This window comes from Amycolatopsis sp. NPDC003861 (genome assembly GCF_053605405.1).
Genome location: NZ_JBSGJD010000010.1, coordinates 1 through 56,973, shown reverse-complemented (window position 1 = coordinate 56,973; position 56,973 = coordinate 1). Strand labels below are relative to the sequence as shown.

Below are 56,973 nucleotides of genomic sequence, written 5' to 3'. Positions count from 1 at the left end.
ACTCCGCCATATCGACAAGAACGTCTTCTCAGCGGAGATACCCACATATGATAGTAAAAATCAAAAACATGTGGCGCTCGCCGCATTGGCCGAACAAGCCGAGAGCGTTGCGGCCGACGTTGATCTCGAAAATACCGGCTTTCAGAAAGCCCGCCGCCTGATTATGGCGAAATTGAAAAATTTAGGCATCGCCCAACAGATTGAGCATTATGTCGGCGAGATCGTCCCCACGCCGAACGTAGAAAGGTATATTTGACCAGCTGGGCTTCTCTGCTCTGCGGGTCGGAACCCTCCGATCACGTAGCACACGTGCCACGGTTCGGTGTTCGGTGTTCTTGGGCGACCGAACGCCGAACACTCCGGCCGGACGTCGCCACCTCCCAGGGCGGCCAGACCCTGGCTTTACCCTCGCCAATGGTCGCGAGATGACCACAAGTGACCAGGGGCATCAACTTACCGCAGCTAGCAGGTTGCCCAGGTAGCGGCACATGTCGATCACTCTTGACGATCAACGGAAGACTTGATCCACAAAAGCGGGTGTCGCAGGTTCGAATCCTGCCGGGGGCACCTCGGACGGTCGCTGCAGGGCGAGCCGTCACAGCACAGGGCAGCCTGACGGCTCGTGTCACTCAGTACTCACTCTCCAGCTAGGCCCCTCATCAACCGCGTAAGTATCACTGCGATAGAGCTCCTAGTCGGCGCCACCCGGCACCCCAGCCTCGGATAGGTCGCCCGAACCCCGTCAGCCTGACTAAGGGTCCATTACTACCAACTTCACGGCGACTATCAAGCGCGCGTCAGCCAGAAACAGACAATCCAACCACGGGGATTTCTCCGGCCGTGGTGGGCTGTCGCTGGGGCAGCTCACCACGGTTGGTCTTGAACGAGGACCGGGCCACAAAGCCCTACCTCGCTGATCGGCGACCACCCTGCCGGCGACGTTCAGCAAAGTGGGGCCCGGGCCAGGTCTATTCCCACCCTTTGCCGGTCCCGCGGAGCTCGAATGGTTCTCCGCATTCCCGCGCCCTCAGATCGAGTCGAAGAAGCTAGTGTGCACGGTGACCTGCTCGACCAGTTCGGTGGAGATGCCCAGTTTGTGCTCGCGAAGGAGCTCCACCAGTTCCTCGCCGTCGATGAGGTCGAGCGGTGGAGCGCCGTCGCGGGTGGCTTCTGCACGAGCCGCCGAGGTGAACGTTCCGGTGGTGATGAGCAAGCCCTTCTCGCCTCGGCCGATCATTGCTCCGCGGAAGTCGCGGACCTGCGAAGACCCGACCGAACCGACGTAGCGCTTGCATTGGAAGAAGACGGGGAAGGAGACCAGCGACATGCGGTAGGTTCCCACGCCGTCGATCCCGCCGTCGCCGGTTCGGCCGGTGACGGCGACGTTGATGAACCCGGCTTGGCGAAGGAGGCGCTGGCACAGCCGCTCGAAAGCGTCCGGCGTCATCGCTTGGAGCGCGGCCAGCGCCGTAGCCTGCCAGGCCTGTTCGGCATCGTCGTCGCCATCCAGAACGACCTCGTCGGCTGTGTCGGCGGAGACGGACGTGTCCTCCGGCACGGCGCTCTTCTTACGATCACGCGCGTGCATCACGCGGCGGCGCTTGACCTCCGCCTCGTCGACTTCCTTGCCGTCCTTGGTCAGCGCCCACACGCCACGGCTGACGGTTTCGACCAGACCGCGTTTCTTCGCGATCGTGCGAGCCCAGCGCAGCCGGTACGGAAGCTCCAGCCCGTTGCGACCGTCCAATTGCTGCTGTTCATCGGTGAAGCCTTCGAGCTGGGCGACCTTGTCGTCTATCTCGTCGATCCGCCCCGAGCCGCCCAGCTCTCGCAGCGCGCACACGACCGGCCAGACCAGCGAGCGCGCCGACGGAATCTCCACGTCTGTACCTGCGATGGTCACCGATCAAGCTTCCCGGTTCCTCGATCCTCCAGTGCGGTCGTCCATCGTCGCACGGGCGCTCATCGGTCCTCCGCCCACCGGGCCCCGTACACCAGCCCCGGTGTGAGGTGGCGAAACTGCAGGTGGACCTCCCCCGCCGCGTCCACCTGCAGCTTTCGTCCCCGGTAGCCCGGGTCCTGGACGTCCCTCTCGAACGCTCCGTCCAGTGCCAGCACCTCCGGTGGGGCCTTCTTCCCGAACCGCAGGCGCAGATCGAATACTTCGCACCGGTGCCGGGGGACGAAGACCATCCGGGACGGCGGCTCCACCGGGAACACCGCCGCGAACTCCCACGAGCCGCCGCGGGGCAGGGGTGCCGGTAAGTCCACCGTTCCCGCCGAAGACAGCGTTCCGCCGTACAGCACCATGCCCTCCGTCGAAGGAACCGCCAGGTCGAACGACCGGAGTCCGTCCTGGTCGGCCACCACTCGGTGCTGCTCGAACACGCACGGTTCCTCGATCACCAGCGCCAGCGTCAACGATGCCGTGTGCCAGCGGCCCGGGGCCGGCGGGGACAGGGGTGTGGCCAGCTCGGCCAGCAGCTCGATCGCCTCGTCCACGCGGCGGCGGACCGTGCGCGGGTCCCGGTCGACGCGCTCTGCCGCCCACTTGACTCTTTCCTGGTACAGCGGCTGGCGGGCCTCCGGTGTGATCGCGAAGGCCGCCAATGCCGCCAAGCGGAGGTCCTCCGGCAACTGCTCCGCCAGCTCCGACAGCCTGCCGGACACCTTGGCGCGGATCGCCACCATTCCGTCCGCTTCCACCACTCCGCACGCCGCCCGCAGGCACGGGCCCACCCGGTCGTGGAGCCTGCTCGCCTGCAAGCCGCGGCCCTTCCGCACCGTCTTCAGCTCCGCCACCAGCTCAGCGCGCTCCACCGGCTTCTCCTTCAGTGCGTTTCCATGGCAACCCCTTTGCGCGCCCCCGTGCCGACAGGGTGCGGTCGGCCGGTGGACGGGAAGTGGACAGAACGTGCATCACCGAGGCGATCAGCGCCGTGCCCATGCGGACGCCGTCGCGGCTCAAGTACGTGCGGAACGTTCCGATGCGGCCCAGCGCCTCCTCGTCCGCGTCGCCCAGGCCGAACGTCACCACCCGGGGACAGCGCGGCCACGCCGGGTCCGCCAGCGACGCGTACGCCGACGGCCAGGTCACCGGGTCCGTCGGCTGGCCGTCGGACAGGAAGAACACCAGGGGGCGGTGGACGCGGACGCGGTGGCGGCGCAACACCGAGACCTCGCGGTCGATCTCGGCACGCAGGAAGGTGAACACCGGCCCGAAGTTGCTGCCCGCGCACGGACCGGGTTCCGGCAGCTCAGCGAGGTCGTCCATCGGCAGCAGCGACTGGACCACCCGCGGCCGCTCGCCGAACCCCACCACGCTGCAGAACACGCGGCCGGCCACCGACGCGTCCGCGTGGACGGCGCCGCGGAACTCGCGCAACCCCGCGTTGAGCTCGTCGATGTGGTCGGTCATCGACAGCGAAACGTCGCAGGCCACGTAACACGGCAACACGTCGGACCCCATATTCGTTTCTCCTTCACCCCTGGTCGACCGGCGGAGTGTGCCAACGCCTTGTGCACCGAACGTGGAAGAAATGCGGATTCGCGAAACCCGGACGGCCGATTGCGCGACATCAAAAGAGGACAGCAAGCTGACGCCGGGGAGGCCGCGTGGAGTTTCGGATGCTCGGCCCGCTGGAGGCGTGGCACGACGGCGTGCCGGTGCCGCTGGGCGACCAGCAGCAGCGGTTCGTCCTCGTCGTGCTCCTCCTGCACGCCAACAAGCCCGTCACACCCGCCCGGCTCGCCGAGATCGTCTGGGCCGATCGCGAAGCCAAACCCACCCTGGTGCGCAGCTACATCAAGCGGCTGCGGGACGTCGTCGGGGACGCGACCATCGAGACCACCCCGACCGGCTACCTGCTGCGGATCGCCGACGACCAGCTCGACACCGCCCGCTTCAACCGGCTGCGCGCCGAAGCCGCGGACGTCCGCGCCGACGACCCCCGCCGGGCGATCGCGCTGCTGCGCGAGGCCGCCGGGCTGTGGCGTGGGAAGTTCCTCGAAGACATCGACATCGACCGCGTCGGCGGGCCCGAGGTCATCTCGCCGGACGAGAGCTACCCGGACGTCGTCGGTGACCTGGCCGAACTCGAGCTCGAATCCGGCGACCACCGCTCGGCGCGCGACCGGCTGCGGCCGCTCGTCCAGGCCGATCCGGCCAGCCAGAAGCACGCCGAACTGCTGATGCGCGCGCTGCTCGCCGGCGGCGACCGGGTCGCGGCGCTGCGCGTCTTCCACGGCACCCGCGACGCCCTCACCGCGCTGCGGATGGCGCCCGGGCCGGTGCTGCGCAAGCTCGCCGCGCGCGCCGAACAGGGCGATCCGCCCAGTTCGCTGCCGTCGCGGCCCGGCGGGTTCACCGGCCGGACCGGCGAAATCGCCGCGATCGAGGCGGCTGCCGCGGCCGGGCGGCGCGCGGTCTGGGTCAGCGGTGCGCCCGGCGTCGGCAAGACCGGGCTGGTCGTCGAGGCGGCCCACCGGCTCCGCCGCCGGTTCCCCGACGGCCAGCTGCTCGCCCGGCTGAACGGGTTCACCCCCGGTGTCGAGCCGGCCGACGTCGGCGACGCCCTCACCGAGCTGCTGGTCGAACTCGGCGTCCCCGCCGAGCAGATCCCGGCCACCGTGGGCCGGAAAGTGACGCTCTACCAGGCGACGCTGTGGGGCACGCGCACGCTCGTCGTGCTGGACAACGCCGCGTCGCCGGAGCAGATCCGGCCGCTGCTGCCGGAGGCGGACGGCTGCCTGGCCGTCATCACCAGCCGGCGGATGGGCGACGCCGACACCGGCGAGCCTCTCCGGCTCTCGCCGTTGCCCCTGGAGGAGGCCGCCGAGCTGTTCCACGTGCTCGCCGGGCCGTCGCGGCTGCGCGGCCGGGCCGCCGACGTCGACGCGGTGGTCCGGCGGTGCGGCTGCCTGCCGATGCCGATCCGCGTGGCGGCCGCGCTGTTCCGGCGGCACGACCGGTGGCCGCTGGAGCACCTGCTGCGCCTGCTCGAGGAGAACGGGCCGTGGGGTGAGGCCGACGGCATCGCCGCCGTCCGGGTGTCCTACCGGCAGCTCGGCGAGCCGCAGCGCACCCTGTTCCGGCTGCTCGGCAGCCTGCCCGGCCCGGACGTGGACGTCGCGGGCGGCGCCGCGCTGGCCGGCTGCGGCGTCGCCGAGGCGCGAGCGCTGCTCGACGACCTCCACGAGGTCAGCCTGCTGGAGGAGGCCGCGACCGAGCGCTACCAGATGCTCGACCCGCTCAAGGAGTTCGCCGCCGAGGAGCCGGCCCCCGAGCCCGCGCTGGTGCGGCTGCTCGACTACTACCTCGTCACGCTGGCGGCCGCGGTCCGCGCCGCGTACCCGTTCGACCGGGCTCAGCTGCCGTCGACGACGGACCGGTCCTGCGCGGTGACGCCGGGCTTCGCCGACGCCGACGCCGGGCTGCGGTGGATCGTCGCCGAACGCGACAACCTCGTGGCCGCCATCCGTTACGCCGCCGCGCACACGCTGCCCGAGCACACCTGGCGGCTGGCCGTGCTGCTGTGGCGGTACTTCAACACGACGAACCAGTTCGAAGACTGGATCGGCACGCTTGAACTCGCCTGGAAGATCGTCGCCTCCGACGCGGGCAACGACTACGGCCAGGCGCACGTCCTGCTGCGGCTCGCCACCGCGCACGACCGGCGCGGGCAGCTCGCCGAGGCACTGGAGCTCGCCGCCCAGGCACTGCCCAAGTGGCGCCGCCTGGGTGACCCGCGCGGCGAGGCGGCGACGCTGTGCGCGCTCGCCATCCCCACCATGGAACTGGGCCGGCACGACCAGGCGATCGCCCACCTCGAAGCCGCGCTGGCCAAGTACGAGCAAACCGAGGACCGCCGGGGCGAAGCCCACGCGCTGGGCATGCTCGGCTACCTCAACGAGCTCCACGGCAACCTCCAGGTCGCGTTGCGCCAGCACGAATCCGCCGCGCGGATGCTGCGCGAGATCGGCCACGTCCAGGGCCTGGCGCACACGCTCAACAACCTCGGTTCGGTGCAGGAACGGCTCGGTCTGCTGACCGAAGCGCTGGCCAGTTACACGGAAGCGCACGGGCACGCCGCCGAAGTCGGCGACCGCTGTGTCGAGGCGTACGCGCTGAACAACCTCGGGAACGTGCACCGGCAGCGCGGCCGGTACGCCGAAGCCGTCCGTTACCACGACAAGGCCCGCGAAGTGGCGGCGAACGTGCCGGACGCGGACCTGCGCACCCAGCTGTACCTCGACCGCGGCGCGACGGCGCTGGCCCGCGGCGCCCGTCAGGAAGCCCTCACCGCCGGCAAGTCCGCTCTGGACCTGGCCGACGGCAGCGGCAACCGCGCCTACCGGGCCCGCGCCCACCGCGGCGTCGCCGAAACGCTGCACGCGATGGGCGACCACGAAAGCGCCGTCACGCACTGGGCCGCGGCCGAGGACGAGTTCGCCGAGCTCGAGCTGCCGGAAGCCGGCGAAGTGCGCGAAGTGCGTTCGGCGCTGAGCTGCGCCTGCGCGCCGCGGTGAGCCGTGAGTGGCGGCGCCACTCACGGCCGCGGGTTCCTCAACCGTGCCAGGGGTTGCCGTCGGTGGTGGGGGTCGGCGTCGGCGTGACGACCGGGGCGGCCGGCGCCCCGCCGTCGTCCGCGGACGCGGTGGTGGCGCCGATCAGCGGCAGCGCGGCGAGCGCGCAGACGGCGAGCACCGGACCGGCGATTTTGACCAGCTTTTTGGACATGGCGAATCCCTCCTCGGGAATGGTGATTTGATCCGGGCGCTTCGGAGAATTCCGCGCCCACCACCGAGGATTCGCGCCGCCGCATTCAGCGACAAGGGGTTTCCTGTTTCATAAACGAACAGGAAACAGCGAGCGCTCCGGCCAAGAGCACGCCCGCGGCCGTGAACAGCGCGATCGACGTCGTCGTCGCGTCCGACAACGCACCCAGGATCGCCACCCCGAGGGCCGCGCCGGCCTGGCGGGAGGCGTTCAACGCGCCGCCCGCGATGCCGGTCAGTTCGGGCGGGGCCGCCGTGACCACCATGGCCAGCAGCGACGGGATGGCCAACGAGACGCCGAAGCCCAGCAGGGCCAGCGCGACCACCGACAGCGCCGCCGACGTCGTGCCCGCCTGGAGCAGCGCGCCTCCGGACATCAGGGCGAAGCCCGAAACCGCCGGGATCCGCGGGCCGGAACGGGCCACCAGCCGGCCGGTGAAAATCGGGTTGAACGCCGTCGGGATCGTCAGCGGCAGGAAGGCCAGCCCGGTGGTCGACGGCGGATATCCGCGGGTTTTCTGAAAATACAGTGACAGCACGAACAGCACCCCGGACAATCCGAAGTTCACGATCGCGCCGGCCGCCAGCCCGAGCGGGAACGCGCGGACGCGGAACAGGCGGGCCGGGAGCATCGCCTCCGGGTGACGCTGGGACCGCACGAACACCGCGGCCGCGGCGACGGCGAGCACCAGGGCACCCCACGACCGCTCGATCAACGCGTACGTCAGCGTCGACAAGGCGACGACCGCCGACACCTGGCTCACCACGTCGAACCGACCCGGTCTCGCCGGGGTCGACGGTGCCGAGCGGGACAGCGCCAGAGCGATCAGCGCCACCGGGACGTTGACCAGGAAGATCGCCCGCCAGCCGAACGCCTCCGTCAGGACGCCGCCCAGCACCGGGCCCGCCACCAGGCCGGTTCCGCTCACCGCGGCCCACACCCCCATCGCCTTCGCCCGCGCGGACGGCGCCGGGTTGGCCACCGCGATCAGCGACAGCGACGAAGGAACCAGCAAGGCGCCCGCGACGCCGAGCAGCGCTCGCAGCGCGATCAGCATCGGTGCCGAAACCGACAGCGCCGACAAGCCGGACAGCGCCGCGAACGAGGTGAGACCGAGGAAGAACACCCGGCGGGCGCCGAACCGGTCCGACCACGCTCCCGCGGTGAGGAGGAACGCCGCGAACGTCAGCGTGTAGCCGTTCGAAATCCATTGCTGCGCCGGCAAAGACGGTGAGAGGGCCGGCAGGGCGACCGTCACGATCGTCGTGTCCAGCATGACCAGGAAGTAACCCAGCGATAAGCCGGTGAGGAGTCTTGCCACACCGGAAGCTTGGACGCTCGGTGACCTCGGCGGAAGCAGGGAGTTACGATGGCGGGTATCGGGAACGCCGATGGGGGATGCCATGGAACTGCGCCACCTGCGCACCTTCCGCGTCGTCGCGCGGACGCTCAACTTCACCCGCGCCGCGGCCGAGCTGCACTACGCGCAGTCCAGCGTCACCGAGCAGATCCAGGCCCTGGAAGCGGAACTCGGCTCGAAGCTGTTCGAACGCGGGCGGCGGCTGCGGCTCACCGCCGCCGGGGAACGGCTCGTCGGCTACGCGGACCAGGTGCTCGAGCTCGTCGAGGAGGCCCGGGCCGCGGTCGACGAGGAGCGCGGCGAACCGGAAGGCGACCTGACCATCGGCGCCTTGGAAACGTTGTGCGCACAGCGAATCCCGGCCCTCTTCGGCGAGTACCGGGCGAAGTGGCCGCGCGTGCGGCTCGCCCTCCGGGAGGGCAGCCGCGGGGAGCTCTACCAGGCCGTGCAACGGTCCGAAATGGACGTTTGCTTCACGTTCGGCGACGCGCCCGCCGACCCGGCGCTCGCCAGCGCGTCGCTGGGCACCGAGCCGCTCGTCGTCCTCGTCCCGCCGGCACATCCGCTGGCGCAGCGGGAAGAACTCCGGCCGGACGACCTCGACGGCGTCGGCTTCCTCGCGACGCCGCGGGGGTGCGGCTTCCGCGAGATGCTGGACCGGATCGACGGGCCTGTCGTCGAGGCGGAGGTCGGCAGCCTCGCCGCCCTCGCGCGGTGCGTGGCCGCCGGGCTGGGGTGCGGGCTCGTGCCCGCGCTCGTCGAGCACCGAGGTGCCGTCGCCGTCCCCCTGGCCGGAGCGGCCACCGACGTCACCATGACGTGGCGGCGGCGCGACGAGCACAAGCCGAGTGTCGCCGCGCTGCTCGCCACCGCCTACGCGTTGTCCAATACGGACAGCAGCTCGTCCGGCAGCTCCAACGTGAACGCCGGGGCGATCGACTCGTAGTGCTCCCACGTGCGTGGGCCGATCAGCGGGATGACGCCGTGGTGCAGCAACCACGCCAGGGCCACCTGGTTGCCCGACGCGCCCAGCGCCGACGCCACCTTCGCCACCGCGGCGAGGCGGGCTTCCGAATCCGGGCCCGCGTAGGACCGCCAGACCGGAGTCGACTCGCGGTACGCGGCGTCGTCGTAGATTCCGCGCAGCAGCGAGGAATACGCCGCCAGGGAGACGTCCGGGTGCAGGGACAGCCAGTCCAGGAGCTCGGCGCCCGCGATCGACGGGACGTCGGCGCCGGTGGGGCGCAGGTACGAGTGCTGGACCTGGACCGCCGCCGGGGCGGCCCAGCCGTTGGCCAGCGCCAGGGACCTGATGCGTTCCAGGCGCCACGTGCGGACGTTGCTCCAGCCGATGTACCGCACCTTGCCCGCCCGGACCAGACCGTCCAATGCGGACAGTGTCTCCTCCAGCGGGACGCGGCGGTCGTCCACGTGGATGTAGTAGAGGTCGATGTGGCCGGTGCCCAGCCGCCGGAGGCTGCGGTCCACCTCGCGCTCGATCACCGCCGCGCCCGCTCCCTCGAACGTGCGCTCCACCCCGGCCCAGTCCACCGTGCCGTCCGGATGCCGGGCGGCGCGGGCCGCCGGGAGGTCCGTGATGCCCGCCGACACCTTCGTCGCCAGGAAGACGCGGTCGCGGCGGCCCTTCAGGAGGCGGCCGAGGAGGGACTCGCTTTCGCCGCCCGTCGCGTCCGGGGCCCACCAGGCGTAGCAGTTCGCCGTGTCCAGGAAGTCGCCGCCCGCGTCGAGGTAGGCGTCCAGGATGCGCTTCGACGTCGGTTCGTCCGTCGACGTGCCCATCGTCATGCAGCCCAGCGACACCTGGCTGACGTGCTGACCGGTCAGGCCCAGTTCCACCTTCTTCATACGACCACGCTAAGGCCGGATCGGTCCGGTACTACAGTCCAATATCGTGGCGGGATCACAGACCGATTGGGGTGTGCTGCTGGAGCCGGCCGGGCCGGGCCCGAAGCACGAACAGCTGGCCAGGGCGTTGCGCAAGGCGATCCGGGACGGCGTCCTGACCGGCGCCGTCCCGCCCAGCCGCCGCCTCGCCGCCGACCTCGGGTGCTCGCGGTGGGTCGTCACGCAGGCCTACGCCCAGCTCGTCGCCGAGGGGTACCTCGCGGGGCGCACCGGGTCGGCCACCCGGGTCCGGCCGGTGGGTGACGCGGTGGCGCCGCCAGAACCGGCGCGGGTGCCGGCACCGCGGTACGACCTCGCTCCCGGCCTGCCCGACCTGCGCAACTTCCCCCGCCAGGCCTGGGCCGAAGCGGTCCGCGAAGTGCTCGCGAACGCGCCGCACCCGGACTTCGGGCTGCCCGAGCCGGGCGGACACCCCCGGCTGCGCCAGGTCCTGGGCGAGTACCTCCGGCGCGTCCGCGGCGCCGCGCCCGGCACCGTGCTGGTCTGCGGCGGCGTCACCGACGGCGTGGCCGGCGTCTGCCGCGCGCTGGTCGAACGCGGCAGCACGCGGCTCGCCGTCGAGGATCCCGGGTGGACGCGGTTGCGGCGGACGGCCGAAGACGCCGGGATGACCGTCCACCCGGTGCCCGTCGACGGCGAAGGCATCGACGTCGGGCGGATTCCGGCGGGCGTGCGCGCCGTGCTCGTCACGCCCGCGCACCAGTTCCCCACCGGCTCGGTCCTTTCGCCGCGGCGGCGCGCCGAGCTGCTGGCCTGGGCGCGGGACGTCGATGGCCTGATCCTCGAGGACGACTACGACGCCGAGTTCCGCTACGACCGGCGGCCCGTCGGCACCGTCCAGGGCACCGATCCGGGGCGGGTCGCGCTCTTCGGTTCGGTCAGCAAGACACTCAGTCCCGCGCTCGGACTCGGCTGGGTCGTCGTTCCTCCACAGTGGACAGTTCGAGCGCATCCGCCGCCCGTGCTCGACCAGCTCGCGCTGGCGGGCTTCATCACCAGCGGCGGCTACGACCGGCACCTGCGGGCGGCCCGGCTGCGCTACCGCGCGCGGCGCGACAAGCTCGTCGACGCGCTCGGGCCGGCGCGGCTCTCCGGGGTCGCCGCCGGGCTGCACCTCGTGCTCCACCTCGACCAGGACGCCGCGGCCGTCGTCCGGAAGGCGAGGGCGGCCGGGGTCAAGGTGACCGATCTCGACGGCTACCGGACGACGCCGGGCGAGCCCGCGCTCGTCCTCGGCTACGGCAACCTCGCCGACACCGGCGTCGAGGCCGCCGCGCGGCTGCTCCGGCAGGCCATGACAACGGTTTGACCTGGTTGCCGCCTTCTCAAATGTTCGCGGATGTGAAAAGCTGCCAGACAGTCCGCTTCTGACAACGTTGTCACCTGGGAGGTGCGCGCCCCATGGGGTCGCCAAGCAGACAACTGATCGCCGCGGCGGCCGCCGCGCTCGTGGTCGCCGCCACGACCCAGGCCACCGCCCACGCCGCCGCGCCGGTCGATCCGGTGGGCCTGGTCAACCCGTTCGTCGGCACGCAGAACTTCGGGAACACCTTCCCCGGCGCGAGTGCGCCCTTCGGAATGGTGCAGGTCAGCCCGGACACCGGCGGCCAGGGCGGCTACGACTACCTGCAGAACGCGATCTACGGCTTCAGCCAGACGCACCTGTCCGGCGTCGGCTGCGGCGTGATGGGCGAGCTGCCGATCATGCCCACGACCGGCGCGGTGGACAACGTTGACAAGGACGCCTACAAGTCCGGGTACAGCCACGACGACGAGCACGCCGAGCCCGGCTACTACCGCGTCGGCCTGAAGAAGTACGGCATCAACGCCGAACTGACGGCGACCGCGCGCACCGGCTGGCAGCGCTACACGTTCCCCTCGACCGGGCAGGCGAACGTCCTGTTCAACACCGGCCAGGCCAACCAGTCGGTCAAGGACTCCGAGATCCACGTCGTCGGCGACCGGACGCTCGAAGGGCGGGTCAAGGCCGGCGGGTTCTGCGCCGGCCACGACGAGCACACCGTCTACTTCACCGCCACCTTCGACCGGCCGTTCAACTCGTTCGGCACCTGGCGCGGCTCGACGCGCACCCCTGGCGGCCGCGACGCCGCGGGCACCGGGAGCAACGGCGCCTGGGCGAGCTTCGACGCGAGCACCGACCACGACGTCGTGCTCAAGGTCGGCCTGTCCTACACCGGCCTCGACGGCGCCCGGAAGAACCTGGCTGCCGAAACCAAGGACTACGACTTCGACGCGACGCGGGCCGCGCTGCACCAGCAGTGGGCCGACCGGCTCGGCGCGATCAAGATCGCGGGCGGCACGACCGAGCGGCAGACGGCGTTCTACACCGCGCTCTACCACGCGCAGCTGCATCCGAACCTGGCCGGCGACACCGACGGCGCGTACACCGGCTTCGATGGCAAGGTGCACACCGCGAGCGGCTACACGCCGTACCAGAACTTCTCGCTGTGGGACACCTACCGGCCGCAAAACCAGCTGCTGGAGATGCTGGAACCGCAGGTCGCGCGGGACGTCGCGTTGTCGGTCGTCGCCATCGGCCGCGACGGCGGGTGGCTGCCGCGCTGGGCGCTCGCCGAGAGCGAAACGAACATCATGACCGGCGACCCGGTGACGCCGTTCCTCGTCGAGGCGTGGTCGAAGGGCCTGCTCGCCGGGCACGAAGAAGAGGCGTACGCGCTGCTCAAGAAGAACGCGACGAGCACGCCGCCCGCCGATTCGCCGTACAACGGCCGCTCGGGCGTCAACTACTACAACGAGCGCGGGTACCTCCCGAGCGGGCTCGAACTCGGCACGGACTGCGCGGCCAAGGGCGGTGACAACGACTGCGAGCACCCGGCGTCGGCGACCATGGAGTACGCCGCCGCGGACGCGTCGCTCGCGCTGATGGCCCGCGGCCTGGGCCACCAGGCGGACGCGCGGATGTTCGCCGACCGCGGGCAGTGGTACCGCAACCTGTGGGACTCGTCGATCCAGCAGTTCCGCCCGCGCACTACCGAGGGCACGTTCGTCACGCCGTACAACCCGGTCGACGCCGGCCACCAGTTCCACGAAGGCGGCGCCTACCAGTACCAGTGGCTCGTGCCGCAGGACCCGGCCGGGCTCGTCTCCCTGATGGGCGGCCGGACGGCGACCGAGAAGCGCCTGGACTCCTTCTTCGCCTACGGCAACCTCCTGAAGGACCCGGCCGGCACCGCGCGGAAGGACTGGATCGCCAGCCCGTACGACTACTACGGCAAGGCGACCTACAACCCGAACAACGAGCCCGACCTGCTCGCGCCCTACATGTACAACTGGGTCGGCGCTCCGGCGAAGACGGCGACCGTCGTCCGCGCGGCGATGACGCTGTTCACCACCGGCCCCGACGGCATGACCGGCAACGACGACCTCGGCACCATGTCGGCCTGGTACGTCTTCTCCTCGCTCGGCCTGTACCCGACGATGAGCGGTGCCAACTTCCTCGCGCTGTCGAGCCCGCAGTTCGAGTCGGCGACCGTCCGCATCGGACAGTACGGCTCCGCCCAGGGCGGGACGCTCACCGTGTCGGCGCCGGGCGCGAGCGACGCGAACCGGTACATCCAGAGCGTGTCGCTCAACGGCCGGGACGTCCGGAAGACGTCCCTGGACTGGGCTTCGCTGGCGCACGGCGGGACGCTGTCGCACAAGCTCGGCTCGAAGCCGTCTTCGTGGGGGACGTCGTCGTCCGCGGCGCCGCCTTCGGTGAACAACGCGACCGGCGACCAGCGGCGGCACGTCGACGCCTCCCTGCGGCAGACGTCGGTGGTGATCCCGTCGGGGGCGGCCCAGCAGGTGCACCTCGACCTGGACGTGGTGGCGCAGAACCCGGGCCTGCAGCCGGTGACGGTCTCGGTGGCATCGCCGTGGAGGTCCCGGGTCCAGCCGCTGCTCCTGCCCTGGTCCGGACGGCTGCCGGTGCAGCAGACCGTGCCGATCACGGTGACCGTGCCGGCGGGCGCGGCGCTCGGGACGTACCCGGTGGAGGTCAAGGTCACCGGGCTGGGCGCGAACACGGTGACGCGCTCGGCGACGGTCGAGGTCCGGACGCCGTCGGCGTGCGTGACGACCGGCCCGCAGTGCGCGGTCGACCTGACCCGCGACCGCAACCACGACGGCACGGCCACGGTGGCCGCGTCCGACCAGGGCAACTTCGACGGCGGCGGCTGGAGCTACGACGCCGACCTGCTCCCGGCGGCCGGACCGGTGGTCTGGGACGGCGTCACGTACGCGGCGCCGGACGCTTCGGGCACTTCGCCCAACTTCGTGGAGGCCCGCGGGCAGTCGCTGTTGCTGCCGGCCGGTCAGCACACGGCGGTGAAGCTGGTCGGGGCGTCGCACAACGGCCCGGTGTCGACGTCGGTGACGGCGCACTACACCGACGGGACCAGCGCCGATCTGGCGGTGACCTTCGGCGACTGGGCGGGGTCCGGGAGTCCGGTGCTGCTCGAGATGCCGCACCGGATCAAGGCCGGCAGCGGGGTCGACGGGCCGCCGGTCCGGCTGTTCGGGATCGCGGCCGCCCTGGACGGCGGGAAGACCGTGCAGTCGGTGAGCCTGCCGAACGACCCGCGGGTGGAGATCTACGCGCTGACCCTGGCGTGACGCGTCAGCCGCGGGCTTCGGGCGCCTGAGGCGGGCGGTCGAGCTTGCGGAATTCGACCCACTGGCGGCTGGTTTCGTCCCAGACGACCTGGTGCTTGGCGAAGAATTCCGCAAGCCGGCCGCGGCTCAGCTCGACCGCGGGGGTGGTGACGATGTAGTAGTCCAGCTCGTCGCGGAGGCGGTTGAAGCGGTAGCGCGTCTCCGTCATCAGCACCCAGCGCGAGCGCCAGTTGAAGAACGTCTCGAGCCCGCCGAGCACGGTGACCAGCGCGACCATCGGCAGCGCGATCGACGCGCGGGCCGGGATCTCCTGGATGCCGAGCACCACGGTCGACGCCGCGGTGAGCAGCAGGGCGCTCACCCGCACGATCGACGCGTGGCGGCGGAACTGGCCCTTGCGGCTGTCCACCCAGGCCATGTCGGCCGAGATCAGGTCGCGGAACCCGAGGAACTGGTCGCGCAGCGGGCGGTCGGGATCCCGGCCGGCGACTTCGAGGAAGCCGCGTTCGGAATCGAGGTGGCCGGGTCGCTGCGACGGGGACGCCATCGGGCCAGGGTCGTGGAATCCCCGCACCCCGGCAAGGGGGTCAGGCGACGATCCGCGGTTCGGACGCCAGCCGCGACAGGACGTGCGTCAGCCGCCGGGCGGCCACGTCCCACTCCTCCAGCGCGCTGCCCCGGCCGAGCGCCGCCGTGCGCAGGGAGCGGCGCAGTTCCGGGTCCGCGTACCAGCGGTGCAGTGCGTCCGCCAGTGCGTACGGGTCGTCCGGCGCCACCAGCAGGCCCGGCATCTCGCCGTCGGCGTCGACGCCCAGTGCGTCGTACACCCCGCCCACCTCGGTGGCCAGGACCGGGATGCCGCGGGCCAGTGCCTGGGCCACGAACATGCCGGACGTCGCCGCGCGGGCCGGGATGACCAGCAGGTCCGCCGCGTTGTAGGCCGCGCCGAGGTCGACCGCGTCGCCCGCGAGCGTGATCCGGTTGCCGAGGCCGAGCCGCTCGATCGACCAGCCGAGCTCGCCGACGAACGCCGGGTCCGCCTCCAGCGAGCCGGCGAACACGCACGACAGCGCCAGGTGGTCGACCTCGCCGAGGGCCTGGACCAACACGTCGTGGCCGTTGCGGCGGGTCACGTCCCCCACGCAGAGCAGGCGGGACACGCCGTCCGCGCCCGCCGCGAGCGGGGCCGCGTCGGTGCCGGGCTTGGCGACGTAGACGCGGGCCGGGTCCAGGTCGTGGCGGTCGATCAGCAGCCGGGCGAGCCAGGGGCTGGTCGCGACGACCATGCCGGCCATCCGCAGCGTCTCGCGCTCGCACGCGTCGAGCTCCGCGGCGTGCGCCGGGGCGAGGCCGGGCTCGTCGGCCAGCGCCTGGTGCACCAGCACGGCCAGCCGCAGCCGCCGCGCGTGCGGGACGACGATCTCGGGCACGCCGGAGGCGATCATGCCGTCGAGCAGCACGACCGTCCGGTCCGGCAGCGCGGCGAGGGACCGCGCCAGTCTCCGTCTCGACGTCGCGTCCGGCTCCGGCCAGTCGCCGGCGATCGGCAGCTCCAGCACCGGCTGGCCGACGGCGGGCAGGTTCTGGCACATCCGCTTGTCGTAGGTGTCGCTGCCCGGCGGCGCGGCCGGGAGGATGAACACCATCGGGTCGGCGGGCCTCATCGCGCGCGCCGGAGCAGGCGGGGTTCGGAAACAGACACGGCTACCTCCAGCGTGGGTCGACGGCGGTGACGGCTCATACGTCACACGCACCCCGCGCCGGAACGGTTCAGCTCTGTGCGTCGATCATCCAGACGCCGTTCTGCTGGACGAGCGTGAAGGTGTCGTTCTCGGCGTTCCCGCCGTCGTAGGTGACCCGCGCGGTAACGCGGCCCGGCCCGACCTCCCGGGGGTTGCTCACCTGGACCGACTTGTACCGGCCCCAGAAGTTCTTGTACGTCTCGTACGTCTGGTTGCGCGAGGCCTTGAAGTGCGGCGTCAGCAGGTTCCACGCGGCCGCCGGGTTGCTCGGCAGCAGCCCGTAGTAGGCGGTGAGGGCGTCGACGGCCGTCTTCGAGGAGGCCACCGTCGAGACCGTCGGCGAAGTCGGAGCGGTCGACGGCGCCGACGTCGGCGGCGAGGAGGGCGCGGGCGTAGACGGCGGGGTCGAGGGGGCCGCGGACGCCGAGGTAGACGGCGTCGGCGACGGCGGCGCGGCGACGTTGTCCTGCGGCGGCTTCTGCCGCACGACCAGCAGGATCGCCACGACGACGGCCACGCACAGCAGCGCCGCGCCCGCCCCGACGGCGATCAGGCCCTTGCGCGCCCCCGGCGACACCGCGGTGACCTCGCCCGCGGGCACGGTGACGGCGGCCGGCACGACCGGCACCGCCGGGGGCTCGGTCTCGGGAACCGTCGCCGCGAGCACCGAGTCGCCGGGCTCCGCGTCCGGCAGCAACGCCAGCAGCTCCTGCTCGACCTCGTCCATCGACGGGCGCTCGGCCGGTTCGGAGGCGAGCATCCGCACCAGCAGCGGGGTCAGCCGGCCGGCCTTCTCCGGCGGCACGATCTCGCCACTGGAGGCCTTGTAGAGCAAGGCGATCGGGTTGTCGGCGGTGCCGTACGGCGACTGCCCCTCGACGGCGGCGTACAGCGTGGCGCCGAGCGAGAAGACGTCGGCGGCGAAGTCCGCGTCCTCGCCGCGGGCCACTTCGGGCGCGAGGTACGCGGGCGTGCCGGCGATCTCGCCGGTGGCCGTCAGCTTGACGTCACCGATCGCGCGCGAGATGCCGAAGTCGGTGATCTTCGCCGTGCCGTCCTCGGAGACCAGGATGTTGGCCGGCTTCACGTCGCGGTGCACGACCCCGGCGCGGTGCGCGCCCGCGAGCGCCGAACTGATCTGCACGCCGACGCGGATGGCGTCGTCCACCGTGGCCGGCTCCTCGCCGAGCACGAGGGCCAAGCTCTTCGACGGCAGGTACTCCATCACCAGCCACGGCCGGTCCTCCTCCTCGAGGACGGCGAACACGGTGATCGCGTGGGAATGCTGCAACCGGGCGGCGATCCGCGCCTCGCGCATCGCGCGGTTCTTCGCCTCCTGGGTGCGTTGCTCGTCGTGGTCGTGCGGGAGCAGGAGTTCCTTGATCGCCACGGTGCGGTCGAGCTTCTCGTCCTGGGCCCGCCACACCGTGCCCATCGCGCCGCCGCCGATCGGCTCGACCAGCCGGTACCGATCGCGGATCCGGCGACTTTCCACGAGCATCCACCATTCTCCGAAGTGGCCGACGAGATCCGGTCAGCATGCCAGGCTGGGCGGCCGACCGGTACCAACGTAACCGAAAACCTTGCGCGGACAGCGCAAAAGAGCGCTGTGGCGCCGCCCACGGTGTACCCCGGAATCCTAACGAACAACCCCGTACGCGCGATCAAGTGCGTCCACGATCTCCTTGCGCAGCCCGGCGCCGACGGCGATCGTCGCCGCGGAACCGACCGTGTGCTCGGTGCCGTCGCGGTCGACGACGACGCCGCCGGCCTCGCGCACGAGGAGCACGCCGGCCATGGTGTCCCACGGGTTGTTGGACAGGATCAGTGCGGCGTCGAGCTTTCCGTCCGCCACCCAGGCGAGGTCGATGGCCGCCGTGCCGAGCATCCGGATCTTCTGCGCCCGCGCGCCGAGATCCGACAGCAGGGTCAGCCGCGCACGGTTCTTCTCTTCGGCGAGCTCGCCGATCGCGAAGTCCCCGACGGCGATCATCGCGTCGGAGATTTCCGTGGCGGTGGAAGCGCCGACGCGCTCTCCGTTCGCGAAAGCACCTTCACCGCGCGCGGCGGTGTAGGTGACTCCGAGGTACGGCAGTGTGATCGCGGCGACCGTGCTGTGTTCGCCGTCCACGAGCGCCAGGGAAATCCCGCACAGTGGAATTCCGCGCGCGAAGTTCGCCGTCCCGTCGATGGGGTCGAGCGCCCACCAGCGGCCGCCGCCGTCCCCGCTGCGGCCGCGCTCCTCCCCGAGGATCCCGATCTCCGGCGTCTCGGCGGCGAGGAACGCCCGCAGCGCGTCCTCGACCGCGGTGTCGACGTCGGTCACCAGGTCGCGATCGCCTTTCGCGGAAACCGAAAAACTCGGGCGCGACCGGACGATCTCGGTCGCCTTCGCCACGGCCTCGCGCGCGATGTCCAGTAGTGCGGCATGCTCGGTCATGCCACCAACCTAGTGAAGGGCCGCGGAGATGACCGACCTGTTCCCGCTCGCCACCACCGCCGACGAGCAGGAGCGGCGGGCGTCGGTCGCGGTGCTGCCGATCGGCAGCTTCGAGCAGCACGGCGCCCACCTGCCCCTGGCGACCGACACGGTGATCGCGGCCACCCTGGCCGGCGCGGTCGCCGCCGCGTACCCCGTCCTCCACCTGCCGCCGATCACGATCTCGTGCTCGCACGAGCACGCGGGGTGGGCGGGCACGGTGAGCATTTCGGCGCGCACGCTGCACGCGGTGGTCACCGATGTCGCCGCGTCGCTGAAGGCGTCCGGGGTGGAGCGGCTCGTACTGGTCAACGGGCACGGCGGCAACTACGTACTGTCCAATGTGGTCCAGGAAGCGGCGGGCGCGATGGCGCTCTTCCCCGGCGTCGCGGACTGGCAGGCGGCGCACACCGCGGCCGGCCTGCGGACGTCCCTGGACGACGACATGCACGCGGGCGAGCTGGAGACGTCGATCCTGCTGCACGCCCACCCGCACCTGGTCCGGCCCGGACACGAAACGGCCGACCACGTCACCGACCGGGAGCACCTGCTGACGCTGGGCCTGCGGGCGTACACGGAGTCGGGAGTGGTCGGCCGTCCTTCGCTGGCGAGTGCGGCGAAGGGGCACGTCGTGCTGGACACGCTGGTGCAGCGCTTCGCCAACGTCCTCGAGGTGCTCACCTTGTCGTGAGTGGTAAGGAGGGTTCTAACCCTCCTTACCACTCACGAGCCGGCGAGGGCCTGGTCCAGGTGCGGCAGCAGGTGGGCCATCCGCTCGGCCTTCGTGCGCAGGTACCGCAGGTTCTCCGGATTCGGCGGAACCAGCAGCGGAACCTGCTCGCTGATCCGGATTCCGTAGTGCGTCAGCTGTTCGACCTTCTTCGGGTTGTTCGACAGCAGCCGCACCGAGCGGATGCCGAGGTCGGTCAGGATGCCCGCCGCCGCGTGGTAGTCGCGGGCGTCGACCGGCAGGCCCTGCGCCACGTTCGCGTCGACCGTGTCGAGGCCTTCGTCCTGCTGCAGCCGCATCGCTTCGAGCTTCGCGAGCAGGCCGATCCCGCGGCCTTCGTGGCCCTGGACGTAGACGAGCACGCCCGAGCCTTCCTCGACGATCCGGTCCAGCGCCGCCGCCAGCTGGTCGCCGCACTCGCAGTGCGTCGAGCCGAAGACGTCGCCGGTCAGGCACTCGCTGTGCACCCGGGTCAGCGCCCCGAGCGGGGAGACGTCGCCGTAGACCAGCGCGACCTGCTCGGTGCCGGTGCGGTCGAGGTAGCCGACCGCGCGAAACGTCCCGTGCCGGGTCGGCAGCCGGGTCTCGACGACTCGTTCGACCACGGCCCGGCGCGGCAGATCCCCGACGACCTCACTTACGGTCATGACTGTAACCCCACTTCCGATTCGATCCCGGTGCCGGCCGCGACGCGCGGAGCGGGCACGGCACCGGTGTGCGGAGCGCGGGTCACGCGGAACCCGGCGACACTCCGGACGAGCAGGACACCGGCGCCGGGCAGGCTCGCGACCAGCGTGAGCACGCCGTAGACGACAGCGACGGTGACACCTTGGGCGGCCCCCAGACCGGCCGCGCCGAAGAGCAGGGCGCAGACGCCCTCGCGCGGGCCGAAGCCGCCGACGTTGAGGGGCAGGCCCATCGCGAGCAGCGCGAGGACCATCAGGGGCACGAGCTGCCACACCGGCGCGGCCACCCCGGCGACGCGGGCGGCGACGACGAACAGCGCCAGGTGCCCGGCCAGGGTCGCGACCGACAGGAAGCCCACGCTGGGCCAGGTCTCGCGGGTCAGGAGGCCGAGGCGGACGTCGGCGAGGGTGACGGCGAAGCCGCGGCGCCACTTCGACGGGCTGTGGATCCAGCGCCCGCCCAGCAGGCGGCCCACCACCAGCGCGGCGACGGCGGCCAGCACGACGACCACCCCGGCCACCACGACGACCTCGCGGAACGCCGCGGGCACGACCGACGGCGACGCGAGCACCACGGTGACCGCGGAGGCGATCAGCACGACCTGGCCCGCGGTGCGTTCCAGGACGACGGCCCGCACGCCGCGCGGCACGTCCCCGCTGTCGCGGCCGTGCTGCACCGCGCGGTGGACGTCGCCGAGGACGCCGGCGGGCAGCACGCCGTTGAGGAACAGCGCGCGGTAGTAGTCGCCGACCGCGGCGCGCAGCGAAAGCCGCAGGCCGAGCCGGGTGGCGACGATCTGCCAGCGGCCCGCGCTGAACACCGTCGTCGCGAAGCCGATGGCGAGGGCGGCCAGCACGCCGGGCGCGCTGATCCGGCCGAGTCCGTCGAGGAAGGCGGCGCTGCCGAGCTGCCAGACGAGGACGGCGAGGATGCCGACGGCGCCGAGGATCCGCAGCCAGGCCAGCGCGCGCTTCACGCCGCCACCTCCAGGCTCGGCGGCAGGACCAGCAGGTCGCCGTGGTGGATGACCGCGTGCAGCTCGCCGGCCGCCGCCATCTCGAGCCGCCGCTGCAGGTAGACGTCGGCGACCGGGCGCAGCTCGGGCAGCTGCTCGACGGCGGCGCCGACCCAGCCCTCGAGCCACTGCCGCTGCAGTTCCGCCTGGTCCGGGCCGAGCCGCCAGGCGCTGTCCGCGCGGACGACGGTGGCACCGAGCCTGCCGAACGCGGTCGCGGCGACGTCCACGGCGTTCGGGCCGAGCAGCCGCCGGCCGTCTTCGGTGACCCGCCGCTGGTGGGCGTTGAACGCGGCGGCGAGCGCGGGGTCGAGCGGGTCGGCGGGCGAGAGCTCCACCTTGCCGGTGACCGACAGCATCAGCAGCGCCGCGCAGCCCGCTTCGACGACCGCCGCGGCCAGCGCGGTGATCTCGTCCCGGGTCAGCAGGTCGAGCAGGGCGGACGCGGTGACCAGCGACGTCCCGGCGAGGTCGGCGGCCCGCAGCGCGGTGATGTCGCGCCGCTCGGCGACGACGTCGACCGGGCTGCCGTCGAGCGCGGTGCCCGGGAGGCTCGCCTGCGCGTGGGTGAGCAGCGCGGTGTCGTGGTCGTGCAGGATCCAGTGCTGGGTGCCGGGCAGCCGGGCGGCCAGCCAGCGGCCGAGCGAGCCGGTGCCGCAGCCGAGGTCGCGGACGACGAAGTCCTCCGGGAGGAAGTCGCGGAGCGGGTCGACGAGTTCGGTCGCGCGAGCCGCGGCGTCCGCGGGTTCGCGCAGGTAGAGCCAGTCCGGCTCGAACGCGCTCATGCCGCCGCCTCCTGCCGGAGGAGGATGTCGGCGATCCGGCGGGCGGTGTCGTCCCAGCCGCTCAGGGTCTCGCGGCGCAGCTTGGCCGACGCCCGGAGCCGGGCGCGCAACGCCGGTTCGGTGAGCCAGCGGCGCAGGGCGGCGCCCAGCGCTTCGACGTCGTCGCCGGGGACGAGCATCCCGGGCACCGAGCCGTCCGGCGCGACGCCGACCGTGTCGGGCAGCGCGTCGACGTCGGTGGTCAGCACCGGCACGCCCCGGGCGAGGGCCTCGGTGACGACCATGCCGAAGGTCTCGGCGCGCGAAGGCAGCACGAGCAGGTCGGCGGTGTGGTAGGTCGCCTCGAGCGCCCGGCCGGTGCGCGGGCCGGTGAGGGTGAAGCGGGCGCCGAGCCGGTGCTCGCGCAGCCGCTCGACGTACTTGGTCTCGCGGCGGATCCCGCCGACGCATTCGCACGTCCAGCGCAGGTCGGCGACCGTCTCGAGGGCCTGGGCGAGCACGCCCTGGCCCTTGCGCGGGGTCACGTTGGCCACGCAGACCAGCCGGGAGACGCCGTCGGTGCCCACGGCGAGCGGCGCCGGGTCGACGCCCGGCGTCACCGAGTGCACGCGGTGCGGGGCGAGGCCGTGGTGGTCGATCAGCCGGCGTGCGGCCCACTCGCTGGTCGCGACGACCGAGCCGACCGCCCGCAGCGTCTCGCGCTCCAGCGCGTCGAGCTCGGCGGCGAGCGCGGGCGGCAGGCCGGTCTCGTCGGCCAGCGGCAGGTGCACCAGCACCGACACCGACAGCCGCCGCGCCGCCGGGACGACGACCTCGGGCACGCCGCAGGCGACCAGGCCGTCGAGCAGCACGGCCGAGCCGGTGGGCAGCGCGGCGAGCAGGTGGCCGAGGACCGCGCGGGCCTCGGTGTCCGGCCGTGGCCAGGTGCCGGCGACGGCGATCTCGTGCACGTCGAAGCCCGCGGCGGCGAGCCGGTCGCACATCCGCCGGTCGTAGGTGTTGCCGCCACTGGGGACGGACGAGTCGTCGACGTCTCCGGGGAGGATCACGTAAAGGGAGTTCACAGTGCACGCTCGTAACTCGCCCACGCGACGTGCGATTCGTGCAGCGAGACGGCGATCCCTTCGAGGCCGCGCGCGCCTTCGCCGAGGCGTCCGGCGTGGACGGCGTCGGCCAGGCGGTCGGCGATGACCTTCGCGAGGAACTCGGTCGAGGTGTTGACGCCCTTGAACTCCGGCTCGTCGTCGAGGTTGCGGTAGTTCAGGTCGCTCAGCACCGCCTTGAGCTCTTCCGTGGCCTTGCCGATGTCGACGACGATGTTGTCCTCGTCGAGCTCGGTGCGGCGGAAAGTCGCATCCACCAGGAAAGTCGCGCCGTGCAGGCGTTGCGCGGGACCGAAGACTTCCCCGCGGAAGCTGTGGGCGACCATCACGTGGTCACGGACGGTGATGCTGAACACCAAGACCTCCGATGCGTTCGGGTGGACGTGGTCACTGCGGCTGATACATGACACGGAGGCACAGGGCGGAAAGTTCATTTGCCGCCAGCCGGGGTAACACGGAAGGAAGATCTTCAAACATGCACTCGGCGCTGACCAGGGCTTCGAACGCCGGATCGGCCAGGAGTTCGAGTGCGATGCCGAGGCGCTCGGCGTAGTCGCGGTCCGGTCGCGCGACCGTCCCGACCTGGCTGCTGCGGATCACCAGGCGTCGCGAATGGAAGTTCTCCCCGAGCGGGACGCTGATCCGGCGGTCGCCGTACCAGGACAGCTCGACGACTTCCCCTTCCGGCGCGAGCAGGTCCAGGGCTTTGGCCAGGCCGGCCTCGGACGCGCTGGCGTGCACCACGAGGTCGCAGTCGCCCAGTGCTTCTTCGGGAGTCGAGAAGTCGACACCGAGCGCAGCCGCGATGTCCGCTTTGGCCGGATCGACGTCGACCAGCTGCACTCGCGCCGCCGGGAAGCCACTGAGGAGCTTGGCGACGCTCGCGCCGACCATCCCGGCCCCGATGACGGCGATCCGGTCGCCGAGCCGCGGGCGCGCGTCCCACACGGCGTTCACCGCGGTCTCGACCGTGCCGGCGAGGATCGCGCGACCGGGCGGGACGTTCTCGGGCACCGGCGTCACCGCGCTCGCCGGGACGACGTACGCGGTCTGGTGCGGGTAGAGGCAGAACACGGTCTTGCCCCGGAGGTGCTCCGGCCCGTGTTCGACGACGCCGACGTTGAGGTAGCCGTACTTGACCGGGCCGGGGAACTCACCTTCCTGGAAGGGGGCGCGCATGACGTCGTGCTGGCTCGCCGGGACACCGCCGCGGAAGACGAGGGTTTCGGTGCCGCGGCTGACGCCGGAGCACAGCGTGCGGACGAGCACGTCGTCCGGTCCGGGGTCGGGCAGCCGCTCCTCGCGCAGCTGTCCCGCGCCGGGACTTTGAACCCAGAAAGCCTGTTCCACGTGTTTCTCCTCAGCGGGCGACCGGAGGCTGGTGTCGCCACCCTATGAGCAATTCGCGGAGTCGACGATGATCAAACAGGACCTTCTCCTGCGTGCGGTGATCCCGGCGCCGGTGCTCGCCGCGGGGGTCTTCGCGGGCGGTTCCGCCCCGCTGGCCTGGGCGACCGGAGCCGTCTACGGCCTCGCGCTGGTGCTGCTGACCGAGTGGGGGCTGCGCCGCAGCGGCCGCCCCGCCTTCGGGCCGGCGGACTGGATCACCTTCGCCCGCGCGATCCTCGTCGGCTGCGCCGCGCAGCTGATCGCCTCGGGCGATTTCTCCCTCGGCTGGCTGGTCGGCCTGGTCGGCGTCGCGCTGCTCCTGGACGGCCTCGACGGTCAGGTGGCCCGCCGCACGGGAACGACGTCGGAGTTCGGCGCGCGGTTCGACATGGAGGTCGACGCGTTCCTGATCCTGCTGCTGTGCATCCAGGTGTCCCGCACGCTGGGGCTGTGGGTGCTGGCGATCGGCCTGATGCGGTACGTGTTCGTCGCGGCGTCGTGGGCGATGCCGTGGCTGACCTCGCCGCTGTACCCGAGCATGGCGCGCAAGACGGTGGCCGCGGTGCAGGGCGTGGTCCTGGTGGTCGCGGTCTCGGGCCTGTTGCCGGGTGTCCTGACGTTCGCCGCGGTGGCGGTCGCGCTGGCTTCGCTGGCGTGGTCGTTCGGCCGGGACGTCGTCTGGCTGGCCCGCCACCGCGTCGAGCAGCCGCCGGCCCGCATCGTGACGTTCACCCGGGCGACCCTGCGCCGCCCCCTGGGCTACGGCCACAACCAGGCCGCCTGACCCGCTACGAACTCGCCTCACGAGCCGCCCGGGCGCGGCGTTTCCCCTCGTGCATCGCCACCACGCGGGCGATCGGGATGGTGTGCCCCTCCTCGACCAGGTCCGCGGGCAGCACGAACGGCTCCGGCATCTCCTCCGTCCACGGGTCACCGTCGCCCAGCAGGGCCGGGACCGTGTGCACCGTGAAGTCGCCCGGCTTGACGTCGGCGACGTCGGCCCAGCGGACCGGGTACGACACCGGGGCGCCCGGGCGGTGGCGCGGGCTGTACACCGAAACGACCGTTGCGCCGCCGGCCCGCGTGGAGTCCAGGAACACCTTGCCCTCCCGGCGCTCGACCACGAACTCCGTCGTGCCCAGGGCCGGGTCGATCCGCTCGGCGCGGGCCGCCACCGCGCGGGTCGCCGCCGCGATGTCCTCCGTCGACTGTCCGGGCGCGAGCGGCACGAAGACGTGGACGCCCTTCGAACCGCTGGTCTTCACCGCGCCGTCGAGACCGTCCTTGCGCAACGCCTCCCGCACCAGCTCGGCCGCCCCCACGGCCAGCGAGAAGGGTGCGTCCGCGGGCGGGTCGAGGTCGAGGATCAGGTGCGTCGGCCCGCTCGCGGGATCGCCGCGGAACAGCGTCGTGTGGTACTCGATCGCGCGCTGGTTGCCGAACCACAGCAGCGTGCGCAGGTCGTTGCAGAGCGCGTAGGTGACTTCGCGCCGCGAGCGGTCGGCCCACAGCGCCCGGCGCTCGACCCACTCCGGCGTGTACTTCGGCAGGTTCTTCTGCATGAACGGCTCCTGGCCGCGCAGCACCCGCACCACGCTCAGCAGCCGGTCGTGCAGCTCCGGCAGCATCCGGCCGGACACCGCCTCGAGGTAGTCGAGCAGCTCCCGCTTGGTGACCCCCGCGTCCGGGAAGACCTCCTGGTCGAGACTGCTCAGCTTGACGCCGTGGCGCACCTCATCACCGCTCATGGGCCCACCCTCGCGCCCCCGCGGGAGGCGGTCAACTCCCCACGAGCGGGCGGCCGGTCCGCAACCGCCACCGCAGATCCACCAGGCAGAGGTTGAACGGGAACCGCCGCAGCGGCCCGGGCAGGACGCGGACGACCCGGCCGAGCGCGGCGAGGAGCGCGGCGAACCGGCGCTGGTCGGCGGCGGTCCAGGGCAGCCGCATCTCGTCGCGGAAGCGCTGCGGGAGGAACCCCGTGGTCACGAACCGGTGGAACCGCCGTCCCGGCACGGCGAACACCGGCGGCAGGAACTCCAGGTCGACGATCCGGGTCAGGTACCGGCGCACGGTGTCGTCGACGCCGATCGCGGCCAGCCCGCCGGCCCAGTACTCCTCGAAGGCCGCCCGGTCGCCGGGCCACATCTCCGGACGCACCTGCAGCGTGGTCCCGAGCGCGGCGGCCTCGGCGTAGAACCGCTCCGGCTCGCCGCCGACGAACGCCAGGTAGACGTCCTCGAAGCCCTTGTACAGGCAGGCCGCGACCCACAGCTGGAGGTCGGTGTCGAAGGCGTCGTACGCGACCGGGCTCGACGCGGTCGAGTGCACCTGCGCGTGCGCCCGGTTGACGCCCTGCCGGTACGCCGCGCGCTCGGCGTCGGTGCCCATCGTCGCGACCGCCAGGTAGGTCAGCGTGGTGCGCGTCCGCTTCGCCGGGTGGCGGAAGAGGTTGCCGCTGTCGACCCGGCTCTCCAGGACGCCGTGGCCGACGGGTGCGCGGGACAGCTGCATGATCACGTTCGCGCTGCCGGCCAGCAGCCCGGCGCCGATGACGGCGTCGCGAAGGGCGGTCTCGGTCATCACCTGAGGGAACGCTCCTGTTGACGACCTGTCAAGAATGTTGAGCTGCCCGGGCGAACGCGATCAACGCCCGCGCGGCGGGACTCAGCGGCCCCTCCGTCCGCCACGCCAGCGCGAGCATGCCCCGCAGCCCCGGCCCGCGGAGCCCGACGACCTGCAGCTCCGCCTGGTGGTACCGAGCCAGCGACGCCGGCACGATCGCCACCCCCAGCCCCCGCGTCGCCAGCTGCACCAGGAAGTTCGGATCGGCCGCCTCGAACGCGATCCGCGGTGTCAGCCCCGCCCGGGCGAAGGCCGCGTCCAACGCCGTGCGCAGGCCCGTCCCCTTGGGCAGCGCCATCAGCGGCAGGCCGTCGAGGTCGGGGATCGCCACCTCGTCCCGCCCGGCCAGCGGACCGGACGGCGCGGTGACGGCCAGGAACGGCTCTTCGAGCAGCACTTGCGTCGCGATGCCGGGCGGCGGAGCCGTCGAGATGCCGACGACGGCGAGGTCGAGCCGCCCCTCGCGCAGCGCCGCCAGCATCGTGTCGGAGTCGGCCTCCGAGAGCGTGATCTCGACCGCCGGGTACCGCTCGTGGAAGCCGGCCAGCAGGTCGGGCAGCCCGATCGGGCCCACCGACGTCACCATGCCGATCGCGACCTGCCCACGGACCAGCCCGGCCAGCTCCTCGACGGCTTCGCGCACCCCCTGCACCGCCGCGAGCGCGGCCCGGGCGTGCGGCAGGGCCGCCGCGCCGACGTCGGTGAGCCGGACCGTCCGGCCGGAGCGGTCCAGCAGCTCCTGCCCCAGCTCCCGCTCCAGGCGTTTGACCTGCGCACTCACCCCGGGTTGAGCCACGTGCAGGCGCTCGGCCGCGCGAGTGAAGTTGCCTTCTTCCGCGACAGCGACGAAGTAGGCGAGCTGATGCAGTTCCATAAGCACTGATTCTAGTCAGCAGAAAAACCAGATCTTGGACTTCTGATCGGGCTCGCCCGAAGCTGGAGGCATGAACCTCCTCCAGCCCGGCCAGGACGGGTACACCGAAGAAATCGCCGGATTCCAGACGGCGGTGCCGACGTCACCCGCGGCCGTCGTCGCCGCCGAGAGCGCCGAAGACGTCGTCGCCGCGGTGCGCTACGCCGCCGAGCACCGGCTGCCCGTCGCGGTCCAGGCCACCGGGCACGGCCTGACGGCGGGCACCGACGGCGTCCTGATCAGCACCCGCCGGATGACCGGCGTCGAGATCGACGCCACGGCCCGGACCGCCCGGGTCGAGGCGGGTGTCCGGTGGGAAGCGGTCATCGAAGCCGCCGGCGCGCACGGCCTGGCGCCGTTGAGCGGCTCGTCGCCGGACGTCGGCGTCGTCGGCTACACGCTCAGCGGCGGCTTCGGGCTGATGGCCCGCCGGTACGGCCGGGCCGCCGACCACGTCCGCGCCCTCGACGTCGTGACCGCCGACGGCGAGCTCCGGCGCGTCGAGCCGGGCTCGGACCTGTTCTGGGCCCTGCGCGGCGGCCGCGACGGCTTCGGCGTCGTGACGGCGATCGAGTTCGCCCTCCTGCCGGTCGCCGAGCTCTACGGCGGCAGCCTCACCTTCGACGGCGCCGACGTGCCGGCCGTGCTGCGCGCCTGGCGGACGTGGTCGGCGGCCGCGCCGGACCCGCTGACGACGTCACTGGCCATGATCCAGTACCCCGACCTGCCGGTGGTGCCCGCGCCGGTGCGCGGCCGGCACGTCGCCCAGGTCCGGATCGCCTACCTCGGCGAGGACGGCGACGACGTCGTCGCGCCGCTGCGGGCCGTCGCCCCCGCGCTGGGGGACACGCTGCGGCGCATGCCGTTCACCGAGTCGGGGTCGATCGCGGCCGAGCCGCGGCAGCCGCACGGCTACCACGGCACCAACGCGACCGTTTCCCAGCTGAACGACGCCATGCTCGACGCGATCGTCGAGCACGCGGGCCCGGGCGCGGCCGCGCCGCCGGTGCTGATCATCGACCGGCTCGGCGGTGAGCTCGCCCGGACCCCGGGGGTGCCGGGCGTGGGCTGGGACTCGGCGGCCGAGTTCGTCGTCCGGGCGTTGACGGTGGTCGGCGACGACGGCGTCGCGACGGCCCGGCGCGTGCACGCGAAGCTGTTCGACGCGCTGGCGCCGTGGACGACCGGCCGGCTGCTGCCGTTCGTCTACGGCGAGCATGCGCCGGAGGAGGTCGCGGAGAGCGTCTTTTCCGGCGCCGACCTGCGGCGGCTGCGGGAGCTGAAGCGCCGGTACGACGCCGGGAACGTCTTCCGGGCCGGGTGAGGCGGGCAGAAGGCCGGGGATCGGGGGCCATATACTCGGCCGGCCTGATCACACCGATAGGGGAACCGTTTTGCGCACGATGAGTCACGAGGACTACCTCGGCATGCGGCGGTTCCCCGGGCTCGACGGCCTGCGCGCGCTCGCCGCGACGATGGTCATCTTCTTCCACTTCGGCGGGCCGAACTGGACGTGGCTGTCGGGCTGGGTCGGCGTCTACCTCTTCTTCGTGCTGTCCGGGTTCCTGATCACCACGCTGCTGCTGCGCGAGCAGGACCGCAACGGCCGGATCTCGCTGTCGAACTTCTACATCCGGCGCGTGTTCCGGATCCTGCCGCCGTACCTGGTGATCCTCGGCGGGATCGTGGCGTTCGTGATCCTCCGCGGCGAGTTCTACTCGCGCGACTTCCCGCAGGCGCTGAAGTACTACCTGACGTTCCTCAACGAGTTCCTGCCGGCGGCCACCACCGGCACGGACAACTTCTTCAGCGGCTCGTGGACGCTCGGGATCGAGGAGAAGTTCTACCTGGTCTGGCCGTTCCTGCTGGTCGCGATCGGGATCGGCGCGGCGAAGCGCAAGTTCCTGCTGGTCGGCACGGCGATGATCGCGCTGCTGGCCCTGGTCCCGCTGACCACCGGCGGCTTCGTCCTGAACGAATCGCAGACGGCGATCTACCGCTCGACGATCCACTACTTCATCCTGGCGGGCGGCTGCCTGCTGGCGATCCTGCTGCACTACCGCCGCGGGTACGCGCTGCTGAAGCCGCTGACCCACCCCCTGGCGGCGATCCCGATCGTCGCGGCGTTCGCGCTGCTGCACACGAACTTCGACGACCTGTGGCACGAGACCCGCAACAACCTGTGGCTGCTGGTGGCGTACGCGGGGCTGACGATGCTCCTGCTGATCGTCCTGGTGAGCCCGGGCCCGCTGCGCTGGCTGCTGAGCACGGCCCCGATGCGGTTCGTCGGTGAGCGCTCGTACTCGCTGTACCTGCTGCAGGGGCCGGTGCACTTCGCGGTGGTCCAGGCGGTGCCGGGGCTCGCACCGCACCGGACGGTCTCGGCGCTGACGGTGTTCATCGTCGGCCTGGCGATCGCGGACCTCATCCACCGCTGGGTCGAGAAGCCCCTCATCGACGTCGGCAAGCGCCTGATCACCCGCAAGGACACCCGGCGCGCGGAACAGCAGGAGGCAGACCGCCCCGCCGCAACGCGCGCCGAGCCCGAGCCGGCGCCGATCGGTTCCTAACGCTCGTCGGTTCCCGGCCGCGGGGCACCTTCGGCACCGGTGGCGCGGAGCCACGAAGCCCCCCGCAGCCAACAGCGCCGGCGTCAGCCGCCGGAACCGCGCGCGGGAGTCTTCGTACGGAGCCCGCGCCGATCGGCCCGCCGCGACGCGCGCCAGCGCCGATCGGTTCCTAGCGCTCCAGGACCACGATCGGGATGACCCGGGTGGTCTTCGTCTCGTACTCCGCGAAGCCCTCCGCGTGCGCGACCATGCCCGCGTACAGGCGGTCGCGCTCGGCGCGGTCGGCGATCACGGTGGCCGTCGCCTCGAACTTCTCGGTGCCGACCTCGACCGTGACCTTCGGGTTGGCGACCAGGTTGTGGTACCAAGCCGGGTTCTTCGGCGCGCCGCCCATCGACGCGGCGACGACGTAGCGGTCGCCGTCCTTCGTGTAGACGAGCGGGGACAGGCGCTCCGCGCCGCTCTTCGCGCCGGTGGTGGTGAGCAAGAGCACGTTCTTGCCCTCGAAGTAGTTGCCGACCTTGCCCTCGTTGGCCCGGAATTCCTCGACGACCTGCTTGTTGAAGTCGTTCATCTCGGCTGGCGTGGTCATGGGATCCCCTTGTTTCTGGCCGGTACGCTCAAGCGGGCGCGAGGTACGCTCGGGCGAAGAGTTTGTTTTGCAAGCAAAGCTACCGACGGGAGGTGAGCGGTGTCAACGGAGACCGGACCGAGTGTCGAGGACGGCGTGCGGCAGCTCCTGCTGCTCATGCCCCGGCTGGTCGGCCGCGCGAAGCGCACCCCGGTGCCGGCCGAGCTCGACGGCTGCGCGCTGGCGCCGCGGCACCTTTCGCTGCTGTCTTACCTGCTCTTCGACGGCCCGATGACGGTCACCGAACTCGCCACCCGCCTCCAGGTGGCCCCGACGACGGCCAGCCTGATGGTCGGCGACCTCAGCCGCCAGGGCGTCCTGAACCGCGACGAAGACCCGGCCGACCGCCGCCGCACGATCGTCAGCATCACCGACGACAAGCGCCCGGCCGTCGACGCCTGGCTCGCCCGCGGCGCCAAGGCCTGGAGCGACGCCCTGACCCCGCTCACTCCGGCCGAGCGCCGCCTGGTCATCACGACCCTGGAAGCCTACGAACGCGGCACCTGCGAAGGCCCCACCTGCTGACCCCCGTGATCAGAGGGTCGACACGGCGTTATTCGTCGCCGCGCTTTTCGCGGGCCAGCTTGCGCTGGGCTTCCGCGCGTTCCCGGCACTTGCGGAGGAATTCCTCGTCGTCTTCCGGGCTCGTGGCCGCGAAGCGGCCCGGGCGGTCGTACTCCGGGAACGCCGGCGCCTGGCGCTCGTACGGGCCGCGCGCCCGCGCCACCTGCTGCGGACGGCCCGCCACCAGCCAGATGATCGAGCCGACCAGCGGCACCACCAGCACGAGCAGCAGCCACAACCCCTTCGGCAGGTTGCGGCAGGACCCCTCGTCCGTGGTGATCACGTCGACCAGGCAGAAGATCCACAACCCGAACGTGACGACGCCGAGCAGGCCGTTGAAATACAGCAATTCCCCGCCTTCCCCCAAAGGATGAACGCGGTAAGTCTTAGCAGAAGCCCCGGGCCGTTCAGCCGCGGGTCACCCGCAGGCAAACGGGCATCCGGAGATTCGGCGACGAAACCCAGGAGACTTCCGCTTCTGTCAGGCGGAATCCACGCAACGCCCCGAGAACGCCGGCCGCGAGAGCGTGCGCTTGCCGCGCGCCCGGGCACGCGCGCGGCCCCGCCCCGAACGGCGTCCCGGCGAGGGACACCGTCACGTCGGCGCCGTCGACCCGGCGGCGCGTGGCGAGCACCGGCTGTTCGGCCGGTTTTCCGGTCAGGGCCGCGAAAAGCTCGTTCCCGATGAGCCCCGCCGTGGCGTCGCAGGCCTGGACGAGCAGGCCGATCCGCGCCGCCGCGAGTTCCGTCGGCCCGCCGCACACCTCGATCAGCCGCGCCAACGCCGCTTCCGCGTCCGCGCCCGGCGTCACGTGCGGGTGGTAGGCCGCCGCGAGCGGGACGACGTCGGCCGAGACGTCCGGCAGGCCCAGCGCTTCGGCGAGCACCCCCACCGGCACCGGCCGCGCGATCCGCGCCATCACGTCGACGACTTCGACACCCGCCACGATCGCCGAAGTACGGGAGAAAGCGTTGTCCTGCAACAACTCCACGTCAAGTGGACCCAGCAGGTCGACGGCGAGCGCCCGCCGCCGGACGTGGTCGGCGCCGTTGCTGAAGCGGGCCACGGACGCCCGCAGCCACGCGACGCTCCCCGGAGCACCATCGACGGGCACGGGCGGAACCGGAGCGGAAAGCGAAGTCATAGCGCGAAGTTAGCCGCGGAAAACGTCGGCGAGCGCCGAAGTTTCACAGCACCGGAGCAGCCGGGAACCACGTCGCCTGCGGCCCACCGCACCGCGTCGGGCGCGGGACGTCGTGCTGGAACCACCACGCCTCGGTGACGCGGCCGTCCGGCAGCCGGTACGTCGGCGGGCCACCCACCCGGCCGAGCCCGGCCGCCTGCAGCGACCGCGCGCTGGCGACGTTGCCGACTTCCGCACCGGCCCGCACCCGCGCCAGGCCGAGGTGGTCGTGCGCCAGCGTCAGCCCGGCCGCGAAGAGCACGCGCCCGAACCCGCGGCCGCGGTACGCCGGCGCGAGGTAGCCGCCGGTCTCCGGGCCCCCGTCCTCGCCCGTGTGCACGCTCACCAGGCCGACGCAGCGGTTGGCCTCGACGTCGATCATCACCAGGTCGACGGACTGCGGATCGGGGGACGCCCAGTCCGGCCCGGTGCCGGGCACGACCCGCAGCGCGTCCGCCCGCGCCGGCTCGGCGACGATCGAGTCGCGCTGCCAGCCGAGCCACCGCTGCGCCGCCGGATCACTGCCCCCGGCCACGGCGGCGGCGTACTCCCACGCGGTCGGCGTGCGGAAGAGGAAGCGCCCGCCGCGCAGCACGTGGCCCTGCCGGTCGCAGGTCCGCTTGGTCATCAGGCGGCCCCGGCGGGTGAGCCGGTCGAAGATCCCCTTGGTGGCTGGCAGCATCGCGGCGAAATCGTAGCGGAGCGATCCGGCCGGGAGTTGCTATCGTGGCGCGATGACGGCCGTACCCGAGGCAACCGAACTGGACGGCTCCGGCCGGTCCGCCCAGCCTCGCCAGCTCATCGTGACGGTGTACGGCCTCTACTCGCGCACCGAAGGCGGCTGGCTCTCGGTCGCCTCGCTGATCGACCTGCTGGCCGCGGTCGGCGTCGACGAGCCCGCGGTGCGCTCGTCGATCTCCCGGCTGAAGCGGCGCGGGATCCTCGAAGCGGTCCGCCGCGACGCGACGGCGGGTTACGAACTGTCCGACGAAGCCCGCGAAATCCTGCGCGAGGGCGACGAGCGGATCTTCCGCCGCGGCCGCGCGACCCCGGCCGACGGCTGGCTGCTCGCGGTGTTCTCGGTGCCCGAGACCGAACGCCACAAGCGCCACCTCCTGCGCACGCAGCTGGCCCGGATGGGCTTCGGCACGGCGGCCTCCGGCGTCTGGATCGCCCCGGCCCACCTGCACGTGGCGACCGAGGAAGCGCTCACCCGGCTCGGCCTGGCCGGGTACGCCGACCTGTTCCGCGCCGACCACCTGGCCTTCGGCGACGTCGCGGCGAAGGTCCGCGACTGGTGGGACCTCGACCGGCTGGACGAGCTGTACACGACCTTCCTCGACGAGCACGGGCCGGCGCTGCGGCGCAAGTCCGTGACGGAGGAGCAGGCGTTCGCCGACTACGTCCGGGTGCTGACCGGCTGGCGGCGGATGCCCTACCTCGACCCGGGCCTGCCCGCGGAGTTTTTGCCGGCCGGCTGGTCCGGGATCCGCGCGGCCGAGCTGTTCTTCCAACTGCACGCGCAACTGGAGACGCCGGCCCGCGCGTACGTCGCGAAGGCGATCAACCTCGGCTGAGCACCGCGAAGCCCTGGACCTCGACCAGCGCCTCCTCGTCCCACAGCCGGGACACGCCGATGCCCGCCATCGCCGGGTACTCCGTGCCCGCGAGGCGCTTCCACACCCGGCCGATCTCGCGCGCGTGGGCGCGGTAATCGGCCATGTCGACGATGTAGACCGTCACGCTGCACAGATCCGCCGGGGAGCCGCCGGCCGCGCGCAGCGACGCCAGGAGGTTGCCGAGCGCGCGCTCGAACTGCTCGACCACGCCGTCGCCGACGATCTTGTTCGACGCGTCCAGCGCGGTCTGCCCGGCGAGGAAGACCACCCGGCCCTCGGCCACCACCGCGTGCGAGAACCCGGACGGCCGGCCCAGCTCCGGCGGGTTGATGCGTTCCATGCGGGACACGGTACGCCATCTTTCGCGTTATTGACGGTCGTAGTCACCACGACATACCCTGGACGGCGTGCGAATCGCGGTCATCGGTGGCGGCCCGGCGGGTCTGTACTTCGCCGCGCTCGCGAAGCAGCTCGGTCCCGGCCACGAAATCACCGTCTGGGAGCGCAACGCGCCGGACGACACCTTCGGCTTCGGCGTCGTGTTCTCCGACGAGACGCTCGGCGGCATCGAGCACGCCGACGCGGCGGTGCACGAGGCGATGAAGGCCGAATTCGCCCGCTGGGACGACATCGACGTCCACTACCGCGGCACGGTCACCACCTCGGGCGGCCACGGCTTCGCCGCGATGAGCCGCAAGCGCCTGCTCGGCATCCTGCAGAGCCGCTGCGGCGAACTCGGCGTCGGCCTGCACTTCCGGGAAGAAGCACCCACCGACCTCAGCGGCTACGACCTGGTCATCGCAGCTGACGGCGTCAACTCGGCCGTGCGCGCGCGGTACGCCGAGACGTTCCGGCCGAGCGTCGAGACCCGCCGGTGCCGGTACATCTGGCTGGGCACGGACCTGGTGTTCGACGCCTTCAAGTTCTACGTCCTGGAAACGCCGGCCGGGATCATGCAGATCCACGGCTACCCGTACGGCCGCGACGGCAGCACGTTCATCCTCGAGGTGCAGGAAGACGTCTGGCAGCGGACGTTCGGGCCGATCGCGGCGACGTCGCTCAAGCCCGGCGAGAGCGACGAGAAGTCGATCGCGCTGATCCGCGAGCTGTGCGCCGACGTCCTCGACGGCCACCAGGTCATGGCGAACAACTCGAAGTGGGTCTCGTTCGGCACGGTCCGCTGCGAGACGTGGGTGCACGAGAACGTCGTCCTCCTCGGCGACGCCGCGCACACCGCGCACTTCTCGATCGGCTCGGGCACGAAACTGGCGATGGAGGACGCGCTCGCGCTGGCCGCGTGCCTGCACGAAAACGACGGCGTCGCAGCTGCTTTGAAGGCCTACGAGCTGGAACGGCGGCCGGTCGTCACGTCGACGCAGCGGGCCGCGCAGGCCAGCCTGGAGTGGTTCGAGAACATCGCGCAGTACGCCCACCAGGAGCCGCCGCAGTTCGCGTTCAACATCCTCACGCGCAGCCGCCGCGTCACCTACGACAACCTCCGCCTGCGCGACCCCGAATTCGCCGCCGAACTGGACACCTGGTTCGCGCGCACGCTCGGGACGACGTCGCGGCCGCCGATGTTCCAGCCGTTCAAGTTGGGTGAACTGGAACTGCCCAACCGGATCGTCGTGTCCCCGATGGACATGTACTCCGCGGTGGACGGCGTGCCGGGCGACTTCCACCTGGTGCACCTGGGCAGCAAGGCCCTCGGTGGTGCCGGGCTGGTGATGACCGAGATGGTCTGCGTCTCCCCCGAAGGCCGGATCACGCCCGGCTGCGGCGGACTGTACACAGCGGACCAGGAAGCGGCGTGGAAGCGGGTCGTCGATTTCGTTCACACGCAGACGCCGGCGCGCATCGGTGTCCAAGTGGGACACTCTGGGCGCAAGGGCTCGACGAAACTCATGTGGGACGGCATCGACGAGCCACTGCCGTCCGACAACTGGGAGATCTGCGCACCTTCACCACTGCCCTATTCGGACCGCAACCAAGTCCCGCGTGCACTGTCCACAACGGACCTCGTAGAGATCCGCGAGCAGTTCGTCGCCTGCGCTGAGGCCGCGGCCCGCGCCGGGTTCGACGTCCTCGAACTGCACTGCGCACACGGCTACCTGCTGTCGTCGTTCCTCTCGCCGCTGACCAACTGTCGGAGTGACGAGTACGGCGGCTCGCTCGAAAACCGGCTGCGGTTTCCCCTGGAGGTCTTCGACGCGGTCCGCGCGGCATGGCCCGCCGAGCGGCCGATGACGGTCCGGATTTCGGCGACCGACTGGTGCGAGGGCGGCATCGACGCCGACGACGCCGTCGAGATCGCGCGGGCGTTCGCCGCCCACGGCGCCGCGGGCATCGACGTCTCGACCGGCCAGGTCGTCAGCGACGAGCGTCCGCAGTACGGCCGCAGCTACCAGACCCCGTACGCCGACCGGATCCGCAACGAGATCGGCGAGGAGTACGGGATCGCGGTGATCGCGGTCGGTGCGATCTCGTCCTACGACGACGTCAACTCGCTGATCCTGGCCGGGCGCGCGGACCTGTGCGCCCTGGGCCGGACCCACCTCTACGATCCACAGTGGACGTTGCACGCGGCGGCCGAACAGGATTACCCGATGCCGTGGCCGAAGCCGTTCGCCGCGGGCCGCCGCAAGCCGCAGACGGGCCGCTCCGACGGGCCGGAGCCGCGCCTCGACCTCGTCCGGTCCGGTCCCACCGGCACCGCTCACGCCCGCTGGCGACCGGGAGCGTCCACATGACCTTCACCCTGGATCCGGAGCAACGCGCGTTCGCCGAGGAAGTCCGGCGGGTGGCGACCGAGCAGCTGCTCCCCCTCGCCGAGTCCGGAGTGGAGGGTGCGGTCAACCGACCGCTGCTCAAGGCGATGGGTGCGCTCGGCCTGCTCGCCCGGCTCTTCCCCGGGGTCGCTTCGGGCACGCCGTCCAGGCAGGCGGCCGCGACGGACCTGTGCATCCTGCGCGAGAACCTCGCCACGATCAGCACCGAGGCCGAGACCGCACTGGCGTTGCAGGGCCTGGGAAGTTACCCCGTGCTCCAGTCCGGAAGGGACGAACAGGTCGCGAAGTGGCTGCCCGCGGTGGCGGCCGGCGACGCGGTGGCGGCGTTCGCGCTCACCGAACCGGACGCGGGCTCGGACGCGGCGGCGCTGGCCCTCGCGGCGGAGCCCGACGGCGACGGCTGGCGCCTGACCGGCGAAAAGATGTGGATCTCCAACGCCCCCGAAGCCGACTTCTACACCGTTTTCGCGCGTACGACACCGGGAGCGGGCGCACGCGGGGTGAGCGCGTTCGTCGTCCCCGCCGACCGGCCGGGCCTCGGCGGCGAGCACCTCGACCTGGTCAGCCCGCACCCGATCGGCACGCTGACGTTCGACGGCGTTTCGGTGCAGCGTGAGGAATTGCTCGGCGAAGAGAACCACGGCTTCGCCGTGGCGATGCGGACGCTGGACCTGTTCCGCCCGAGCGTCGGCGCGTTCGCCGTCGGGATGGCACAAGCCGCGCTGGACGCCACTGTGGACCACACAAGCGAGCGGGAAGCCTTCGGTGGCCCGCTGCTCAAGCAGCAGGCGGTGGCGCACACCCTCGCCGAGATGGCCACCCGCACCGAAGCCGCCCGGCTCCTGGTCTACGCGGCGGCGGGGGCGTACGACGCGGGCGAGCCGAACCTCGGCGGCCGCGCGGCGATGGCGAAGCTGTTCGCCACCGAGGCGGCGCAGTTCGTCGTCGACTCGGCGGTCCAGCTCCACGGTGCCCGCGCGCTGCGGCGCGGGCACCTGCTGGAGCACCTGTACCGGGAGGTCCGGGCGCCCCGGATCTACGAAGGCGCGTCGGAGATCCAGCGGACGATCATCGCGCGCTGGCTGGCTTCGGGTGCCGGTCGAGCCACCACTGGCTGAGCAGCAGCAGCGTCAGGATGCTCAACGCGGCCGACACCGTGGCGGCGCTGAGGATCATCGTTTCCTTGTCCCCGCCCCGCGGCATGACCACCAAGAAGCCGATCGGGGACAGCGCGCGGGTCATCAGCGTGTTCATGCACATGGCGAAGCTGCGGATCATCCACTTCCGGTGCTCGGCGAACCGGCGCTGCCGCACGGCCCGCCACCCGGCCACGGTGAAGCCGAGCCACAGCAGAGCGGCCACGACGTTGAGCGCGGCGACGACCGGCCCGAACGGGCTCACCGCACCGATCGTCGCCGCCAGCACGGCGGAGGGAATGGCGCCGGCGAAGACGTAGACGCGCCCGATCCGCCGGTGCGCGATCGGGTGCTCCCGGCGCAGCCACGGCCAGATCTGCAGGATGACGCCGACGATCGCCACGCTGCCGAAGGCGATGTGCGCCACGAGGAACCAGTAGTGCGCGGCGAACCCGGCGGGCGCGGGAACGCGCGACTGCGCGGGATCGAGCGTGAGGTAGGGCGGCACTGAATAGGCGAGGAAGACGGCGACGACCAGGGCGAGCGGCGCCACCCAGGGCCGTCGCCACCACTTCGGCGGCGCAGCGGCAGGTACGGGTGTGACATCGGTCCGGACGGTCATGGCTTCCCCCGGGGTCGGCTTTTCTTCCAACGTTACGGAAAGTCCCGAGGGGAAGCCATGGGGTGAGCCACCGCCACCGTGGTGGGGCCCACCCCACCGCCGTTCAGCGGCCGCGGACCCGCCGGACGGTGTCGCGGTAGAAGTACCCGCTCTGCTTGATCGTCCGCTCCTGCGTCTCGTAGTCCACCCGGATCAACCCGAACCGCTTCGCGTACCCGTACGCCCACTCGAAGTTGTCCAACAGCGACCACGCGAAGTACCCGCGCACGTCCGCCCCGGCCTGACGGGCCGCCGCCACCGCCGCGATGTGCGAGGCCAGGTACGCCGTACGTCCGTCGTCACGCACGAACCCCGAAGAGTCCGGGTCGTCGTCGAAGGCCGAGCCGTTCTCCGTGATGTACATCGGCAGGCCCGGGTAGTCGCGGCCCAGGCGGGTCAGCAGCTCCGTGAACTTCCCCGGCAGGATCTCCCAGCCCATCGCCGTCGTCGGCTCGCCGAACGGGATCACCCGGGACGCCGGGACACCGTCCGCGTCGACCGCGGACCCGGCATCGTCCACGCCCGAGAACTGCTGGCCGAAGTAGTAGTTCACGCCCAGGAAGTCCAGCGGCGTCGAGATCACCGAGAGGTCGCCGTCCTGGATCGGGAGGCGGACGTTGCGCGCCGCCAGGTCCTCGACCACGTCCTCCGGGTACCGGCCGTGGACCAGCGGGTCCAGGTAGATGCGGACGCCGAGGCCGTCGGCCTGGCGGGCCGCGCGGACGTCCTCCGGGGAGTCGGTCGCCGGGTCGGCCGTGCACATGTTGAGCGTGATGCCGAACTGCGTGTCCGCCGGCGCCGCCTCGCGCATCCGCTGCACCGCCAGCCCGTGACCCAGCAGCAGGTGGTGCACCGCGTGCAACCCCGCCGCGTAGTCACGGCGGCCCGGCGCCATCACGCCGTGCACGTACCCGTGCATCGCCGAGCACCACGGCTCGTTCAGCGTCGTCCAGTGGCGGACCCGATCCTTCAGCCGGTCGAACACCAGCATCGCGTAGTCGGCGAACCGGTACGCCGTGTCACGAGCCGGCCAGCCGCCCGCGTCCTCGAGCTCCTGCGGGAGGTCCCAGTGGTACAGCGTCAGCCACGGCGTGATGCCCCGGCTCAGCGTCTCGTCGACGAGCCGGTCGTAGAAGCCGATGCCCGCCTCGTTGACGCCGCCGCGGCCGTGCGGCTGGACCCGGGGCCACGCCACGGAAAACCGGTAGGTGTCCGCCCCGAGCTCGGTGACGAGCCCGATGTCGGACGGCATCCGGTGGTAGTGGTCGCAGGCGATGTCACCGTTGTCATTGTTGTCGATCGCCCACGGCACCCGGCAGAACGTGTCCCAAATGGACGGTGTGCGCCCGTCCTCGGAGACCGCGCCTTCGATCTGGTACGCGGCGGTCGCCACGCCCCAGCGGAAGTCCGGCGGCAGGGTGTCGATCAGCGCCTGCTGCTCGGCGGTCGCGGCTGTGGTCTCGGTCAAGGCGGCTCTCCTCCAGGGGTATCGGACACCGGCGTTCAGGAAGTGACGGGGTGCAGCCAGCACGCCACTTCGCGCGCCGGGTCGCCGGGCGTGCCCAGCAGCGGCACGCGGTCGGGGCACGGCTCGAAAGCCTTGGGGCACCGCGGGTGGAACGCGCAGCCGGACGGCATCCCGCGCGTGTCCGGCGGCGATCCGGGGATCCCGGACAGTTCGCGCCGCGGCCCCCGCAGGGCGGGGAACGAGTTGAGCAGGCCGTGGCTGTACGGGTGCAGCGCGTCCCGGTAGAGGTCCGCCGCCGGCGCCTGCTCGACGATCCGGCCGCCGTACATGATCGCGATCCGGTCCGAGAACTCCACCAGCAGCGACAGGTCGTGCGTGATGAACAGGACCGAGAACCCCAGCCGTTCGCGCAGTTCCACGAGCTGGCCGAGGATCTGCCGCTGCATCACGACGTCGAGCGCGGTCGTCGGCTCGTCCATGATGACGATCCGCGGTTCCAGCGCGAGCGCCATCGCGATCATCACCCGCTGTCGCATCCCGCCGGACAGCTGGTGCGGGTACGCCTCCAGCCGGTCGGCCGAAATCCCCACCAGCTTCAGCAGGTCGCGAGCCCGCGCGATCCGGCCCGCGCGGGTCGTGCCCGGCTCGTGCGCCTTGATGACGTCGACGAGCTGCGTGACCACCTTGTGCACCGGGTTCAGCGAGTTCATCGCACCTTGGAACACAATGGACGTTTCGGCCCACCGGAAGTCCCGCAGCTGCTTGTGCGTCAGGCGGAGGACGTCGTACGGCTCGCCGTCGGCGGGGTGGTAGATCACCTCGCCGCCACGGATGACGCCCGGCGGCGCGAGCAGCCGAGTCAGCCCGTAGGCCAAAGTGGACTTGCCGCTGCCGCTTTCCCCGGCCAGGCCGAGGACTTCGCCGCGGTGCAGCGTCAGGTGCACGTCCCGGACCGCGCGCACGGCCTCGTCGCCGACGCCGTAGTCGACGTCCAGGCCCTTGATCTCCAGCACCGGGTCCATCATGGTCGTTCCTCCCGCCCGAGCACGGGCGTGAAGCCCACCCGCATGCGATGCGTCTTCCCGTCGGCGCCGCGCACGCGGGCCTTGCCGCTGCCGCGCAACCGCGGGCTGACGAACTCGTCGATGCCGAAGTTGAGCAGGGACAACGCGGTGCCGAGGATGGCGATCGCCAGCCCGGCGGGCACGAACCACCACCACGCGCCCTGCGCGAGCGCCTGCTGGCTCTGGGCCCAGAACAGAATGGTGCCCCAGTTCCAGTTGGACAGTCCCGAGACGCCGACGAAGGCCAGGGTGATCTCCGACATCACGGCGAAGATCACCGTGCCGACGAAGCTGGACGCGATCACCGCGGTCAGGTTCGGCAGGATCTCGAAGAAGATGATCCGCCAGGTCGACTCGCCGGTCGCCCGGGCCGCTTCGACGTACTCCCGGCTGCGCAACGACAGCGTCTGCGCCCGGAGCACCCGCGCGCCCCACGCCCACGACGTGCAGCCGATGATCACCGCCACCAGGATGTCGCCACCGCCCGGCACCGCGCTGCCGATGATGATGATCAGCGGCAGCGCCGGGATCACCAGGAACACGTTGGACAGAGCGGAGAGACCCTCGCCGGGTGTGCCGCCGAGGTACCCGGACGTCACGCCGACGATCACCGCGAGGATGGTCGCCACGATCCCGGCGGCCAGCCCGACCAGCATGACGCTGCGCGTGCCGACCACGACCTGGCTGAAGATGTCCTGGCCGAGGTGGGTGGTGCCGAACCAGTGCCGTCCCGACGGCGACTCCAGCAGGTCACTGCTGCGGGCCGACGGGTCGTACGGTGCGATCCACTCCCCGATGATCGCGATGACCACGAAGAAGACGATGACGGCGAGGCCGGTGGCGGTCTTGCCGCCGGTGAGGAACCGGAAGCGGCGCCGGCGGGCGACCGCTTCGAGTGGGAGGGCCTGGGCGGCCTTGACGTCCGCCGCGGGTACGGCCATGTCAGCCCTCCTTCCGGGTGCGCGGGTCGAGTGCGAGGTAGGCGACGTCGGCGAGCAGGTTGGCCACCAGCACCGAGAGCGTGATGATCAGGAAGATGCCCTGCATCAGCGGGTAGTCCTGCGAGCCGACCGCCTGGAACAGCTGGTAGCCGACACCCGGGTAGGAGAAGACGATCTCCACCAGCAGCGTCCCGCCGACGATGAACCCGAGCGCCAGCGCGAAGCCGGACACGCTGGGCAGCAGCGCGTTGCGCGCCGCGTACCCGACCATCACCCGGCGTTCCGGCAGGCCCTTGGCGTGCGCGACGGTGACGTAGTCCTCCGACGCGACGGTGACCATCATGTTGCGCATGCCGAGGATCCAGCTGCCCATCGAGCTGATCAGGATGGTCAGCGCGGGCAGCAGGCTGTGCTGGATCGCGCTGCCGATGAACTCGCCGTCCCAGCCCGGGACGGTGCCCGGGTCGTAGCCGCCGGACGACGGGAAGAAGCTGCCCGGGCCGGCCAGGATCGTCAGCGCGATCAGGCCGAGCCAGAAGTACGGGATCGACGAGAGGAACGTCGTCACCGGCAGCAGGCCGTCGACCCACGAGCCGCGCTTCCAGCCGGCGACCACGCCGAGCCCGGTGCCGAGCGCGAAGCCGACGACCGTGGTGATGCCGACCAGGATGATCGTCCACGGCAGGCTGTCGGTGAGCAGGTCGGAGACCGGCGTCGGGAAGAACGTGAACGAGATCCCGAGGTCACCGCGGAAGAGCTGGCCCCAGTAGTCGAAGTACTGGGAGATCAGGCTTTCGTTCTTGTCGAGTCCGAAGAGGACGTACAGCGACTCGATGGCGTCCGCGCTGATCATGCCCTGGTTCTTCGCGATCAGCGACTGCACCGGGTCGCCGGGGATCATCCGCGGGATGAAGAAGTTGATGGTGACGGCGGCCCACGCGGTGAAGAGGTAGAAGCCGAGCCGTTGCAGCAGGTACCTCATCGGGCGGCCCCGTCGTAGAGCCAGCAGGCGGTCCAGTGCCCCGGCGCGTCGCCGACGTCGAACCGCGGCGGCAGCTCGGTCTCGCACCGGGCCAGGGCCACCGGGCAGCGCGGGTGGAACCGGCAGCCCGGCGGCGGGTCGATCAGGCTCGGCGGTTCGCCGGAGCCGCGTTCGGCCGGCGTCTCCGCGGGGTCGCCGCCGTCCGCGATCCGGTCCGGGTCGGGCGCGGATTCGATGAGCAGCCGGGTGTACGGGTGCGCCGGCCGCTGCGTGATGGTCTCGCTGTCGCCGCCTTCGACCATCCGGCCCGCGTACATCACCATCGTGTCGTCGGCGAAGTAGCGCGCGGACGCGATGTCGTGCGTGATGTACAGGATGGCCAGGTGCAGGCGTTCCTTGAGGTCCCGCAGCAGGTTCAGCACGCCGAGCCGGATGGAGACGTCCAGCATGGACACCGGCTCGTCGGCCAGCAGGGCCTCCGGGTCGGCGCCGAGCGCCCGCGCGATCGCGACGCGCTGGCGCTGGCCGCCGGACAGCTCGTGCGGGAACTTGTCGATGTACCGCTCGGGCGGGGTCAGCTGGACGCGCGCGAGCAGCTCGTGCAGCGACTGCTCGAGGTCGTCGCCGGCCCGGCCGTGGATCTTCAGGGCCCGCGTCAGGTGGTAGCGCACGGTGTGCACCGGGTTCAGCGACGCGAACGGGTCCTGGAAGATCATCTGGACGCGGCGGGCGTAGGCGCGGAACGCCTTGCCGCGCTTGACGTCGATGCTGTCGCCGTGCAGCCGGATGTCGCCGCCGGTGCGTGGGTAGAGGCCGGCGAGCAGCCGCGCGACCGTCGACTTGCCCGAGCCGGACTCGCCGACCAGCGCGGTGACGCGGCCACGCCGGAGCGTCAGGCTCACGTCGTCGACGGCCTGGATGCTGCGGCGTGGCCCGGTCAGGGCGGCCCGGCCTTTGCGGCGGACCGGGAAGTGTTTGGTGAGGCCCGCGGCCTCGAGGACCACGGGGAGGTCCCCCTCCGACCCGACGGCGACGGGGTCGGAGGGGGACTGCTCGGTCGTCACGGCTGAATCCGCCATCGTCAGGCCGCGGGCTTGAGGTGCAGGACGATGTCGAGCGCGTTGCGCAGCGTCGGCTGGGCCGGCGCGTACGGGTTGGCGTCGTCGGGCCAGCCGACCCAGTTCTTCGTGCTGTACTCGCCGCCGGAGTTGGCCGCCGACGTGGGGATCATCGGCTGCTGCTCGATCATGATCTTCTGCAGCGTCGCCATGGCCGCGGTGCGGGCGGCGTCGTCCTCGGCGTTGGCGTAGGTTTCCAGGGCCTTGGTCGCCTCGTCGTTCTTGTAGCGGCCGTAGTTGCCGTTGATGCCGCCCTGGCCGGTCGGCTTGTAGCGGTTGCCGTCCATGACGTCGCGGTACATGTCGTACGGCGTCGACCCGTCGTTGGTCCAGTGCATCAGGCCCTCGAAGTCACCGGTGTCGACCGACTTCATCCAGGCGTCCTGGTTCATCTTCTCGACCGTGGCGGTGATGCCGATCTGCGCCAGGTTGTCCTTGATGATCTCCAGGTCGGTGATGTAGTCCGACCAGCCGGACGGGACGGTCAGCTTGATCGTGACCGGCTTGCCGCTCGGGTCGGCCAGCTTGTCGCCGGTGAACTTGTAGCCCGCGCCGGTCAGCAGCGACTTCGCGCCCGGGACGTCGACCTGGACCGTCTGGCCCTTGTACTGCGGCGCGATGAACGGGTCGCCCGCCGGGGTCGGGATGCCGGTGACCTGGTCGTTCTTCGGGTAGAAGTAGCCGGCCTCGCCCTGGTTGAAGATGTCGTCGCGGTTGATCACCTTGTTGATCGCCTGGCGCAGCTTCGCGTCGTTCCAGGGCGCCTTCTCGGTGTTGAACCACAGGCCGTGCACGGCCAGCTGCGCGGGGAACCACAGCTTGTAGTGCTGCGGGTCCTTGTTCGTGTAGACGGCCTTGTAGTTCGGGATGAACACGAAGCTCCACTCGGCCGCACCGTTGACCAGCGCGTTGACCTGCGCGTTGTTGTCGGTGTAGGAGGTGTAGCGGATCTCCTTGACCTTCGGCGCCTCCTGCCAGTAGCCGCTGTCGCGCCGCACGACGATCATCGTCTGCGGGGTGGCCGACTTGAGCGTGTACGGGCCGGTGCCGATCGGGTTCTTGACGAGGTCGAGCGCCGGGTCCTTGACGTCCTTCCAGACGTGCTTCGGCACGACGAGCGTCTGCAGGATCTTGACCTGGTTGACGAACTGCGAGTTGTCGAAGGCCAGGGTGACCTGGTTGCCGGCCGCGGTGATGTCCTTGTACGGCACGGCGTCGACGTTCAGCGCCTTGTTGTCGCGCAGCAGCTGGAAGGTGTAGGCGACGTCCTCGGCGGTCATCGGCTGGCCGTCGGAGAACTTGACGTTGTCACGGACGGTCAGGACCAGCTTCTTGTAGTTGTCCGACCAGTCCCACTTCGTGGCCAGCCACGGCTTGCCCGGTTCCTGCGGCTTGACGCGGTTGAGCATGACGAGGGGCTCGTAGATCATCCACCGGTAGCCCATGTTCGACAGGGCGGACGTCTCCAGGAACGGGTTGTTGTTCTCCGCCTGCGGGCCGTCCGGCTTGCCGACGTTGAGCACGGCGTCGGGATTGCTCTGGGCGGCGTTCGAACTGCCGCCGCTGCACGCGGTCAGGCCTCCGACGGCCATCACGGCTACGAGCGCTGCGACGATGGAGCGCTTGACTCGCATCGGTTCCTCCTGGTCATCGACGACTACTTGCTGTCGACTGGTAGCGAGCCCCGACCGCCGGCGACCGAACGACGCCCCGAAGTCAACCCGGGTGACTCGGGTCACGTCAATAACACGGCGGTAACGTTTTGTACCTAAGTTTAAGTGCTGAAAGAACGGCCGGTCTGAACCTATTGGTCGGACGATTCCTTGCAAGGCAAGGGTTTCAGCCGGTCCGGCCGCCGTTCGCCAGCAGCTGGGCGATCGGCAGGGTGGCCGCGCCGAGCGCGACCGCCTCCGGCCCGAGCCGGCCCAGGACGACCTCGGTGCGCTCGGCCAGGTAGTCCAGGGCGTGCCGGCCGACGGCGTCCCGGACCGCGGGCAGGATCGCCGGTCCCATGATCGCCCCCGCGGAGCCGGAAAGCACCACCCGATCGGGGCTGAGGAGGTTGATCAGATTCGCGATGCCGATGCCCAGGTACTCGCCGGTTTCGGCGAGCACGTCGGCGGCCGGGCCGCCCCGTGGGGCTTCGGCCACGATCCGTGCCAGCTCGACGTCGCTTTCGTCCCCGATGACCGGTTCCTTGCCGACGCGGGCGGCGTAGTGGCGGACGACCGCCTCGGTGCCGACGTAGGCCTCCAGGCAGCCGTGCGAGCCGCACCGGCAGGCCGCGCCGGCCGCCTTGACGACGGTGTGACCCCACTCGCTGGTCGTGATGCCGGGGTGCGAGCGCCCGGCCGTCGCGACGGCCGCCCCGACGCCGACGCCGAGCAGGGCGACGATGGCGCGTTCGGCACCCCGGCCGGCCCCCCGCCAGGTCTCCGCCTGGCCGAGGGTGCGGGCGCGGTTGTCGAGGTGGAGGGGCGCCTGGATGTAGGGGTGGATCAGCTCGGCGAAGTCGACGCCGCGCCAGCCGAGGGTGGGCGCGTGCACGATCCCGCCGTCGCGGACCGCGCCCGGCACGCCGATGCCGACGCCGAACACCGCGTCCGGATCGCCGCCTTCGAGCACTTCGGCGATGCCGGTGCGCACCAGCCCGGCCACTTCGTCCGGGTCGAGCCGGGTACCGACCAGCGGGTGGCGCACGGTGCCGAGGGTGCCGAGCGCGCAGTCGAACAGGCCGACTTCGACGTGCGTCTCGCTGACGTCGACGCCCACGACCTGCCCGAAGTCCGGCCGCACGGCCAGCAGCGTCCGCGGCCGCCCGCCGTCCGATTCGACCGATCCGGCTTCGGCGACGACGCCGTCCGCGATGAGCTCGGAAACGACGTTGGTAACGGTGGCGGCCGACAGTCCCGATTCAGCTACCAGTTCCAGTCTGCTGACGGGACCGCGGAGGTAGAGCGAGGAGAGCAGCGCCGCGCGGTTGTGCCGCCTGAGGTCACGGGTCGTCTGGCGCACCACCTGGGTCACCGGGAGGATTCTGCCAGACCGCGGCCCCGCCACCATGGGTTCGGGACTTAGTTCACCACTTAATACATAGCCACAACTTACGGTGATCAGGCATCCTGTCAGTGAGCCGGTAAGAGTCCAGATGGGTTGCCCATGGCGAGCAAGCGCACCACCGTCCGCGATCTGCGGCGGCACAACCGATCCCTGCTGCTGTCGAAACTGTACTTCGACGGCCCGCTGTCGAGGCACGAACTCAGCCAGCTCACCGGATTGAGTGCCGCCACGGTCAGCAACGTGACCGCCGAACTGGGCGAAGAACGCCTGATCACCGAAGCCGGCCAGGTCGAATCGGACGGCGGCCGCCCCCGGGTGCTCCTGCGCGTGGACCCGGCGTACGGGCACGTCGCGGGCGTCGACATCGGCGAGACGGGCGTCAAGGTCGAGCTGTTCGACCTGGCGATGAACCGCCTGGCGACGGTCGAACACCCCCTCCCGAAGGCCCCGGACCCGGCAACGGCGGTCGAGCAGGTGACGTCCGGGCTGCGCGAGGTGTTCGCGAGCACGGGCATCGACGAGTCGGGCGTGCTCGGCGTCGGCATCGGCGTGCCGGGAACGGTCGAGCAGGGAGCGGAGGTGCTGGTCCACGCCCCGACGGTCGGCTGGGACGCGGTGCCGTTCGCCTCGCTGCTGGTCGACGCCGGCGTGGGCTTGCCGCTGTTCATCGACAACGGAGCGAAGACCCAGGGCCAGGCGGAGATGTGGTTCGGCGCGGGCCGCGGGGCGCGCCACGCGGTGATCGCCCTGCTCGGTTCGGGCGTCGGAGCGGCGGTGGTGACGGACGGAACGACGTACCGAGGCTCGACGAGCAGCGCGGGAGAGTGGGGCCACACAACGATCGCGTACGGCGGTCAGGAGTGCCGCTGCGGTTCACGCGGGTGTCTGGAGGCGTACATCGGCGCAGGAGCGGTCCTGGCGAGGTACCGCAGAGCACGCGGAAAGGACATATCGGGCGAGGACGAGCAGGCCCAGTTCTCGGCGTTGCTGGCGGCGGCCCCGAAGTCCAAGACGGCGGCCCGCGTACTCGACGAGACGGCGGGTTACTTGGGAGCGGGCATCGCAAACTTGATCAACTTGTTCAACCCGGAGCGCATAGTGATCGGCGGCTGGGCAGGCTTGGCATTGGGAGACCAGCTGCTACCACGCATCCGCGAGGCGGCGGGCGAGCACGCGCTGAGGCACCCGTTCAGCCAGACATCGATCCAGCTGGGGTCGCTGGGCTTGGACGCGGTGGCGACGGGAGCGGCGACACTGCCGGTGGCGGACCTGCTGGAGCAAGGGGCGACATCGAGGATCGCCAAGCCGGGAGCCCCGAAGTCCGACGCGGCGTGATGCTCAGCGCCGGGCTCTGAACCAGGCGAGGAGGAAGGTCACGCCGAGGAAGCCGGCGCAGAGGAAGAGGACTATCCCGCAGACGAGGTCGAGCGTGCTGGTGTGCGCCAGCGTCATCCACGCCCCGCCGACGGCGCCGAGCAGCATGACCACGGCAATGCCGAACGAGCCCCGCGGCATCGGCGGCTTTTCCTCGGTCACGTTCTCCCCCTCGTTCTTCGGACGTCCGACGAAGCCCTGGCACGGCCCACCCGGCAGCCCGCCCACCCGGCAGCCCGCCCACCCGGCAGCCCGCCCACCCGGCAGCCCACCCACCCAGGGGGTCCATCCCCGCTCCAGCGTATCGCCACCGCCCGACAGAAAGCGCGCAAAAGCCCCACCCGGCCCGCCTTGTCCACACCCCGCCCCAGTTGTGGACAAGGCGGCGACCGACCAAACCCGGCGCCGCCGAACCCCGCACCGCCGAACCCCGCACCGCCCGAACCCCGCACCGTCGAACCCCGCACCGCCGAACCCCGCACCGCCCGAACCATCGCAACTCGACCACAGGACCGTGCCCCACTCACCGGGAACCACCCTCACCAGCACCGCAACAAGCGCCCCGCCACGAACCCACCCTTAATTCGGGTTGAAAAAAAATGACCGCCCGACGGTTGCCCGGCTTGTCTGGACCATGCATACTTTGTTGCCAGACACAACAAAGCGCCCGCCGAGGCCCCGCGAGTCCGAGCCTGCTCAGGACCGCGAGCACCGGCTGATCGGTCGCGCCTGCCGCCGCCCCGGCATGCGGGACCCTCCCCTCCCCGCGTTCCGTGCTGCGCGCGGAACGCCGTTCCCCCACGGTGAAAGAGGCGACAACGATGTCCACCTCCAAAAAGAACCGCTGGGCGGCACTCCTCGCCGCCTCCGCGCTGCTGTTCCTCGGGCAGCAAGCCCTCACGATGACCCCCGCCGCCGCGGCGGCCACCTTCACCGACGACTTCAACGGCCCCGCGGGCGCCGGCGTCGACGGGTCGAAGTGGCAGCTCGAAACCGGCGACAACGTCAACAACCACGAGCGGCAGTACTACACCTCCGGCACCAACAACGCCCAGCTCGACGGGCAGGGCCACCTCGTCATCACCGCCAAGAAGGAAAACCCCGGCAACTACAACTGCTGGTACGGCCGCTGCGAGTACACCTCCGCCCGCCTCAACACCGCCGGCAAGTTCAGCCAGGCCTACGGCCACTTCGAGACGCGCATGAAACTGCCGCGCGGGCAGGGCATGTGGCCGGCCTTCTGGATGCTCGGCGGCGGGAACTGGCCGACCGACGGCGAAATCGACATCATGGAGAACGTCGGGTTCGAGCCGAACACCGTGCACGGCACCATCCACGGCCCCGGCTACTCCGGCTCCGGCGGCATCGGCGCGGCCTACAACGGCCCGAACTTCTCCGACGACTTCCACACCTACGCCATCGACTGGGCACCCAACCAGATCAAGTGGTACGTCGACGGCAACCTCTACCAGACGCGCACGCCGTCGGACCTGAACGGCAACCGCTGGGTCTACGACCACAACTTCTTCATCATCCTCAACCTGGCCGTCGGCGGGTACTGGCCCGGCGACCCCAACAGCAGCACGCAGTTCCCGCAGCAGCTGATCGTCGACTACGTGCACGTCACCAACTCCTCGAGCCAGGGCGGCGGCCGGACCGGCACGATCACCGGCATCGGCGGCAAGTGCGTCGACGTCGCCGGCGCGAACTCCGCCAACGGCACGCCGATCCAGATCACCGACTGCAACGGCAACGCCGCGCAGAACTGGACCGTCGGCACCGACGGCACCATCCGCGCCCTCGGCAAGTGCATGGACGTGAGCGCGGCAGGCACCGCGGACGGCACCCCGGTGCAGCTCTACGACTGCAACGGAACCGGCGCCCAGCAATGGGTCGTGACCGGCGCGAAGGACATCGTGAACCCCAACGCCAACAAGTGCCTCGACGCCACCGGGAACTCGAGCGCGAACGGCACCCGTCTGCAGATCTGGACCTGCGGCGGCGGCGCGAACCAGAAGTGGACCACTCCCTGAGCTCGACCCCACAAGGAGATTCCAGTGCGGCGAATCCTCGTCGCGCTAATGGGGTGCGCCCTGTTAGCGCTTTCCTTCCTCACGACCGGGTCCGCTCAGGCCGCGGTCGACGCGGGCCCGTCGGCGAGCCAGCTGCTCGCGAAAACCCAATCCTGTCAACAGATCTCGAACGGCAAGTATTCCTTCGACGAAGGCGGCGCGGCCACCGTGCCCGTCTGCCAGGCGAACGGCGCGGTGTTCTTCAAAGCCGACATGGACATCGACTGCGACGGCGTCCGCACGACGCAGTGCAACGAGAACACCGACTGCTGCTTCTACCCCGACACCGCGTTCCACACTTCGACCGACCAACCGCTCAACGCGGCACAGCTGCCGTACATCGTCCTGCCTCAGCCGACGTCCACCTGGGACTACCGCAACTACGGCATCGACGGCGGTTCGGTCGTGGCGGTGATCTACAATAACCAGGTCACCTACGCCGTGGTCGGCGACACCGGCCCGACGAGCATCATCGGTGAGGCGTCCTACGCCACCGCCGTCAGCCTCGGCATCAACCCCGACCCGAAGAACGGCGGCACCGAGGGACCGGTGACGTACATCGTCTTCCCGAACACGCACGTCAACCCGATCGAGAACCACGCCAACGCGGTCAGCCTCGGCGAGCAGGTCGCGACGCAGTTCGCCGGCGGCACCACGCCGCCGCCCACGCAGAACGCCGGCCCGATCACCGGCATCGGCGGCAAGTGCGCCGACGTCGCCGGGGCGAACAACGCCAACGGCACCGCCGTCCAGCTCTACGACTGCAACGGCACGAACGCTCAACAGTGGACAGTCGGCAGCGACGGGACCGTGCAGGCACTGGGCAAGTGCCTCGACGTCACCAGCGCCGGCACCGCGAACGGCACGCCGACCCAGCTCTGGGACTGCAACGGCTCGAACGCCCAGAAGTGGACGGCCAACGCGGCCGGCAACCTCGTGAACACCGGCTCCGGCAAGTGCCTCGACGCCACCGGCAACTCCAGCGCCAACGGCACCCGGCTCCAGATCTGGACCTGCGGGTCCGGCGCGAACCAGAAGTGGACGCTCCCATGAGAAAACGCTCTCTCGCCGCACTGGCCGGGGTGACGGCGATCGCCGCCGCCACCTTCGCCGCGCCCGCGCAAGCCGCGGGTGAAACGGTCAACATCTGGCTCACCACGACCAGCGACGCCGGCGGCCGCCAGGTCACCCGCGGCCTCCAGCAGCAGACGCCGGTGACGTTCGCCGCCGGCACCGGCAGCGGTGGCGTGACCATCAACGTCAACGAAAACACCACCTACCAGCAGTTCGAGGGTGGTGGAGCGTCCTTTACGGACACCGCGGCCTGGCTGATGAACTCCAGCGGCGCGCTTTCCCAAGCCACCCGCGACGACACGATGCGGAAGCTGTTCGACCCGAACAACGGCATCGGGCTGAGCTTCATCCGCAACCCGCTCGGCGCGTCCGACCTGGCCCGCTACAGCTACACCTTCGACGACATGCCGGCCGGCCAGACCGACCCGAACCTGACGCATTTCTCGATCGCCCACGACCAGGCCGACGTGCTGCCGCTGACCAAGCAGGCCAAGCAGCTCAACCCCCAGGCCAAGGTGATGGCGTCGCCGTGGAGCGCGCCGCCGTGGATGAAGGACAACGACAGCTACCTGCTCGGCTGGGTCGAATCGCAGTACTACCCGGCCTACGCGCAGTACTTCGTCAAGTACCTCCAGGCCTACCGGGCCTCGGGCGTGCCGATCGACTACGTCTCGATGCAGAACGAGCCGACCTGCTGCGCGAGCTACCCGTCGACCAACTGGAACGGCGCCGGCCTGGCGTACTTCGCGAAGAACAACCTGCTGCCCGCGCTCCAGAACGCCGGTCTGTCCACAAAGGTCCTCGCTCTCGACTGGAACTGGGACACCTACGCCTCCTACGGCGCGCCCACATTGGACGATGCGGCGATCCGCAACCACCCGAACTTCGGGGGCGTGGCCTGGCACGGCTACGGCGGCGACATCGCCCAGCAGACGACGACGCACAACCAGTACCCCAACGTCAACGCCTACTCGACCGAGCACTCCGGCGGCACCTGGATCTCGAACCAGCAGGCCGAGGACATGAACAACATCGTCGACTACACCCGCAACTGGTCGAAGAGCGTGACCAAGTGGAGTCTCGCCGTCGACCAGAACATGGGCCCGCACAACGGCGGCTGCGGCACCTGCACCGGCCTGATCACCGTCCACAACGGAGACTCCCGCAGCGGGCAGGTCGACTACACCGTCGAGTACTACACCATGGGCCACTTGACGAAGTTCGTGAAGCCGGGCGCCTACCGGATCGACTCGAACGACAGCTCGGCCGTCCGCAACGTCGCCTGGAAGAACCCCGACGGCTCCAAGGCGCTGGTCGCGTACAACTCCGGCACCGGAAACCAGAGCGTGCGGGTGAACTGGGGCAACTCGTCGTTCACCTACACCCTGCCCGGCCGCACCTCGGCGACGTTCACCTGGAGCGGCAACCAGGGCAACGGCGGCGGTACCGGCAAGACCGGCCCGATCACCGGCCTCGGCGGCAAGTGCATCGACGTCGCCGGCGCGAGCAACGCCAACGGCACCGCGGTCCAGCTCTACGACTGCAACGGCTCAGGCGCTCAACAGTGGACAGTCGGCACCGACGGAACCCTGAAGGCGCTCGGCAAGTGCCTCGACGTCACCGGACAGTCCACAGCGGACGGAGCCCAGCTCCAGCTGTGGGACTGCGGCGGCACGGCCAACCAGCGGTGGGCGGCCACCGCGGCCCGGGACCTCGTCGGCGCGGGCTCGAACAAGTGCGTCGACGCGACCGGAAACTCCAGCGCCAACGGCACCCGGTTGCAGATCTGGACCTGCACCGGTGCCGCCAACCAGAAGTGGAACGTGCCCGCATGAAGAAAACAGCAGTATTCGGCGCCCTGATCGCCGCCTCGGCGCTGGTGCTCGCACCGGGCGTCGCCCAGGCGGCGACCGGGCCGATCACCGGCATCGCCGGCAAGTGCGTCGACGTCAACGCGGCGAGCAACGCCAACGGAACCGCCGTCCAGCTCTACGACTGCAACGGAACGAACGCTCAACAGTGGACAGTCGGCAGCGACGGTTCCCTGCAGGCACTGGGCAAGTGCCTCGACGTCACCAGCGCCGGCACCGCCAACGGCACGACGATCCAGCTCTGGGACTGCAACGGCTCCGCCGCCCAGAAGTGGACGGCCAACGCGGCGAAGAACCTGGTCAACACCGGGTCCGGCAAGTGCCTCGACGCCACCGGCAACTCCAGCGCCAACGGCACCCGCCTGCAGATCTGGACCTGCGCGAGCACGGCCAACCAGCAGTGGACGCTGCCGAGCGGCGGCACCACTCCGCCGCCCGGACCGGGCGTGATGGCCGTCGCGCCGTACCTCTACAACGGCTGGGGCGACCCGCCCAACCCGGCGACGATCCAGAACGCCACCGGCGTCAAGTGGTTCACGCTGGCGTTCATCCTCTCCAACGGCTACTGCAACCCGCAGTGGGACGGCAGCCGGGCGCTCACCGGCGGCGTCGACCAGAACACGATCAACACCGTCCGCGCGGGCGGCGGCGACGTCATCCCGTCGTTCGGCGGCTACTCCGGCAACAAGCTGGAGTCGTCGTGCGGCAGCGCGGGCGAGCTGGCGGCGGGCTACCAGAAGGTGATCAACGCCTACGGCCTCAAGGCGATCGACATCGACATCGAGGCCGACGCCTACAGCAACCCGACCGTGCAGCAGCGCACGGTCGACGCGCTGAAGACGGTTCGGGCGAACAACCCGGGCATCAAGCTCTACGTCACCTTCGGCACCGGCCAGTCCGGACCGGACAACAGCCTGGTCAACCGGGCGGCGCAGTCCGGCCTCACGGTCGACGGCTGGGTGATCATGCCGTTCGACTTCGGCGGCGCGGGCCAGAACATGGGCACGTTGACGCAGCGGGCGGCCGAGGGCCTGAAGAACGTCGTCAAGAGCGCGTACGGCTACGACGACGACACGGCCTACCGGCACATGGGCATCTCGTCGATGAACGGCATCACCGACAACAACGAGACGGTCACGCTCAACGACTTCAGCACGATCCTGGCCTACGCGAACACTCACCACCTGGCCCGGTTGACGTTCTGGTCGGCGAACCGGGACCGCCCATGCCCGGGCGGCTACCCGAACAATGACACCTGTTCCGGGGTTTCCCAGCAGGCGTGGGACTTCACGAGGATCTTCGCCCGCTACGCCGGCTGACGGCGACACCACGAAGGCCCGGCCGGGAACCCCGGCCGGGCCTTCTCGCGTAGGGCTGCCGGGCCGCGGCCCTGGGGAAGCGGCGACCCGGCAGCGTGGGGTCCCGCCGGCCGCTGGGGGTATCCGGCGGCGGGACCGCCACCGAGGTTATCGACCGCACGTCGCACGCGGCTCGTGCTCGGGTCGTCCGGACGTCAAACCCTGCCCAAACGCCCCAATGAGGTTTTCTCAGTAGCGCCCCTGGTGTTCGTGATGGGTCAGGACGAGTGCTGCTTGGACGATGGCGCCGATGCGGTGTGGGCAGAGGCTGATGCGGTGCAGGGCTGACCAGCGGGTTTTGAGGATGGCCATAGCGCGTTCGCCGAGGGCGCGTGCTCGGGATTGCAGCAGGTTGTAAACCCGTTGCCGGGCGTTGAGCAGGGGCTGAGCTGCGGTTTTCTTGACCGGGGTGCGGATCCCGATCCCGGCTGCGTGGTAGGCCTTGTCCGCCAGTGTCGGCAGGCCGTCGGCTGCGGCGGCGGTCAACGCGCCGGTGATGCCCAGGTCCCGGGCGGCGGAAAGGTCGTTGCGGGAGCCGGGCAGCACCTGCGAGACCCAGAGCGGGAACCCGTCCGGGGTGGCCAGGAACTGCACATTCCCGCCGAAGCTGCGGTGTTTGCCGGAGTACCACAGATGCACCGTGGCTCCCCGGTTTTTGCCTTTGGTTTTGATCGTGGTCGCCGCGACCCGGTCGCAGGAGATGAGGGTGCCGTCGAGGATGACGTGGGTGTCGCCGGCAGCGCGGCGGCCGGTAAGGACCTGCTGCAGGTCCGGGGCGCAGGCGGCGAGGGCGGTGATGGCTTCGTGCAGGTAGCGGTAGGTGGTAGCGAGGCTGATGCGGTGGTCGCCGGCGAGGCGGTGGATAGGGGTGGCGTCGCGGAACCAGCGCAGCGCCAGCACCGCCTGCCGGTACGGGGTCAGGGCGCGCCGGCCGCGGCGGGTGCCGCGCCGTAGCCGCTCGGTGTGCAGGACACCGGCGACGAACCAGACCAGCTCGCGCGCCACATCGAGCGTGGCACCATAATTGATCACGTGGGGCCTCTGGAACCTCGGACTTGATCTTCGCAAATCCAGTCCTACCAGGGGCCCCACGCCTCATCGCAGGCCAACACGCCTACCCGCCCGAGCCTTACTGAGAAAACCTCAATGTGGCGTTGGGTGCATCCAACGCACCCAATGAGGTTTTCTCAGTAGGGCTGGGTGGGGTGCGTGTTGCCGTGAGATGAGGCGTGGGGCCGCTGGTAGGACTGAGTTTGCGAAGACCAAG

At 70.9% G+C, this 56,973-nt stretch carries 52 protein-coding genes (1 of these 52 only partly in view); 18 read left to right on the top strand and 34 right to left on the bottom strand.

The annotated features are described in order from the left end of the window. On the top strand, positions 1-256 hold the final stretch of the coding sequence (locus ACWEVN_RS04915) for an N-6 DNA methylase (RefSeq protein ID WP_452050302.1). 2,825 nt of this gene lie to the left of the window's left edge; the window shows 256 of its 3,081 coding nt (coding positions 2,826-3,081); its start codon lies beyond the left edge, outside the window; it ends in the stop codon at positions 254-256. Positions 257-1,027: 771 nt separating this feature from the next. Here the strand turns inward: ACWEVN_RS04915 and ACWEVN_RS04910 are convergent. From ACWEVN_RS04910 to ACWEVN_RS04900, 3 genes are read right to left on the bottom strand one after another with little or no spacing between them, the layout of a single operon-like run. Next, positions 1,028-1,903, bottom strand: a complete 876-nt coding sequence (locus tag ACWEVN_RS04910) for a restriction endonuclease (protein WP_452050301.1) — start codon at positions 1,901-1,903, stop codon at positions 1,028-1,030. Positions 1,904-1,962: 59 nt separating this feature from the next. Further along, a complete protein-coding gene (locus ACWEVN_RS04905; RefSeq protein ID WP_452050300.1) occupies positions 1,963-2,820 on the bottom strand; it encodes a hypothetical protein in 858 nt (285 codons plus the stop codon). Further along, on the bottom strand, positions 2,807-3,469 hold the full coding sequence (locus ACWEVN_RS04900; RefSeq protein ID WP_449682629.1) for a vWA domain-containing protein: 663 nt from the start codon (positions 3,467-3,469) through the stop codon (positions 2,807-2,809). Before ACWEVN_RS04900 ends, ACWEVN_RS04905 begins: the two co-directional genes overlap by 14 nt. A gap of 146 nt (positions 3,470-3,615) precedes the next feature. On the opposite strand from ACWEVN_RS04900, the gene ACWEVN_RS04895 reads away from it, so the two are divergent. Continuing rightward, positions 3,616-6,528: a tetratricopeptide repeat protein gene (locus tag ACWEVN_RS04895; protein WP_452050299.1), complete on the top strand. Its 2,913-nt coding sequence runs from the start codon at positions 3,616-3,618 to the stop codon at positions 6,526-6,528. Between the two features lie 37 nt (positions 6,529-6,565). Here the strand turns inward: ACWEVN_RS04895 and ACWEVN_RS04890 are convergent, their stop codons facing one another. Together ACWEVN_RS04890 and ACWEVN_RS04885 are read right to left on the bottom strand one after the other, a co-directional pair. Further along, positions 6,566-6,739 carry a hypothetical protein gene (locus ACWEVN_RS04890; RefSeq protein WP_449682627.1) on the bottom strand — a complete coding sequence of 58 codons (174 nt, stop codon included), beginning with the start codon at positions 6,737-6,739 and terminating at the stop codon, positions 6,566-6,568. Positions 6,740-6,824: 85 nt separating this feature from the next. Further along, positions 6,825-8,099, bottom strand: coding sequence for an MFS transporter (locus tag ACWEVN_RS04885; RefSeq protein WP_452050298.1), 1,275 nt, complete (start codon positions 8,097-8,099; stop codon positions 6,825-6,827). An 82-nt stretch (positions 8,100-8,181) separates the two neighbouring features. Here ACWEVN_RS04885 and ACWEVN_RS04880 point away from each other — a divergent pair, with 82 nt between their 5' ends. Beyond that, a complete protein-coding gene (locus ACWEVN_RS04880; RefSeq protein WP_452050297.1) occupies positions 8,182-9,084 on the top strand; it encodes a LysR family transcriptional regulator in 903 nt (300 codons plus the stop codon). Here ACWEVN_RS04880 and ACWEVN_RS04875 read toward each other — a convergent pair. Continuing rightward, on the bottom strand, positions 9,012-10,004 hold the full coding sequence (locus ACWEVN_RS04875; RefSeq protein ID WP_452050296.1) for an aldo/keto reductase: 993 nt from the start codon (positions 10,002-10,004) through the stop codon (positions 9,012-9,014). The genes ACWEVN_RS04880 and ACWEVN_RS04875 overlap by 73 nt on opposite strands. Positions 10,005-10,050: 46 nt before the next feature. On the opposite strand from ACWEVN_RS04875, the gene pdxR reads away from it, so the two are divergent. Beyond that, positions 10,051-11,373, top strand: coding sequence for a MocR-like pyridoxine biosynthesis transcription factor PdxR (gene pdxR / locus ACWEVN_RS04870; protein WP_452050295.1), 1,323 nt, complete (start codon positions 10,051-10,053; stop codon positions 11,371-11,373). 92 nt (positions 11,374-11,465) lie between these two features. Next, the gene (locus ACWEVN_RS04865; protein ID WP_452050294.1) at positions 11,466-14,702 is read left to right on the top strand and encodes a GH92 family glycosyl hydrolase; all 3,237 of its coding nucleotides are present in this window, start codon (positions 11,466-11,468) and stop codon (positions 14,700-14,702) included. Between the two features lie 4 nt (positions 14,703-14,706). Here the strand turns inward: ACWEVN_RS04865 and ACWEVN_RS04860 are convergent, their stop codons facing one another. From ACWEVN_RS04860 to ACWEVN_RS04845, 4 genes are all read right to left on the bottom strand, one after another. After that, on the bottom strand, positions 14,707-15,249 hold the full coding sequence (locus ACWEVN_RS04860; protein ID WP_452050293.1) for an SLATT domain-containing protein: 543 nt from the start codon (positions 15,247-15,249) through the stop codon (positions 14,707-14,709). A gap of 40 nt (positions 15,250-15,289) precedes the next feature. Continuing rightward, positions 15,290-16,348: a glycosyltransferase family 4 protein gene (locus ACWEVN_RS04855; protein ID WP_449682720.1), complete on the bottom strand. Its 1,059-nt coding sequence runs from the start codon at positions 16,346-16,348 to the stop codon at positions 15,290-15,292. 124 nt (positions 16,349-16,472) lie between these two features. Next, positions 16,473-17,945 carry a serine/threonine-protein kinase gene (locus tag ACWEVN_RS04850; protein ID WP_449682620.1) on the bottom strand — a complete coding sequence of 491 codons (1,473 nt, stop codon included), beginning with the start codon at positions 17,943-17,945 and terminating at the stop codon, positions 16,473-16,475. A gap of 138 nt (positions 17,946-18,083) precedes the next feature. Then, the gene (locus ACWEVN_RS04845; RefSeq protein WP_452050292.1) at positions 18,084-18,884 is read right to left on the bottom strand and encodes an inositol monophosphatase family protein; all 801 of its coding nucleotides are present in this window, start codon (positions 18,882-18,884) and stop codon (positions 18,084-18,086) included. A 28-nt stretch (positions 18,885-18,912) separates the two neighbouring features. Between ACWEVN_RS04845 and ACWEVN_RS04840 the strand changes: the two genes are divergently transcribed. Then, a complete protein-coding gene (locus ACWEVN_RS04840) occupies positions 18,913-19,614 on the top strand; it encodes a creatininase family protein (protein WP_452050291.1) in 702 nt (233 codons plus the stop codon). 32 nt (positions 19,615-19,646) lie between these two features. On the opposite strand, the gene ribA is transcribed toward ACWEVN_RS04840, so the two are convergent. From ribA to ACWEVN_RS04810, 6 genes are read right to left on the bottom strand one after another with little or no spacing between them, the layout of a single operon-like run. After that, positions 19,647-20,300, bottom strand: coding sequence for a GTP cyclohydrolase II (gene ribA / locus ACWEVN_RS04835; protein ID WP_449682617.1), 654 nt, complete (start codon positions 20,298-20,300; stop codon positions 19,647-19,649). Next, positions 20,297-21,316 carry a lysylphosphatidylglycerol synthase transmembrane domain-containing protein gene (locus ACWEVN_RS04830; RefSeq protein ID WP_449682616.1) on the bottom strand — a complete coding sequence of 340 codons (1,020 nt, stop codon included), beginning with the start codon at positions 21,314-21,316 and terminating at the stop codon, positions 20,297-20,299. Before ACWEVN_RS04830 ends, ribA begins: the two co-directional genes overlap by 4 nt. Continuing rightward, positions 21,313-22,140, bottom strand: coding sequence for an SAM-dependent methyltransferase (locus tag ACWEVN_RS04825; protein WP_452050290.1), 828 nt, complete (start codon positions 22,138-22,140; stop codon positions 21,313-21,315). The genes ACWEVN_RS04830 and ACWEVN_RS04825 overlap by 4 nt, the downstream gene beginning before the upstream one ends. Next, on the bottom strand, positions 22,137-23,204 hold the full coding sequence (locus tag ACWEVN_RS04820) for a glycosyltransferase family 4 protein (RefSeq protein WP_449682614.1): 1,068 nt from the start codon (positions 23,202-23,204) through the stop codon (positions 22,137-22,139). The genes ACWEVN_RS04825 and ACWEVN_RS04820 overlap by 4 nt, the downstream gene beginning before the upstream one ends. Then, on the bottom strand, positions 23,201-23,599 hold the full coding sequence (locus tag ACWEVN_RS04815) for a 6-pyruvoyl trahydropterin synthase family protein (RefSeq protein WP_449682613.1): 399 nt from the start codon (positions 23,597-23,599) through the stop codon (positions 23,201-23,203). The genes ACWEVN_RS04820 and ACWEVN_RS04815 overlap by 4 nt, the downstream gene beginning before the upstream one ends. A gap of 31 nt (positions 23,600-23,630) precedes the next feature. Further along, on the bottom strand, positions 23,631-24,593 hold the full coding sequence (locus ACWEVN_RS04810; protein WP_452050289.1) for a zinc-dependent alcohol dehydrogenase: 963 nt from the start codon (positions 24,591-24,593) through the stop codon (positions 23,631-23,633). A gap of 67 nt (positions 24,594-24,660) precedes the next feature. On the opposite strand from ACWEVN_RS04810, the gene ACWEVN_RS04805 reads away from it, so the two are divergent. Continuing rightward, entirely contained in the window at positions 24,661-25,416 is a 756-nt protein-coding gene (locus tag ACWEVN_RS04805) for a CDP-alcohol phosphatidyltransferase family protein (protein ID WP_452050288.1), read from the top strand. 4 nt (positions 25,417-25,420) lie between these two features. On the opposite strand, the gene ACWEVN_RS04800 is transcribed toward ACWEVN_RS04805, so the two are convergent. From ACWEVN_RS04800 to ACWEVN_RS04790, 3 genes are read right to left on the bottom strand one after another with little or no spacing between them, the layout of a single operon-like run. Further along, positions 25,421-26,380, bottom strand: a complete 960-nt coding sequence (locus tag ACWEVN_RS04800) for a DNA polymerase domain-containing protein (protein WP_449682610.1) — start codon at positions 26,378-26,380, stop codon at positions 25,421-25,423. Between the two features lie 31 nt (positions 26,381-26,411). After that, positions 26,412-27,215 carry an oxygenase MpaB family protein gene (locus tag ACWEVN_RS04795; protein WP_449682609.1) on the bottom strand — a complete coding sequence of 268 codons (804 nt, stop codon included), beginning with the start codon at positions 27,213-27,215 and terminating at the stop codon, positions 26,412-26,414. Between the two features lie 31 nt (positions 27,216-27,246). After that, the gene (locus ACWEVN_RS04790) at positions 27,247-28,131 is read right to left on the bottom strand and encodes a LysR family transcriptional regulator (RefSeq protein ID WP_449682608.1); all 885 of its coding nucleotides are present in this window, start codon (positions 28,129-28,131) and stop codon (positions 27,247-27,249) included. A gap of 70 nt (positions 28,132-28,201) precedes the next feature. On the opposite strand from ACWEVN_RS04790, the gene ACWEVN_RS04785 reads away from it, so the two are divergent. Continuing rightward, positions 28,202-29,494: an FAD-binding oxidoreductase gene (locus tag ACWEVN_RS04785; RefSeq protein WP_452050287.1), complete on the top strand. Its 1,293-nt coding sequence runs from the start codon at positions 28,202-28,204 to the stop codon at positions 29,492-29,494. A gap of 79 nt (positions 29,495-29,573) precedes the next feature. Further along, positions 29,574-30,740, top strand: coding sequence for an acyltransferase family protein (locus ACWEVN_RS04780; RefSeq protein ID WP_449682719.1), 1,167 nt, complete (start codon positions 29,574-29,576; stop codon positions 30,738-30,740). Positions 30,741-30,909: 169 nt separating this feature from the next. Here the strand turns inward: ACWEVN_RS04780 and ACWEVN_RS04775 are convergent, their stop codons facing one another. Then, on the bottom strand, positions 30,910-31,332 hold the full coding sequence (locus ACWEVN_RS04775; RefSeq protein WP_449682606.1) for a nitroreductase family deazaflavin-dependent oxidoreductase: 423 nt from the start codon (positions 31,330-31,332) through the stop codon (positions 30,910-30,912). Positions 31,333-31,431: 99 nt separating this feature from the next. Between ACWEVN_RS04775 and ACWEVN_RS04770 the strand changes: the two genes are divergently transcribed. Beyond that, positions 31,432-31,896, top strand: coding sequence for a MarR family winged helix-turn-helix transcriptional regulator (locus tag ACWEVN_RS04770; RefSeq protein ID WP_452050286.1), 465 nt, complete (start codon positions 31,432-31,434; stop codon positions 31,894-31,896). Positions 31,897-31,924: 28 nt separating this feature from the next. Here the strand turns inward: ACWEVN_RS04770 and ACWEVN_RS04765 are convergent, their stop codons facing one another. The 3 genes from ACWEVN_RS04765 to ACWEVN_RS04755 all read right to left on the bottom strand — a co-directional run bounded on the left by ACWEVN_RS04765 (position 31,925) and on the right by ACWEVN_RS04755 (position 33,801). After that, entirely contained in the window at positions 31,925-32,284 is a 360-nt protein-coding gene (locus ACWEVN_RS04765) for a PLDc N-terminal domain-containing protein (RefSeq protein ID WP_449682604.1), read from the bottom strand. Positions 32,285-32,342: 58 nt separating this feature from the next. Next, positions 32,343-33,002, bottom strand: a complete 660-nt coding sequence (locus tag ACWEVN_RS04760) for a hypothetical protein (protein ID WP_452050325.1) — start codon at positions 33,000-33,002, stop codon at positions 32,343-32,345. A 121-nt stretch (positions 33,003-33,123) separates the two neighbouring features. After that, on the bottom strand, positions 33,124-33,801 hold the full coding sequence (locus tag ACWEVN_RS04755) for a GNAT family N-acetyltransferase (protein ID WP_310968591.1): 678 nt from the start codon (positions 33,799-33,801) through the stop codon (positions 33,124-33,126). A 52-nt stretch (positions 33,802-33,853) separates the two neighbouring features. Between ACWEVN_RS04755 and ACWEVN_RS04750 the strand changes: the two genes are divergently transcribed. Continuing rightward, positions 33,854-34,696 (top strand): PaaX family transcriptional regulator, encoded by an 843-nt coding sequence (locus ACWEVN_RS04750; RefSeq protein WP_452050285.1) that lies wholly within the window; start codon positions 33,854-33,856, stop codon positions 34,694-34,696. Here the strand turns inward: ACWEVN_RS04750 and ACWEVN_RS04745 are convergent. Next, the gene (locus tag ACWEVN_RS04745; RefSeq protein ID WP_452050284.1) at positions 34,683-35,078 is read right to left on the bottom strand and encodes a RidA family protein; all 396 of its coding nucleotides are present in this window, start codon (positions 35,076-35,078) and stop codon (positions 34,683-34,685) included. The genes ACWEVN_RS04750 and ACWEVN_RS04745 overlap by 14 nt on opposite strands. A 67-nt stretch (positions 35,079-35,145) precedes the next feature. On the opposite strand from ACWEVN_RS04745, the gene ACWEVN_RS04740 reads away from it, so the two are divergent. Beyond that, complete coding sequence (locus ACWEVN_RS04740; RefSeq protein WP_452050283.1) at positions 35,146-37,488, top strand: bifunctional salicylyl-CoA 5-hydroxylase/oxidoreductase; 2,343 nt, start codon at positions 35,146-35,148, stop codon at positions 37,486-37,488. Beyond that, positions 37,485-38,645, top strand: a complete 1,161-nt coding sequence (locus tag ACWEVN_RS04735) for an acyl-CoA dehydrogenase family protein (RefSeq protein WP_452050282.1) — start codon at positions 37,485-37,487, stop codon at positions 38,643-38,645. Before ACWEVN_RS04740 ends, ACWEVN_RS04735 begins: the two co-directional genes overlap by 4 nt. Here ACWEVN_RS04735 and ACWEVN_RS04730 read toward each other — a convergent pair. The 8 genes from ACWEVN_RS04730 to ACWEVN_RS04695 form a co-directional block, all read right to left on the bottom strand. After that, positions 38,596-39,216: a DUF2306 domain-containing protein gene (locus tag ACWEVN_RS04730; RefSeq protein ID WP_449682597.1), complete on the bottom strand. Its 621-nt coding sequence runs from the start codon at positions 39,214-39,216 to the stop codon at positions 38,596-38,598. The genes ACWEVN_RS04735 and ACWEVN_RS04730 overlap by 50 nt on opposite strands. A gap of 172 nt (positions 39,217-39,388) precedes the next feature. Continuing rightward, positions 39,389-40,792, bottom strand: coding sequence for a GH1 family beta-glucosidase (locus ACWEVN_RS04725; protein WP_449682596.1), 1,404 nt, complete (start codon positions 40,790-40,792; stop codon positions 39,389-39,391). 35 nt (positions 40,793-40,827) lie between these two features. Further along, complete coding sequence (locus tag ACWEVN_RS04720; RefSeq protein ID WP_449682595.1) at positions 40,828-41,817, bottom strand: ABC transporter ATP-binding protein; 990 nt, start codon at positions 41,815-41,817, stop codon at positions 40,828-40,830. Continuing rightward, positions 41,814-42,797 carry an ABC transporter permease gene (locus ACWEVN_RS04715; RefSeq protein ID WP_452050281.1) on the bottom strand — a complete coding sequence of 328 codons (984 nt, stop codon included), beginning with the start codon at positions 42,795-42,797 and terminating at the stop codon, positions 41,814-41,816. The genes ACWEVN_RS04720 and ACWEVN_RS04715 overlap by 4 nt, the downstream gene beginning before the upstream one ends. Before the next feature lies 1 nt (position 42,798). Continuing rightward, positions 42,799-43,779: an ABC transporter permease gene (locus tag ACWEVN_RS04710; protein WP_449682594.1), complete on the bottom strand. Its 981-nt coding sequence runs from the start codon at positions 43,777-43,779 to the stop codon at positions 42,799-42,801. Next, positions 43,776-44,843: an ABC transporter ATP-binding protein gene (locus ACWEVN_RS04705; protein WP_449682593.1), complete on the bottom strand. Its 1,068-nt coding sequence runs from the start codon at positions 44,841-44,843 to the stop codon at positions 43,776-43,778. Before ACWEVN_RS04705 ends, ACWEVN_RS04710 begins: the two co-directional genes overlap by 4 nt. 17 nt (positions 44,844-44,860) lie before the next feature. After that, entirely contained in the window at positions 44,861-46,531 is a 1,671-nt protein-coding gene (locus ACWEVN_RS04700) for an ABC transporter substrate-binding protein (RefSeq protein ID WP_449682592.1), read from the bottom strand. A 205-nt stretch (positions 46,532-46,736) separates the two neighbouring features. Beyond that, positions 46,737-47,924 carry an ROK family transcriptional regulator gene (locus tag ACWEVN_RS04695; RefSeq protein ID WP_449682591.1) on the bottom strand — a complete coding sequence of 396 codons (1,188 nt, stop codon included), beginning with the start codon at positions 47,922-47,924 and terminating at the stop codon, positions 46,737-46,739. Between the two features lie 132 nt (positions 47,925-48,056). Between ACWEVN_RS04695 and ACWEVN_RS04690 the strand changes: the two genes are divergently transcribed. Then, entirely contained in the window at positions 48,057-49,292 is a 1,236-nt protein-coding gene (locus tag ACWEVN_RS04690; protein WP_449682590.1) for an ROK family transcriptional regulator, read from the top strand. A gap of 3 nt (positions 49,293-49,295) precedes the next feature. Here the strand turns inward: ACWEVN_RS04690 and ACWEVN_RS04685 are convergent, their stop codons facing one another. After that, positions 49,296-49,493: a hypothetical protein gene (locus tag ACWEVN_RS04685; RefSeq protein ID WP_452050280.1), complete on the bottom strand. Its 198-nt coding sequence runs from the start codon at positions 49,491-49,493 to the stop codon at positions 49,296-49,298. A 659-nt stretch (positions 49,494-50,152) separates the two neighbouring features. Here ACWEVN_RS04685 and ACWEVN_RS04680 point away from each other — a divergent pair. The 4 genes from ACWEVN_RS04680 to ACWEVN_RS04665 are packed head-to-tail and all read left to right on the top strand — an operon-like array spanning position 50,153 to position 55,667. Continuing rightward, complete coding sequence (locus ACWEVN_RS04680) at positions 50,153-51,364, top strand: family 16 glycosylhydrolase (RefSeq protein WP_449682588.1); 1,212 nt, start codon at positions 50,153-50,155, stop codon at positions 51,362-51,364. Positions 51,365-51,388: 24 nt separating this feature from the next. Beyond that, on the top strand, positions 51,389-52,456 hold the full coding sequence (locus ACWEVN_RS04675; protein ID WP_449682587.1) for a ricin-type beta-trefoil lectin domain protein: 1,068 nt from the start codon (positions 51,389-51,391) through the stop codon (positions 52,454-52,456). Continuing rightward, a complete protein-coding gene (locus ACWEVN_RS04670) occupies positions 52,453-54,312 on the top strand; it encodes a ricin-type beta-trefoil lectin domain protein (RefSeq protein ID WP_452050279.1) in 1,860 nt (619 codons plus the stop codon). The genes ACWEVN_RS04675 and ACWEVN_RS04670 overlap by 4 nt, the downstream gene beginning before the upstream one ends. Further along, positions 54,309-55,667 carry a ricin-type beta-trefoil lectin domain protein gene (locus ACWEVN_RS04665; RefSeq protein ID WP_452050278.1) on the top strand — a complete coding sequence of 453 codons (1,359 nt, stop codon included), beginning with the start codon at positions 54,309-54,311 and terminating at the stop codon, positions 55,665-55,667. Before ACWEVN_RS04670 ends, ACWEVN_RS04665 begins: the two co-directional genes overlap by 4 nt. Before the next feature lie 228 nt (positions 55,668-55,895). Here the strand turns inward: ACWEVN_RS04665 and ACWEVN_RS04660 are convergent, their stop codons facing one another. Then, the gene (locus tag ACWEVN_RS04660) at positions 55,896-56,738 is read right to left on the bottom strand and encodes a transposase family protein (protein WP_452050277.1); all 843 of its coding nucleotides are present in this window, start codon (positions 56,736-56,738) and stop codon (positions 55,896-55,898) included. Between the last annotated feature and the right edge of the window lie 235 nt (positions 56,739-56,973).

Coding starts and splice junctions, on each gene's coding strand:
- ACWEVN_RS04855 (WP_449682720.1), bottom strand. CDS start 16,348: ATGGTGTTCATCCTCCCGGCCGCGCCGCCGGGCAGCGACACCTACGAC.
- ACWEVN_RS04880 (WP_452050297.1), top strand. CDS start 8,182: ATGGAACTGCGCCACCTGCGCACCTTCCGCGTCGTCGCGCGGACGCTC.
- ACWEVN_RS04670 (WP_452050279.1), top strand. CDS start 52,453: ATGAGAAAACGCTCTCTCGCCGCACTGGCCGGGGTGACGGCGATCGCC.
- ACWEVN_RS04735 (WP_452050282.1), top strand. CDS start 37,485: ATGACCTTCACCCTGGATCCGGAGCAACGCGCGTTCGCCGAGGAAGTC.
- ACWEVN_RS04665 (WP_452050278.1), top strand. CDS start 54,309: ATGAAGAAAACAGCAGTATTCGGCGCCCTGATCGCCGCCTCGGCGCTG.
- ACWEVN_RS04850 (WP_449682620.1), bottom strand. CDS start 17,945: ATGCTCGTGGAAAGTCGCCGGATCCGCGATCGGTACCGGCTGGTCGAG.
- ACWEVN_RS04700 (WP_449682592.1), bottom strand. CDS start 46,531: ATGCGAGTCAAGCGCTCCATCGTCGCAGCGCTCGTAGCCGTGATGGCC.
- ACWEVN_RS04900 (WP_449682629.1), bottom strand. CDS start 3,469: ATGGGGTCCGACGTGTTGCCGTGTTACGTGGCCTGCGACGTTTCGCTG.
- ACWEVN_RS04745 (WP_452050284.1), bottom strand. CDS start 35,078: ATGGAACGCATCAACCCGCCGGAGCTGGGCCGGCCGTCCGGGTTCTCG.
- ACWEVN_RS04865 (WP_452050294.1), top strand. CDS start 11,466: ATGGGGTCGCCAAGCAGACAACTGATCGCCGCGGCGGCCGCCGCGCTC.
- ACWEVN_RS04860 (WP_452050293.1), bottom strand. CDS start 15,249: ATGGCGTCCCCGTCGCAGCGACCCGGCCACCTCGATTCCGAACGCGGC.
- ACWEVN_RS04775 (WP_449682606.1), bottom strand. CDS start 31,332: ATGACCACGCCAGCCGAGATGAACGACTTCAACAAGCAGGTCGTCGAG.
- ACWEVN_RS04690 (WP_449682590.1), top strand. CDS start 48,057: ATGGCGAGCAAGCGCACCACCGTCCGCGATCTGCGGCGGCACAACCGA.
- ribA (WP_449682617.1), bottom strand. CDS start 20,300: ATGACCGTAAGTGAGGTCGTCGGGGATCTGCCGCGCCGGGCCGTGGTC.
- ACWEVN_RS04750 (WP_452050285.1), top strand. CDS start 33,854: ATGACGGCCGTACCCGAGGCAACCGAACTGGACGGCTCCGGCCGGTCC.
- ACWEVN_RS04710 (WP_449682594.1), bottom strand. CDS start 43,779: ATGAGGTACCTGCTGCAACGGCTCGGCTTCTACCTCTTCACCGCGTGG.
- ACWEVN_RS04715 (WP_452050281.1), bottom strand. CDS start 42,797: ATGGCCGTACCCGCGGCGGACGTCAAGGCCGCCCAGGCCCTCCCACTC.
- ACWEVN_RS04800 (WP_449682610.1), bottom strand. CDS start 26,380: ATGAGCGGTGATGAGGTGCGCCACGGCGTCAAGCTGAGCAGTCTCGAC.
- ACWEVN_RS04840 (WP_452050291.1), top strand. CDS start 18,913: ATGACCGACCTGTTCCCGCTCGCCACCACCGCCGACGAGCAGGAGCGG.
- ACWEVN_RS04845 (WP_452050292.1), bottom strand. CDS start 18,884: ATGACCGAGCATGCCGCACTACTGGACATCGCGCGCGAGGCCGTGGCG.
- ACWEVN_RS04890 (WP_449682627.1), bottom strand. CDS start 6,739: ATGTCCAAAAAGCTGGTCAAAATCGCCGGTCCGGTGCTCGCCGTCTGC.
- ACWEVN_RS04875 (WP_452050296.1), bottom strand. CDS start 10,004: ATGAAGAAGGTGGAACTGGGCCTGACCGGTCAGCACGTCAGCCAGGTG.
- ACWEVN_RS04755 (WP_310968591.1), bottom strand. CDS start 33,801: ATGCTGCCAGCCACCAAGGGGATCTTCGACCGGCTCACCCGCCGGGGC.
- ACWEVN_RS04780 (WP_449682719.1), top strand. CDS start 29,574: ATGAGTCACGAGGACTACCTCGGCATGCGGCGGTTCCCCGGGCTCGAC.
- ACWEVN_RS04805 (WP_452050288.1), top strand. CDS start 24,661: ATGATCAAACAGGACCTTCTCCTGCGTGCGGTGATCCCGGCGCCGGTG.
- ACWEVN_RS04720 (WP_449682595.1), bottom strand. CDS start 41,817: ATGATGGACCCGGTGCTGGAGATCAAGGGCCTGGACGTCGACTACGGC.
- ACWEVN_RS04680 (WP_449682588.1), top strand. CDS start 50,153: ATGTCCACCTCCAAAAAGAACCGCTGGGCGGCACTCCTCGCCGCCTCC.
- ACWEVN_RS04825 (WP_452050290.1), bottom strand. CDS start 22,140: ATGAGCGCGTTCGAGCCGGACTGGCTCTACCTGCGCGAACCCGCGGAC.
- ACWEVN_RS04790 (WP_449682608.1), bottom strand. CDS start 28,131: ATGGAACTGCATCAGCTCGCCTACTTCGTCGCTGTCGCGGAAGAAGGC.
- ACWEVN_RS04785 (WP_452050287.1), top strand. CDS start 28,202: ATGAACCTCCTCCAGCCCGGCCAGGACGGGTACACCGAAGAAATCGCC.
- ACWEVN_RS04795 (WP_449682609.1), bottom strand. CDS start 27,215: ATGACCGAGACCGCCCTTCGCGACGCCGTCATCGGCGCCGGGCTGCTG.